The organism is Gymnodinialimonas sp. (genome assembly GCF_059726805.1).
On the sequence record NZ_AP041059.1, the window covers coordinates 2,182,270 to 2,239,404 of the forward strand.

Sequence of the window (57,135 nt, forward strand, 5' to 3'; positions counted from 1 at the left end):
CCTGCACGGTGCCTTCGACCTGAATATCGCCGGTTGTGCGCAGGTTGCCCACAATCGTCAGGTCCGTGGACAGCATCGAGGGCTGTGGCTTGGTCTTGCCGCCGGTGGCCGCAGAGGTATTTGGTTTATTCATGGTGTCTCCAGAAGGTGTGCCCGACGCAGTGGCCGAACCAACACTGGCGGATCCATCAGACGTACCGCCTGCTTTGGCTCCGGGTTCATTGATCTTGGATTTAGAAAACATTGCGTCCTGCCCTTATGAACGTCATCGGATTGACGGGCGTCCCGTTGCGATGCACCTCGTAGTGCAAATGTGTGCCCGTACACCGACCCGTGCAGCCCATATCACCTAACAGGTCCCCGCGCGAGACCCTTTGCCCCTCATTCACACGAATGCGCGAAAGATGGGCGTAGCGTGTCATGAACCCATTGGCGTGTTCAATCTCGACTGTATTGCCATAACCGCTTTGGCGGCCAGTGAAACTCACGATACCGCTGCCACCGGCAACAATTTGCGTGCCGCGAGCGCCTGCGAAGTCGACGCCGTTGTGCATCCGGCGCGAGCCGTTGAAGGGATCGCCGCGGGGGCCGAAGCCCGAGGTGGTCCGGAACGAGCCGCGCACCGGCATGGCCAGGGGCATCCGCTCGGCGGCGATGCGGTACATGTTGATGCGATCGAGCGCCTCAAGCACCTCATTGGCGCGCATCGAGATTTCGTCGGCAGGCTCGCCCGAGGTCGACAGGATCGGCGTCAGCGGGCCACCCTGGCCGGAATAGCCCCGGCGCACGGCGTCAATCAGATCATCGGTGTTCATGCCTGCGGCGCGGAACATGTCGTCCAGCGGCTCCATCGAGATGGCGACGGCCTCTTCCAACTGGCGGAACACGCGGCTGGAGCGTTCGTCTGTCAGTGCGGCCTCAAAGTTCAGGCGGTTAATCTCTTCCTCGGCCTCGGCCACCATGGTGTAGCCGGTGTCACGTTCTTCTGCGGTCAGCTCCAGCGCCTGGTTGAGGAAGGCGAGGGTGGTCTCAAGCTCTTGCTCGCGCTCGGCGGCGGTCAGTTGCGTGCCGGTGTCGGCCTGAAGCTCGGATTGCAGGGTGGCCTGGGCCAGACGCGCTTCGTCGCGTTCGTCGATGGTGCGGCGCAGGGTGGATTGGATGACGTCGACGGCGATTTCCAACTCGCGCGAGCGCTCTTCACTGTCCAGAAGCTGGGTCTGCATCGCCGAGACCTGGTCCATCGCAAGCGCGAAGCGGTCCTGGGCGGCGCTGGCATTGGCGGCGTATGCATCCCGCTCGAGCGCCAGAAGGTTCAGGCGCTCCTGGTACATGGCCTGTTCGCGTTCCGCCAGATCGCGGGCGTTGCCTGCGGAAATAGAGTCAATCAGGAAGAAGGAGGTTACGATAACCGTCCAGCCCACCATAACGGCGGACCCCAAGATCATGCTGGCCTGCGTAATCGGGCGCAGGCGGATAAACCGCGTGCCTACTTCCGATTTTAGAAAGAGACGTTGCTCTGGCAAATGCCGTTCCAACGCCGCGTTCACGCGGCTAAAAAGCCGAGATGTCACTGTATTTGCGCCTCGCTTCCCCTTGTTTATTGCTGCGTCGCCAGCTTGTCCCAGGCGGCAGCCACAGCAGGCTTGGGGATAAGCCACACTGCGCATTGTGCCAACACCCTAATGGGTAACACGTTAAAAAGCACCGAAAAAACGCACAAAGACGGCGGAAATTCGCCGATTGTGGCGGTCGATCTTGTAACAGAAGCTGCGCTCAATCGGCCAGCGGCCAGTAGAAATCAGGCGGAATGCCTGCTTCTGCGCGTTTTTCTTCGTTGAAGGGCGGCTTGAGGGGGCCGTGGAAATAGCGTTGTACGAGGGTGTGGAACGCCTCCTTCGGGTCCAGATCATGGCGCCCGCATAGGAAGTGGAACCATTTGGAGCCGTAGGCGACATGGTGGACTTCCTCGGCGTAAATCACCTCCATCGCGGCGACGGCCTGTTTCGCCGCCGGATCGTCCTTGGCGTTCTGGAAAATGCGGATCATGCCGGGGGTGACGTCGAGGCCGCGCGCCTCCAGCACCATCGGCACGACGGCGAGGCGGCCCATCAGATCACCGGCGGTATCCTCGGCCGCGCGCCACATGCCCGCATGGGCGGGCAAGGCGCCGTAGTGGGAGCCCATGGCTTCCAGGCAATCGGCGATCAGGTTGAAATGCTTGGATTCTTCGTCCGCTGCGCGCACCCAATCGTCGAAGAAGCCGAGGGGAAACGGCGTGGTGCTGAACCGCGCGATCAGGTCCCAATGGAGATCCACGGCGTTCAATTCGATGTGGGCCACCGCGTGCAGGATTGCGATGCGCCCCTGGGGCGAGCCGGGCTTGCGGCGCGGCACGTCACGGGGGTCGAGAAGCGCCGGCGCGTCGGGCCGCGCGGGCGCGTCGGGCGGGGAGGCGGTGCCGATTTCAGGCGTTTCGCCGGCGCTACGCGCGGCCTGCCACTGGGCGGCGAAGGTGCGCGACAGGGCGGTTTTTGCGCGGGCATCGGCGGTGCGCAGCACCTGGTCGGCCATATGAGCGAGGGGGATCATGGAGGGCGTTTGGCCTGCGCTGCGGGATTAGTCAAATGGAGCGGCTTGCGCCGCATTGTTTTTGTTTAATGGGAATTGGGGGCCAGCCCCCAATTCCTGCGCGGTCCAAGGGACCGCGCGCCCTCCGGGGGGAGTTTTTCTGGCAAGATGAAAGGGGAGCGCGCTAGAGGGCGCGTGCGGCTTCCAGCACCTCTTCCGCGTGGCCCGGCACTTTCACTTTGCGCCAGATCTGCGCGATCTTGCCCTCGCCGTCGATCAGGAACGTCGCACGTTCGATCCCCATGTATTTCTTGCCGTACATGTTTTTCTCCACCCAGGTGCCATATTGCTCGCAGATGTCACTTTCGGCGTCGGAGACCAGGGGGGTCGAGAGGTCGTGCTTGGTGATGAATTTGTCGTGCTTGGCGGCGGTGTCTTTGGAGATGCCGATGATGGCCGTGTTCGCCTCGGCGAAGGCGGCTTCCAGGCCGGTGAAGGCGATGGCCTCTTTGGTGCAGCCGGGCGTGTCATCTTTGGGGTAGAAAAACAGCACTGTGGCCTTGGGACGCTGCGCCGAGAGCGTCAGGGTGCCGCCGCCGTCACGCGGCAGGGTGAAGTCGGGGGCGGGGTGGCCGGTCTCGAGCATGGGAAATCCTTTCGGGCATCAATCGGTTTCGCGTTTGCAAGCTAGGGGATTTGCGCGAAGAATAAAGAGTGAGGAACTAGTAAGGCGCGCATGGCGGAGGGTGAGGCACAGAACGGGCGCGGGCGCGGGCGCAGGCGCGGCGGGATCGCCGTGCTGGCGATTGTGGTCTTTGTGGTCGTCCTGCCCCTTGGGGCGTTGTGGGCGCGACTGTCTGTTGCCCCGATGAGCGTGCCGGATGCTCTGCAAAGCCGGATCGAGGCGCGGATCAACAGCGCGATGTCGGCGGGCGATGTGGCGGTGGGGGACATGGTGCTGGCCCTGCCCCAGGGCGGACGGGCCCCGGCGCTTGAGTTTCGCGATGTGGTGATGACCACGCCCCAGGGCGATGTGCGCGCGGCCTTCCCGGTGCTGCGATTGCGCATGGCGCCGGGCCCGCTGCTGCGCGGTCAGATGCGGGTCAAGCGGATCATCGTGGCGGGCGCGGGCGTGAACATGACGCGCGGTGCCGATGGGCGGGTGGACCTCGATTTCGCCGGGGCGTCAGCCGGGGACGGGGCAGAGCGGACGGTGGTTGAAACCCTGGCGCTCTTGGACCGGATGTTCGCGCGCCCGGCGTTCTCGCATCTGGAGGAGGTTCTGGGCGTCGACATGCAGGTCACCCTGGCCGATGCCATGACCGACCGTGATATCCGCCTGCACAGCGCCGAGGTGCGGCTGGCGCGCGACGCCGGGCGGATCAATCTGGTGATTGGCGGGCAGCTCGAAGGCAGCCGTGATGCGCGCCTGAGCCTGTCGATGCGACGAGATGCGGTGCGGGGGGTGACGGATCTGAGCATGGTCTTCGACACGCTCGCCGCGCGCGATTTGGCGGCGGCCTCGCCCGCGTTGGCCTGGCTTGACCTGATGCGCGCGCCCATCGACGGGCAGTTGAGCGCTGCCATGGCCGACGATGGCAGCCTTGGTGCGCTGAGCGGAGCGTTGGAGATTGGCGCGGGCGAAATCTCACTGCCGGGCCAGGACGCTGCCTTGCCGTTTACCGCCATGGAGGCGCGGCTCATTTATGCGCCCGACACCCGTCGCGCCCGTTTTGAGACCCTGCGCATCGCGGCGGAGCAGTTGAGCTTCCAGGCCGAGGGGCATGCGGATATCAGCCCCGAGGGCACTGTTTTCACAGGGCAATTCGCCCTGCGCGATATCATCGCCCATCCGGATGGCATGTTCGCCGCGCCGCTGGAGGTGGACGGTGCCGCGCTGGATCTGCGGTTGAGCCTGGGCGATGCGGTTCTGATTGAGGTCGGCCAAGCCGCGATTTTTGACGATGATCTGCGGGCCAATGCTAGCGCGCGGATCCGCGCGGCGCCCGAGGGGCTGACGCTGGCGCTGGATGCGCATCTGGTGGAGGCGGATGTCGCCACGGTGCTGTCCTATTGGCCGCTGGACGGGCTGCCCAACACCCGCTGGTGGGTGGACGAGCGGTTGCCTGCGGCCACCGCCCATGGCGTCGATTTCGCCCTGCGCCACGCGCCCGGCGCGCCGCCGATGATGGACCTATCGTTCGATTTCACCGACGCCGACATCATCGCCCTGCCCGACGCACCGCCGATTCTAGGGGCGTCGGGGTTCCTCGCGCTTCAGAACGAACGCTTCTCGGTGGCACTCGATGGCGGCTCGATTGGCGTGCCGGGGCAGGGCGCGGTGTCGATGGCGGGCTCTTGGATGCGGATCGATGACATGATGGTGGCGGTGCCCGTGGCGCAGTTTGACCTCGACCTGGAAGGCGAGGTCAGCGATCTGATGCACGTGCTGGCCGGGCCGCCGTTTGCGGTTCTGGACGTCAGCGGCTACGCCCCGGAAGAAATCGGGCAGGGCCGGATCGTGGGCGAAGTGTCGATCACCACGCCCCTGATGGAGGGCGGTGATCAGCAGGGGTTGGAAGGCGTCGACATTACAGCGACGGGTGTGGCCACGGGGTTTCGCGCCGATGCGCTGGTCCCAGGCCGTGTGCTGACCTCGGACCGGATCACCGTGACGATGACGCCCGAGCAGCTGTCCGTCGGCGGGCCTGCCGCGCTGGACGGGGTGCCGATGACCGCGCAGTGGAGCGTTCTGCTGGACCCCGACGCGCCTGCGGGCAGCCTGGTGGAAGCGCGCGCAACCCTGGACCGGGCGGCGCTGAACACCTTTGGCGTGGCGCTGCCCGAATGGCTGATCTCGGGCCGGGGGGCGGCGGATCTGACCGTGTTCCTGCAAACCGACAGCCCGGCGCGGCTGCAGATCCGGTCTGACCTCGATGGTATCGCGCTGGCCATCCCGCCGCTCGCCTGGTCGATGCCCGCCGCGCGCACCGGCGATTTCGCCGCCGAGATTACGCTTGGCCCCCGTCCAGAGGTGCGCTCCTTGACGCTGGAAGGCGCGGGCCTGTCGCTGGACGGTGCCGTGACGTTCACCGCCAATGGTTTCCTCAACCGCTTCTCGGCGGGGCGGTTTCGGCTGGGGCAATGGCTGGATGTGCAGGGCGGGCTGGTGGGGCGGGGCACCGCCGCGCCGAGCATTGAAGTGACCGGCGGCGTGGTCGATTTCCGCACGATGCCGTCGCTGACCGGCACCGGGGGCCGTGGGTCAGGCGACATTGGCCCGCTCGATATCCGCTTGAATACAATGCAGATTACCGAAGGGATCTCGCTGACGGACCTGCGCGCAAACCTTGAGGGCGCCACCATGTCGGGGGAGTTTCGGGGGCTGGTGAACGGTGGCGCGCAGGTCAGCGGCCAGCTGGTTCCGAGCGCCAACGGGCCGTCGGTCCGCCTGCAATCGCGTGACGGCGGCGAGGTGCTGCGCGCGGCTGATATCTTTGAGAACCTGCACGGCGGCGCGTTCGATCTGATCCTTGCCGCGCGGCCCGAGGCCGGCCAATATGACGGGCGGCTGACCATCGACGGGCCGCGCCTGCGCGATGCCTCGGTCATGGCGGAATTGCTGAACCTGATGTCGGTCGTCGGTCTGCTGGAACAGCTCTCAGGTGATGGCATCAACCTTGGCGATGTGAACGCCGCCTTTCGGATCACGCCGCAACGGATCACCCTGCAAGAGGGCACCGCCGTTGGCCCCTCCATGGGGTTCTCGATGGACGGCGTCTATGATGTCGCGAGCCAACGCTATGAGATGCAGGGCGTCGTCTCTCCGTTCTACATCGTCAACGGGCTTTTCGGCGCGCTTTTCGCCCCCCGGCGCGAGGGGCTTTTCGGCTTCAACTACCGCCTCATTGGCGATAGCGAGGATACGCGAGTGTCGGTCAATCCCCTGTCGATTCTGACGCCCGGTATCTTCCGCGAGATCTTCCGCGCCCCGCCGCCGGATTTCAGCCAATAGGGCGTGCTGTGAAACTAAATGATTTCGACTTCGTCCTGCCCGAAGGCCTGATCGCGACCCGCCCCGCGCGGCCCCGGTCGTCGGCGCGCTTGCTGGTGGCAGAGGGGCCGCAGACCCGTGATCTGACGGTTGCGGACCTACCCTCGGTGCTGCGGCCTGGGGACCGTCTTGTGCTCAACGACACCCGCGTGATCCCGGCGCGCCTGACGGGCACGCGCACACGGATGAGCGCCCAGGGCGAGGTGACGGCGAAGATCGAAGTGACCCTGATGGAGCCGCAGGCCGATGGCACCTGGTCGGCCTTGGCCAAGCCGATGCGCAAGTTGAAGGTCGGAGAGAAAATCATTTTCTCCAATGTGTTGCAGGCTGATGTTAAAGTGATGGATGAAGGGCTGCGCCTGGCGTTCAACCTTAAAGGCGATGATTTCGACGCCGCGCTCAATGCCGCCGGGGCGATGCCACTGCCGCCCTATATTGCGGGCAAACGCGCGCCGGACGCGCGCGACCGTGATGATTACCAGACGATCTGGGCCAAGCGCGCGGGCGCCGTAGCCGCCCCTACCGCAAGCCTCCATTTTGACGAAGCTCTGATGGACGCGCTGACAAAACGCGGCGCCGACATCACCTTCGTTACGCTTCACGTCGGCGCGGGCACCTTCCTGCCTGTCACTGTCGAGGATGTGACCACCCACAAGATGCACGCTGAATGGGGCGAGGTTCGCGAAAAGGCCGCTGCCGAGATCAACGCCACCAAGGCCGCCGGTGGGCGCATCATCCCCGTTGGCACCACCGCCCTGCGACTGATCGAAAGCGCCTCAAAAGACGGACAGATCCATGCCTTCGAGGGCACGACCGAGATCTTCATTTACCCCGGCTACACGTGGCAGATCACCGACGCCCTGATGACCAACTTTCACCTGCCCAAGTCCACGCTTTTGATGCTGGTCTCTGCCCTCATGGGCAAGGAGCGGATGGATGCGGTATATGCCCATGCCATCGCGCATCAGTATCGCTTTTTCTCCTACGGCGACGCGTCTTTGCTAATTCCGTCGCAAACCTGACAGACCTCTCCCGTCGCCCCGCGCTAGCGCTGGGGCAGATCCCTGCCAGCATAAAGGCGCGCGTCATGATCATCGTTATCCGTAGCGCCTGGGCGCTTCTTCTGGGCATGTTCCTTCTGCAGATCGGCAACGGTCTGCAGGGCTCTCTCATGGGCGTTCGCGGCGCGATTGAGGGCTTTTCGACGGTCGAGCTGTCGCTGATCGGATCGGCCTATTTCATTGGCTTTTTGGGCGGGTCTTCCCTGGCGCCCAAGTTCATCGCCCGCGTGGGCCACGTCCGCGTCTTCGCGGCCTTGGGCTCGTTCATATCGGCGATCGTCATCTCGTACCCTATCGTCACCGACCCCTATGTCTGGATGCTGTTGCGGGTCGGGATCGGCTTTTCGCTGTCGGGCGTCTACGTCACCGCTGAGTCGTGGCTCAACAACTCCGCCACCAACGAGACGCGGGGCCAGTCGCTTTCGGCCTATATGCTGATGCAGATGTTCGGCCTTGTGGCGGCGCAGGGCATCCTGGCGGCGGGTGACCCCTCGGGCTGGATGCTGTTTGTCATCCCCTCGATCCTGGTCTCGCTGTCATTTGCGCCCATTCTGCTCTCGGCCACGCCGACCCCCGCGATTGAAGAGACGCGGTCGATGTCACTGAAGCAGCTCTATGTCACCTCGCCCTTTGCCTCGATCTCCATGCTGTTGATGGGCGGGGTCTTTGCGGGCCAGTTTGCGATGGCACCGGTCTATGCGACCGACGCGGGGCTGAACCTGCAACAACTCTCGGGGTTTGTGTCCGCCATCTTTGTGGGCGCGATCATCCTGCAATATCCCATCGGCTGGATGTCGGACCGCATGGACCGCCGGATCCTGATCATCGGCGCGGCCCTTCTGGGCGCGGTGACGGCCATCGCGGGCATGTTCCTGGGCGGCAATTACATAGCACTTCTGATCATCGCCATGTTGTCGGGCGGCCTGGCGCAGCCGCTTTACGCGCTGATTATCGCCTATATCAACGACTACCTGGAGCCCCAGGACATGGCCGCGGCCTCGGGGGGCATGATCTTTGTCAACGGCATCGGCGCAATCTCTGGCCCGCCTATCATGGGCCTGATGATGGCTTATGTCGGCCCCTCCGGCTTCTGGCTGTTCCTTGCGGGCGTGCTTGCCGTGATGGCCGTTTACGGCATCTACCGGATGACCCAGCGCCCCTCTGCCTATACCGAGGAAGACGATTACGACGCGGTGCCCTATGCCTCGATCATGCCGGGCACGGCATCGCCTGTGGCCGTCGAAGCCGCGCAGGAGTATTATGCCGAGGCCGCCGAAGAAATGGCGAGCGATACGGAAGAAGAGGCGCGCCCATGACCAACCCCGCTGATGTCGTCACGTTCTGGCTGACCGCCGGGCCCGAGAAGTGGTATGTTCAGGATGCGGCCTTCGACCAGGCGATCCGCGATCAGTTCGGCGAGGTCTGGCACGCCGCAGACAGCGGGCAGATGCCCGATTGGGCGCAGGACGCCTCCGGCGCTTTGGCCCTGGTGATCCTGCTCGATCAATTCCCGCGCAACATGTTCCGCGAAGATTCCCGGGCCTTCGCGACGGATGCGAAGGCGCTGGAGGTCACGGAAGACTGCCTGTCTAAGGGCTGGGACCTTGAGATTGCCGAACCCGAGCGGCAGTTCATCTACATGCCCTTCATGCATTCCGAGGACATGGCGCACCAGAACCGGGGCGTCGAGTTGATGGACACGCGCATGACGACGGGCAACAACGCGCTGCACGCGCGCGCCCATCGCGAGATCATCGCGCGTTTCGGCCGCTTCCCCTATCGCAACGCAGCCCTGGGCCGGGACATGACCCCAGAAGAGCAGGTGTTTATCGATGGGGGCGGCTACCGCGCGATCTTTCAGGCCCTGGAAGAGGCCAGCTGATCCTGGGCCAAATCCCTTGCAAGGGATTTGTGCAGAGCCTTGCAAGGCTCTGGTAAGGCTTTTGGAAAAGCCTTCCTGCGCCCGGTGGCGGGCGTCGCGCCATGCATTTCGTGCCTCAAGCTATGCGTCAAGCGCAACCCGGCCTGCGACCTAGCGTCAATTGTCCGGTTTGGAGAAATGGTTTAACGCTGAACAAACGCGAAATTCCTGACGTCCCAGACCCGGAGAAGACCCAAATGGCCGCACAAAACTTCGACCTCATCGTAATCGGAGCGGGGCCTGGCGGCTACGTTGCGGCCATCCGTGCCAGCCAGTTGGGCCTGAAAGTCGCCATTGTCGAGCGCGAGCATATGGGCGGCATCTGCCTGAACTGGGGCTGTATCCCGACCAAGGCGATGCTGCGCTCCTCCGAAGTCTTCCACCTGATGGAGCGGGCGAAGGAATTCGGGCTCAGTGCCGAGGGCATTGGGTATGACCTCGACAAGGTTGTCGACCGCTCCCGCAAGGTGGCCAAGCAGCTTTCGGGCGGCGTGGCGCATCTGATGAAGAAGAACAAGGTCACCACGATCATGGGCGAGGCCACGATCCCGGCCAAGGGCAAAGTCTCCGTCAAGACCGAGAAGGGCTCCGAAGAGCTGACCGCCAAGAACATCATTCTCGCCACCGGTGCGCGGGCGCGCGAATTGCCGGGCCTGGAGGCCGACGGCAAGCGCGTGTGGACCTACAAGGCGGCGCTGACGCCGCCGCATATGCCGAAGAAGCTGCTGGTGATCGGCTCTGGCGCCATCGGGATCGAGTTTGCCAGCTTCTACAACACGCTCGGCGCTGACACGACCGTGGTCGAGGTCATGGACCGGGTGCTGCCGGTGGAGGACGCGGAAATCTCGGCCTTTGCGAAGAAGAGCTTTGAGAAGCAGGGCATGAAGATCATGCAGAAGGCGATGGTCAAGCAACTCGACCGGGCCGCCGATAAGGTCACCGCCCATATCGAGGTGGACGGTAAGGTGGAGAAACATGAGTTCGACACCGTGATCTCTGCCGTGGGCATCGTCGGGAATACCGAGAACCTGGGGCTGGAGGCGCTTGGCGTGAAGATCGACCGCACCCATGTCGTGACCGACGAGTTCTGTCGGACCGGTGTGGACGGGCTCTATGCCATCGGCGATATCGCGGGCGCGCCCTGGCTGGCGCATAAGGCGTCGCACGAGGGGGTCATGGTCGCCGAACTGATCTCGGGCAAGAATAACGTCCACCCGATCAAGCCCGAGAGCATCGCGGGCTGCACCTATTGTCATCCTCAGGTCGCTTCCGTGGGGCTCACGGAAGCGAAGGCGAAGGAGCGGGGTTATAAGGTCAAGGTCGGGCGCTTCCCGTTCATCGGCAACGGCAAGGCGATTGCCCTGGGGGAGGCCGAGGGCATGATCAAGACCGTTTTCGATGAGAAAACCGGAGAGCTTCTGGGCGCCCATATGATCGGCGCGGAGGTGACGGAACTGATCCAGGGCTACGTGGTCGGCCAGAAATTGGAGACGACGGAGCAGGACCTGATGGAGACGGTTTTCCCGCATCCCACCTTGTCGGAAATGATGCATGAATCAGTGCTCGATGCCTACGACCGGGTCATCCATATCTGAGCGCTGAATGCCCCTGCTCAAGCTTGAGCACATGGGTTAAGCGCCTGATAACGCACGATCTTCGTGTTATTGTAGAAGAATAAAAACGGGGCGCCACTGTGATGTGACGCCCCGTTTTTTTGGTTCGATGGGCCAGGCGGAAAGCGGCGTCCGGGCCCTTCCTGTCAGCGCCCTATTGCACCGTGATCGGCAGCTCTGCGACGGCGCGGCGGTCCTGGTCCAGGAAATAGCGCAGCACGTAAGAGCCGGGCGTCTCGGGGACCTCGATGGTCAGCGGGCTGCCGTCGGAGGTGCGGGCGTAGACTTCCCACTGGCCGCCGCCGGTGGCGCCTGCGCGCCCCAAGCCGATGAAATCGCGGGGGTAGTTGGGGCCTGTCCACTGGATCTCTAACGAGCCGCCTGCCGCGACCGTTTGGGGGGCGGTCAGGGTGGCCGCGACATCGGTCAAGGCGATGGGCACCTCGGCAATGGCCACGCGGTCCTGACCGATGAAGTAGCGGATCACGTATTCACCGGGCTCGACCGGCATCAGCAATTGCAGGGGAGAGCCTTCATCGGCGCGGGTATAATTCTCCCACTGGCCGCCGCCGGGGGCACCGACACGGCCTATGCCGATGAAATCACGGGGATAATCCGGGCCGGTCCAGCCGAGCTCGACCATGGAGCCGACGGGTGCCGTGGCAGGCGCGGTGATCGTGGCTGCAGGCGCGGTCAACGTGATGTTGGCCTCGGCCTGCACGACGCGGTCCTGATCCACGAAATAGCGGATCACATATTCGCCCGCCGTGGGCGGCGTCAGCAGCATGAGGGGCGAGCCCTCATCGGTGCGGGTATAATTCTCCCACTGTTCGCCACCGGTGGCACCCACGCGCCCTATGGCAATGAAATCACGGGGGAAATCAGGCCCGGCCCAACCGACTTCGATGGTAGAGCCGGCCACGGCGGTGGCGGGCGCGGTGATGGAGGCGGCGGCGGCGGTGAGCGAGATCGGCAGCTCGGCGATCGCCACGCGGTCCTGATCGATGAAGTAACGGATCACGTATTCGCCGGCCTCTGGCGGTGTGACCAGTTGCAGGATCGGGCCTTCCTCGGTGCGGGTATAATTCTCCCACCGTTCGCCGCCTTCGGCGCCGACGCGGCCTATGCCGATGAAATCACGGGGATAATCCGGGCCGGTCCAGGCGACCTCGATGGTGGACCCGGCCACGGCGCTGGCGGGCGCGGTGAGGGTTGCAGCAACAGCGCCCACTTCGATGTTCACGGAGGCCAGCGCGGTGCGGTCCTGGCCCTCGATATATTCGATGACGTAAGCGCCGGGCTCTGCCGGCATTTGCAGCACTGCGGGGTTGCCCCGGTTGGTGCGCACCGTCTCGGCGAAGCGGTGGTAGCCTTCGCTGCCCGGCGTGCGGATGGCGATGAAATCGTTGGGGTAATCCGGCCCGGTCCAGCCGATTTCGAGCGTCGCCCCGGCCTGGGCCGTGGCGGGTGCGGTAAGCGTGGCGGCGACCTCGGTGACGGTGATCTGCGAAGCGGCCAGCGGCGTGCGATCCTGCGCCTCGATATATTCGATCAGGTAGGTGCCGGGCACGGTCGGCATCAGCAGCCGCGCCGGGTTGCCGCGATCCACCGCGATGGTGTTTTCGAAGCGGTGATAGCCTTCGCTGTCGGGCGCACGGACCGAGATGAAGTCGTTGTTGTACTCAGGCCCCGTAAATCCGACCTCAATCGTGGTGCCAGCGGGGGCGGAGGAAGGCGCGGTGATTGTGGCAGCCACGGCGGTGATCTCGATCTGTGAGACGGCGAGCGGCGTGCGGTCCTGGGCCTCGATATATTCGATCAGGTAGGTGCCGGGCTCCGTCGGCATGGCGAGGCGGGCGGGGTTGCCGCGATCTGCCGCGACCGTGTTGACGAAGCGGTGGTAGCCTTCGCTGTCCGGCGCGCGGACGGCGATGAAGTCGTTGCGGTATTCCGGCCCGGTGAAGCCGACCTCGATGGTTTCGCCCGCAGACGCCGTGGCGGGTGCGGTGATCGTGGCGGAGACATCCGTGACCTCGATGGTGGCGGAGGCCAAGGGGCGGCGGTCCTGGCTGATGATGTATTCGATCACATAGGTGCCGGGCTCGGACGGCATCGCGAGGCGGGCGGGATTGCCGCGATCCACGCCGACAGTGTTGACGAAGCGGTGGAAGCCTTCGCTGTCGGGCGCGCGCACGGCGATGAAGTCGTTGCGGTATTCGGGGCCGGTAAAGCCGACCTCGATGGTGTCACCGGCGGCAGCGGTGGCGGGCGCGGTGATTGTGGCGGTGACTTCCGTGATCTCGATCGTTTGCGAGGCGAGCGGCGCGCGGCCGTCGTTGCGGATATATTCGATCACATAGGTGCCGGGGTAGGTCGGCATCAGCAGGCGGACGGGGTTGCCGTCGTCAATGCCTGCGGTATTGGCGAAGCGGTGGAAGCCTTCGCTGTCGGGCGCGCGGATGGCGATGAAGTCATTGCGCTCTTCCGGGCCGGACCAGCCGACGTCGATGGTCGAGCCCGCGACGGCGGTTGCGGGCGCGGTGACGGTGGCCTGGGGGATGGGTTCGTCGAACACGACGATGATCTCGCGCGGTTGATCGACGATCACGAAGTCGACGGATTGCTCGATTTCCTGGGCGGTCCAATAGGCGGTGACGCGGTAGGCGCCCCGGGACATCTGGAAGGTGGCGGGGTTGGAGGTGACGGGGTTGGTGCTGAGCGGCTCGACATCCCAGATCACCGGATCGGTGATCGTCACGCCACCAACGTCGCCGATGCGAGCGACGAAATCGACGTCGACCAGAAGGGCGGGCAGGGGGACGATGACCTCTTGCGGGGTGTTGGGCTGGACCGTGAAGCTGGCCTCGTGGGTGGTGCCGGTGTTGGCGCGCACGACCTCCAGGCGGTAGTCGCCGGGCAGAAGCGCGACGTTGCCACCCGGCGCCACGACGGGGCCGAGAAGCGTGGTGTTTGTGCTGCCAAAGAGCGTCCAGGACAGCTGCGAGGCGGGGACCGACATGTCGGGCTCTACCCGGGCGGTGAAGGTGACTGGGCTGGTTTCGACGATGGCGGGCATGCGCACGATGATGAGGTCCGAGCGGTCCTGTTCGACCACGACGTTGGTCTGGTAGGTGACCGCTCCCGAGGGTTCCATGCGGGTGGCCTGAATGGTGTAAAGGCCTGCGTCGAAAGCGAAATCGAGGCTGGCGCCGGGCAGGCCGTCGGCGATGATGGTGTTGGCCTCGCCGATGATGCGCCAGGTGATCGGGCGGGTGGCGAGCGCGCCGTTGGGCTCCACCTGCGCCTCCAAGCGCATCAGGGTGGGGGTGGCCGCGACGACCTGTTCCAGCGCCTGGCTCAGCTCGGCGGCGTTGTCGGCGGTCAGGAACTGGCCGCCGGTGTTGTCGGCGATGCACTGCATCTGGGCGCGGGCCTCGGGCTCGGCGGCGACGTCGAAGCCGATGACATGGGCGGTGAAATCGACGCCGGAGGCTTCGAGTTCCGCGGCGATGGCGCAGGGGTCTGGGTTACAGTTCTCGATCCCGTCGGAGACGAGGATGACGGTGGCGGCTTCCTCGGTGGAGCGCAGGGACTGCGCGGCGGCGATGACCGCGTCCGTCATTGGTGTACGCCCACGGGGGTTAATGGCGTTCACGGCTTCCAAAATGCGCGCCTGGGTGCCGGGGGCGGGGGCGACAATCGTCTCAATATCCGTGCAGCTGCCGCGCTGACGGTGGCCGTAAACCGTGAGGCCAAGCGACACGTCGTCGGCCATATCCGCCAGCATCTCGGCAATCACTTCGCGCGCGATGACGATCTTGTTCACCCCGTCGATCTGCCCCCACATCGAGCCCGATCCATCCAGCACCAGAATCGTGTTGGGCCGGTCCGCCGATTGGGCCAAAGCCGAAAGCGGTAACAAAATAAGGGTGATCAGGGCGAGGAGAAACGCGCGCATGGGGGCATCCGTTCTAGAAAATATGGCAGCGGGCCGGAAAATACCCGGCATCCGCAGACACGGTAGCGTGTTCCATCCGATCCGCAAAGGGTCGGATTTCCACCGTTTTCCCCTTTTGCGCCCCCCGCTTGACGGGGCCGGCGAAACAACGGAAGCAGACGGCATGCAGGACGCCCGCACCCCCTGGCCGCTGATCGCGGCCCTCTACCTGACCGGGTTGATCGCGGGCATGCAGTTCACCAAGATCTCGCTGACCCTGACCACCCTGGCCGAGGTCTATCCCGGTTGGCCCGTGGCCTTCGCCGTCTCGGGCGTTGCGGTGGTGGGGATCCTTTTTGGCGTCATGGCGGGCGGGATCACCGCCAGCTTCGGGCCGCGCCGGGCGATCCTTTGGGCGTTGGGGGCCTCGGCCACCGTCGGCGCGGTGGAGGCATTTCTGCCGCCGTTTCAAGTGTTTATGGCACTTCGTGTCGTCGAGGGGGCGGGCCATCTGGTTTTGGTGGTGGCCGTGCCGACGCTGATGGCGCGGCTGGCGGCACCCCGGCACCGGGCCATGGTGATGGGTCTGTGGTCCACCTTCTTCGGCGTCGGTTTCGCCTTCGCCGCGCTTGTCATGGGCGAGAACCTGCACGCGGCCTACGGCGGCCACGCGGCGTTTGCGGCGGTGATGCTGGCGGTACTTTGGATGATGTTGCCGAGTGGCGTTGTCGTCGCGCGTCGCCCGTTGCCGCGCCTGTCGGATCACCTGATGATCTATTCCACGCCGCGCCTTTTTGCGCCGGGTCTGGGCCACGGCATCTACGCGATGCTGTTCCTGGCCCTCGTCACCTTCCTGCCCACCGCCCTCGGCGCGCTGTGGCTGGCGCCGATCCTGCCGCTGGCGAGCATTGCCGGGTCGTTCCTTGCGGGCGTGCTGGCGCGGTGGATCGCACCCGGGACGCTCGTTTGGATGACCTTCGCCTCGATGGCGGCGCTGTTTGCCGTCACCATGGTGGCGGGGGCGGCCGCCCCTTACGTCTTGATCTTCGCGATGGGCCTCAGCGGCATCGTTGCGGGCGCAGGTTTCGCCGCGGTGCCCTGGCTGAACGAGGCCGACGACGACCGCGCGCTGTCCAATGGCGCGTTGGCGCAGTTGGGTAACATCGGCACGTTTACGGGCACGCCTGTGCTGGCCGCCTTGGGCGCGGGCGCCTACCTGCCGACGGCGATTATCGTCTGTATCTTGGCAGCAGCCGTCACTGGACTGGCCTACCGCGCTGCGTGTTCTTGAATTGTTCCTCTTTTTCAGTTGGAGACTCAGACGCTACCGCCTATGTATTGCGCAAGTGTTAACCGGGGGCGGGCATGGCCGAGCTGAAGAACATCGAGGTGCGCGGCGCGCGCGAGCATAACCTCAAGGATATCGACGTCGACATTCCCCGCGATCAGCTGGTGGTGATTACCGGGCTGTCGGGCTCGGGCAAGTCGTCTTTGGCGTTTGATACGATCTATGCGGAGGGGCAGCGGCGCTATGTTGAGTCGCTATCGGCTTACGCACGCCAATTCCTTGATATGATGGAGAAACCTGACGTCGATCACATCAGCGGCCTGTCGCCCGCGATCTCGATTGAGCAGAAGACGACGTCGAAAAACCCGCGCTCTACCGTCGGCACGGTGACGGAAATTTACGACTACCTCCGCCTGCTGTTTGCGCGCGCGGGCACGCCCTATTCACCCACCACCGGGCAGCCGATTGAGGCGCAACAGGTCCAGGATATGGTCGACCGTGTGATGGCGATGGAGGAGGGGACGCGTGCCTACCTGCTGGCCCCGATCATCCGCGACCGGAAGGGCGAGTACCGCAAGGAATTCCTGGAGCTGCGCAAGCAGGGTTTTCAGCGCGTGAAGGTGGACGGGAAGTTCTATGAACTGGATGAGCCGCCGACGCTCGACAAGAAATTCCGCCATGACATCGACGTGGTTGTCGACCGCATCGTTGTGCGCGAAGGGGCCGAGACGCGTCTGGCCGACAGCTTCCGCACGGCTTTGGATTTGGCCGATGGGATTGCGATCTTAGAGACGGCGGTGAAGGACGAGGAAGAGCCGGAGCGCTTCACCTTCTCCGAGAAATTTGCCTGTCCTGTCAGTGGCTTCACCATCCCCGAGATTGAGCCGCGCTTGTTCTCGTTCAACGCGCCGTTCGGGGCCTGCCCGTCGTGTGACGGCCTTGGGATGGAGCTGTTTTTCGACGAAGGGCTGATGGTTCCCGACAAGGCGCTGTCCCTGGAAGACGGCGCGATTGCGCCGTGGCGGAAAGGGAAAAGCCCGTATTTCGTGCAAACGATTGAGGCGATTGCCAAGCATTACGGGTTCAACGCGAAGACCAAGTGGAAGGACCTGTCCGAGGACATCCAGCAGGTGTTCCTGCGCGGCTCAGGCGAGGAAGAGATCAAGTTTCGCTATGATGAGGGCGGGCGCGTTTACCAGGTTGAACGGACGTTCGAGGGCGTGATCCCCAACATGGAACGCCGCTATCGCGAGACGGATTCTGCGTGGATTCGCGAGGAATTCGAGCGATTCCAGAACAACCGCCCCTGCGGCGATTGCGGCGGCTATCGCCTGCGCGAAGAGGCGCTGGCGGTGAAGATCGGGGCGCGCGATGCGTTGTTGCATGTGGGCCAGGTGGTGCAGATGTCGATTGCAGAGGCCTTGGCCTGGGTGGAGACGGTGCCAGATGCCCTGAGCAACCAGAAGAATGAAGTCGCGCGCGCGATCCTGAAGGAGATCCGCGAGCGGCTGGGGTTCTTGAATAACGTGGGACTTCAGTATCTTACCCTGTCCCGGAACGCGGGCACGCTTTCGGGTGGGGAGGCGCAGCGGATCAGGCTCGCGTCACAGATCGGCAGCGGTCTGACGGGGGTGCTTTATGTGCTGGACGAGCCCTCGATTGGCCTGCATCAGCGTGACAATGACCGGCTGCTGACGACGCTGAAGAACCTGCGCGACCAGGGCAATACGGTGATCGTCGTGGAACACGATGAGGAGGCGATCCGCGAGGCGGATTATGTGTTCGACATCGGCCCCGGCGCGGGGGTGCATGGCGGGCAGATCGTCGGGCAGGGCACGCCCGCGGATCTGATCGCCAACCCGGCCTCGATCACCGGAGATTATCTGGCCGGGCGGCGCGAGATCGCCATCCCCGGCAAGCGGCGCAAGGGCAACAAGAAGAAGCTGACGGTGGTGAAGGCCACGGGTAACAACCTGCAAAACGTTACGGCGGAGTATCCGTTGGGGCAGTTTGTCTGCGTCACCGGCGTGTCGGGGGGCGGTAAGTCGACGCTGACGATTGAGACGCTGTTCAAGACGGCCTCGATGAAGCTGAACGGCGCGCGGCAGACGCCGGCGCCCTGCGAGACGATCAAAGGGCTGGAGCATCTGGACAAGGTGATCGACATCGACCAGCGCGCGATTGGGCGCACGCCGCGGTCGAACCCCGCGACATATACTGGTGCGTTTACCCCGATCCGCGATTGGTTCGCGGGACTTCCTGAAGCGAAAGCAAGGGGTTACAAGCCGGGGCGGTTCAGCTTCAACGTCAAGGGCGGGCGCTGTGAGGCGTGTCAGGGCGACGGGCTGATCAAGATCGAGATGCACTTTTTGCCGGACGTTTATGTCCAATGCGAGACCTGCAAGGGCCAGCGGTATAACCGCGAAACGCTGGAGATCCGGTTCAAGGGCAAGAGCATTGCGGATGTCCTGGACATGACCGTGGAAGACGCGCAGGAGTTCTTCAAGGCGGTGCCCTCGATCCGGTCGAAGATGGACGCGCTGATGCGGGTTGGCTTGGGTTATATCAAGGTCGGCCAGCAGGCGACGACGCTCTCAGGTGGCGAGGCGCAGCGGGTGAAGCTGTCGAAGGAGCTGGCGAAGCAATCGACGGGGCGGACGCTCTATATCCTGGATGAACCGACGACGGGTCTGCATTTTGAGGACGTTCGTAAGTTGTTGGAAGTGCTGCATGAATTGGTGGATCAGGGGAACTCTGTCGTGGTGATTGAGCACAACCTGGATGTCATCAAGACCGCCGATCATATCATCGATATCGGCCCCGAAGGCGGTGACGGCGGCGGGCAAATCGTGGCCACGGGCACGCCGGAGCAGGTGGCGACCATCGCCGAAAGCCATACCGGGCGCTACCTCGGCCCGATGCTGGACGCGCGCAAGCACGCCGCTGAATAGGTGGTGTTGCAGGTCATTGGGGCTGCGCTGGGGGCCGTCGCGACGCGGTGGCGCGCATCCCTGGTGGTGCTGATGCTGATCTTTGTGCCGATGGCGCTTCCCTTCGTGCTGTTCGAACTGGTTAATGGGCTCGTGATGCGTGGGGATGCGGGGGCCGACATCATTCTACGCTACATCACGGGGCCGGTCAGTAGCCCCAGCACAATCACGTTGATCCTTGGGATGTGGCTTTTGCTGTTGGGCCCCTGGGCGATGGGTATTTGGGGCGCGACGGGGACGGGCGCTGTGCGGTTCCGGATCGGTTGGGAGCCCTATGTGCGCTATCTGGTCATCGTGCTTGGGGCCGCGGTGGTCATGGTAGTGGACGACATCGCAATCCTGCTGTTTGGCCTTACCGGTTGGGGCCCCGTGTTTCCCGCGCTCGCCTTTGATTTTGCAGCCCTTTACGTCGTTTTCCGCGCCGCCCCGGCCGCGCCCGCTGTTCAGAGCGGCGGTCTGCTGGACCTGCGCGGCACCTGGCGAGGCTCCCGCCCTGATCGATGGCGGATCCTGGGCCTCGCGGCCCTTTGGACGGGGTTGGGCGTGGTGTTCATGGCAGCCGCTCAGATCGCAGCCTTTGGCGTGACGCTAGCCTTGGAAAGCGTCGATGTGGGGACGTCGCTCTGGCCATTGCTTCTGGTGTCAGGGGCACCTGGGTTGATCACCGGCACGGCGGCAGCGCTGGTCACGCTCGTGTCGCTGGCGATCTTCTGGACCTTGGCCGAGCGCTATGGCGATCAGCCCTGACCGCTGCGCATCATGCGCCAGTGCAGCGCGATGTTGGGGAAGAACAGCAGCACGAAGCCGAAGGTGAAAAACGCCGCGAACAGGAGCGGGATCCACAGCACGCTGAGGATCACGCCTACACCCCCGGTGATCTTGTTGGCCCTGCGTCCGGGCACGAAGCGGTGCAGCCAGGAGTGAAGCAGGCGACCTCCGTCGAGGGGCAGAACCGGGATCAGGTTGAAGAGCGCCAGGAAAAGGTTGAGCTGCGCGAACAGGGCGAGCGTGCGGTAGACCTCTGATTGCGCCCGGGGCGGTCCGGTGATCCAGGTGCCATTGATGTTCATCGGTTCGGGCGGCGGGGCGGCGAGCATCGGCAGGATCAGCGTGGCCAGCGCCCAGAGGGCGAGGTTCACCAGGGGCCCCGCGATGGCGATGAACTCGGCCTGGCGCGGGGTGACGCGGGCGTCGTGTTCGCAAAAGCCGCCGCCGCCAAACAGCACCACGCGGGTGACGGGCACGCCTTGGACGACGCAGGCGGCGGCGTGGCCAAGCTCGTGCAGCAGGATCGCGAGCAGGATCAGGGCGAAAAACAGGGCGGCTGCGAGGAGGCCGCTCTCTAAAAAGAGCGCGCCGAGGAGGGCCGCGAGGAACAGAAGGCTAATGTCGAATTGGATCGGGATGCGCCAGGGGCCGGGGAGGGTCAGGAAGATGGAATTGCCCATCAGGTGGCCACGGGCAGGGCGTCGAGCCCGTGGAAATGGTAGATGTCGGCGTAGCGGGGCGGGGTGGTCAGGCGGAGTTGCGGGCAGCGTTGGAACAGGATCGGCAAGGCGATTTGCAGCTCCAACCGCGCCAGCGGCGCGCCGACGCAGAAGTGCAAACCCGCGCCGAAGGCCAGTTGTGCGGGGGTTTTGGTGCCTGGTGCGTAGCGGGTGGGGTCGAAGGTGTCGGGGTTGAGGTAGGCGGCGGGATCGCGGTTGGCGGCGCCCAGAAGCAGGGCGACTTGGTCGCCGCGCTGGAAGGTGTGGCCTGCGACGGTAACGGCCTCATAGGCCGTGCGGGTGAACATATGCAGCGGCGGGTCGATGCGCAGAAGTTCCTCCAAGAAGGGCGCGTCCGTGGGGGTGAGCCCCTGTTCGAGGCACAGTTTCACGCCGTTGCCGATGGAATGGACCGTCGCCTCATGGCCCGCGTTCAAAAGCAGGATGCAGGTGGTGATCAGCTCATCGGTCGATAGCTTCTCGCCGTCTTCTTCCGCCGCGATCAGGGCGGTGATCAGGTCATCCTCGGGGTGGTTGCGCTTGCGCTTCACGTAGTCTCGCATGAAGGCCACGAACTCCTCTGTCGCTTTGACGGCGGTGTCCTCATCGGCCCGGGTGCGGCCCGCCTGATACATCATCACCATGGCGTTGGACCAGCGCAGCAGGCTTGGGGCCATGTCCTCGGGCACGCCCAGAAGGCGGGCGATGATGGTGACGGGGAGGGGGCGGGCGAAGGTGTCGAGCAGGTCGTGGCGGCCCGGGCCGGGGGGGAACTTGTCGATCAGGTCATGGGTCAGCTGGGTGATCTCGGGCGCCAGTTCCTTGATCCGCCGGTTGGTGAAGGCGCGCAGCACGAGGCCGCGCAGGCGGGTGTGGCGGGGCGGCTCCAGCTCCAGCATGGAGTGGGCTTCGACATCGTAGAAGGGTTTGAGGTGGTCGGGGACGGGGAGGGCGTCGATGGGTTCGCGCCCGAAGCGGCGGTCGCGCAGGATGGCATTAGTGGTGGCGTGATCCGTGGTGCAGGGCATCGCGTAGTCGTGCCAGTACACCAGCGGGCCCTGGGCGCGGGCCTGGGCGTAGAACGGGTAGGGGTTCTGGACGAAGGTGGGATCAAGAGGGGGCTGGTGGACGGTGGGTAGGGCCAAGGTCGGGAGCCTCCGGCGGGGATATTTGAAGAACGGGGAAGGGGCGGTTCCGCAAGAGGGGAACCGCCCGCCTGGGGTAGAGGGTCGTGCAGCGGGCGCGGTGTCAATCGGCGCCGCGCACCGGGATCGTGGTCATCGGGTCGGGTTTCACGACCCGTTGGATGAAGAAGATCACGGCGGCCAGGCCGATGCCCGCGAGGTCCGTGGTGATGCCGCCTGCGATCAGCAGGAGGGCGGCGAGGATCAGGCCCACGCGCAGGAACCACACGGCGCGCCCGCCCAGGAACCAGCCCTGGATGCCCGAGGTCAGCAGGAAGATGCCGACGATCGCGGTGATGCCGGCGCGCGCAATGTTGTACCAGGCCGGGGCCTCATGGACCATTTCGCCCGCCACCTCGACGATGGGGCCCTGCATCAGCAGGTTGCCGTTGTAGAAGAACATGAACGGCACGATGAAGGCGGCGATGCCGATCTTGAAGGACGCGACAGAGGTCTCCATCGGGTTGGAGCCCGAGATACCCGCCGCCGCATAGGAGGCCAGCGCCACGGGGGGCGTGATGGCGGAGACGACGGCGAAGTAGAAGACGAAGAAGTGCGCGGTCAGTTGCGGGATGCCGAGGGACACGAGGCCCGGCGCCACGACGGAGGCCGCGACGGCGTAGGCGGCGGTGGTGGGCATACCCATCCCCAGAAGGATCGCGATGCACATGGCGAAGAAGAGCGCCAGGAGTTGGGAGACGCCCGCGAGGTCCAGAAGCACCGCCGAGAAGCGGGCGCCGACACCGGTGAGGCTGATCACGCCGACGATGATACCGGCGCAGGCGCAGACCGCGATGATCTGGATCGACATGACGCCCGCAATCTCCAGGCCCCGCAGCAGGCCCTTGAGGCCCAGGCCGATGGTGCTGTCGGGCTTCATCATCTCGGAGACCGAGATGAAGACAAAGGCGGCCACGACGATCAGGCCGGTGATTGTGCCAAGCGAGGTGATCAGGGCGCTGGGGTCCGCGCCGGGTGCTGGGGCGGGGGTTATGATCCAGACTGCCGTCAGGATCAGGGTCATCACGGTGATGGCGAGGACGAAGAGCCGCTGGATCGACCATCCGCCGCGCGGGATGAAGTGCTCGGGCGCGGCCCAGGACACGACGACGGCGGCGATGGTGGCCAAGGTTCCGGCTCGGATCACCGAATAGCCCATGAAGAGCGCGAAGATCAGGATGATGATCGGCAGGAACAGGAAGACCTTCTTGGCCATTTCCTTGAACTTCGGCAGCTCATCCTCGCGCATGCCGCGCATGCCCAGTTTCGCGGCCTCGAAATCCACCATGAAGTAGATAGAGGCGAAGTAGAGCACCGCCGGGATCAGCGCGGCGATGGCGATGTCCTGGTAGGGAATGCCAGTGATCTCGGCCATGATGAAGGCGCCTGCGCCCATGATGGGTGGCATGATTTGGCCACCTGTCGAAGCCGCAGCTTCCACGGCGCCAGCGGTTTTCTTGTGGTAGCCGACTTTCTTCATCAGCGGGATGGTGAGCGAGCCTGTGGCCACAACGTTTCCTGCAGAGGTGCCGTTGATCATGCCCATCAGGCCGGAGGCGAAAATCGCCACTTTCGCGGGGCCGCCGCGCGCGCGGCCTGCGGCGGCGAAGGCGAAGTTGACGAAGTAGTCGCCGACTTTGGAGGCCTGCAGGAACGCGGCAAAGATGATGAAGAGGATGATGTAGGTCGAGGAGACCGCCGTGGTTGGCCCGAGGATGCCTGCGTCGGTGTAGACAAAGCCGAAGAAGCGTTGCCAGTCATAGGGGTTTTGCACCGCCAAGAGGCCCGGCAGGAGGTGCGCCGTGAAGGTGTAGGCGAGGAAGACGCCGGTGATAATCACCAGGGCCAGGCCCGCAACGCGGCGGGTGAGTTCCAGGATCATGGCCGCGCCCGCGGTGGCGGCGAAGGCCACGCCGATGGGAACGAAGGAGGTGCCCACGGAATTGCGCGCGGCGGTGGAATAGATCGGGATCAGGTAGAGGGCCACGACCAGCGCGCAGATGGCCAGGACGATGTCGGAAGCGGCGAAGGAGCCTCGGCCCTGACGCTCAAACCAGCTGAGCACGATGGCGCCGCCGGTGGCGGTCAGCAGGGGGATGCCGAAGTGCCAGACCTCGGCGTTGTAGATTTCCGTGCCGGGGAAGGCGGCCCAGGTGGTGAGACCGCCCATCTGCGGCAGCTCTCCCCCGTTTATCTGGCCGATGAAGCCCAGGACCGTGAAGCCCGCATAAAGCGCAGGTAGGGCGAAGACCGCCGCCACCAGCGAAATCACCTTGGTCGAGCGGTCCGTGCTGGTGTCCGTTCCGAAGGTATGGGCCGAGAACAACATGAACCCCAGGGCCAAAGCGCCCGCGATGTGGACGATGCGGAAGTTCCACGTCTCCATCGGGAATTGCGGCAGGAAGGGCAGGTCGATGCCCGTCATCGACGACAGCGACAGACCGTTGAGGGCGGCCATGTGGAAGCCCGCATAGAGGACCGACATGACCCCGATGATGATCAGAGAGACATCCTTGAACTCGCGCTGGTTGCTGGCCGCGGGTTCGTCATCCACGCCTTCCGCAATGACGGGGCCTTCAACTTGGTCTTGTGCGGCTGTCTGGTCGGTCATGGTGTGTCCCTTGGGCTCTGGTGGGCTGGGATGAGGCGGGCGGGGGAGCGTTCAGTCCCGCACGCTCAGGATCTCATCCAGCGGCTTTTTCAACTTGGCAACGGCAGGCACCTTGGCGTCAAGCGCGGGGTGGCCTACGGCGAGGATCATGGTGGCCTTCTCGGAGGCGGGGCGGTCCAGCGCTGCGTTCAGGAATTTCATCGGGTTGGGCGTGTGGGTGAGCATGCTGAGGCCCGCGCGGTGCAGCGACCAGATCAGGAAACCCGTGGCGATGCCGACGCTTTCGGGCACGTAGTAGTTCTTGAACCGCGTCCCGTCGTCAAACTGGCCCCAGCGCTGCGCGAAGACGACGATCAGCCAGGGTGCGGTCGTCAGATGCGGCTTGTGGGCGTCGGTGCCGATGGGCTCCAACGCCTTGATCCATTCATCGCCCGCGCCGCCTGCGTAGAAGGCGCGTTCCTCTGCCTCGGCCTCGGCGCGGATGCGTTTCTTGAGGGCGGGATCGGCGATGGCCACGAAGTGCCAGGGTTGGTGATTGGCGCCCGAGGGCGCGGTTCCGGCGGCTTTCACACAGGTCTCGATCACCGCGCGGGGCACGGGACGATCAGAGAAGTCGCGGATCGAATGGCGGGTCCGGATCTGATTATAGGCCGTTTGCGCGGCCTCCAGGGCTTGCGCATCGGACAGGTCGGCACGGTCTGGCAGGGCCAGCGCCTCGTATGACATATGCGAGCGGCTAAACATCAGGGTCTGTCCGGGGGGAAAGGGGGGGGAAGGGCGGGCCCTGTGTGCAGGCCCGCCCCGGGATCAACGGCTTAGCCGCCGTGGATCATGTCGTCAGGGATCGTGGCGCCTGCGTTCTCGATGAACCACTGGGCCGCACCGGGGTGCCACATCAGGACTTCGTTCTTGTCCCAGTTCTCGGGCAGCGTGGAGCGGGCCGCGCCGTGGATCGCCATCATGCGCTCGTTGTCGGACATGATGATGTCGACGACGGCATAAACGAAGCTGGCGGGCAGTTCGCAGTTGGCGATGGCGAAGTTCCACATGGAGACCGAGTCCGCGTCTTCGGTCAGCGTCTCGTAGGTGCCCGCCGGAATGACGAAGGGCGAGACCGGGAATTCGGCCATGATTGTCGCCTGCTCTTCTTCGGTGAAGGCGATGAAGTTGATGTCGGTCTGCACTTCCAGCTGGCTCACGGCGGGCGTGGGCACGCCAGCGGCAAAAGCGATGACGTCCAGCAGGCCGTCCTGCACCTGACCGCCGAGGTCGGTCCAGTTGCCGTTGCGACGGTCAAACTCGATGCCGAGGGTTTCCATCATCCGCGGGAAGTAGGTGTCCGAGGTGGAGCCTGCTGGGCCGAAGCCGATGCGCGCGCCGTCGGGGATATCAGAAATGGCCTCGATGCCCGAGGAGGCCAGCACGGTGATCGCGAAGGGCGTCTGGTACATCGGGAACATCGCGCAGGCGCCGGTCATCTGCAGGCCGGGGGCGATGGGGTTGGTGCCTTGGAGGCTTTCCGCCGCCGGGCCCATGGTGGTCATGCCGAACTGCGCCTCGCCAGTGTGGACCAGCGCCATGTTCTGCATCGGTCCACCGGTGATTTCGCCCGCACCCGAAATGCCAAGCTCGTCCGCCACCAGGTTGGCCCAACCGGAGCCATAGGCGAAGTAGGTGCCGCCCTGGCCTGCGGTGCCGAGCGTGAAGTTCTCGGGCCAGCCGGTGCGGTCAACGTGACCGTCTGCAAAGGCAGAGGTCGCAACAATAGCCGTGGACAGCGTCAATGCGCCCAGTTTCGTGAAGGTCATGGTAGTCTCCCTTAGTTGGTTGCGACCAGGTTCCCGGATAGCGGGCTCCCATCCCGATCGCTTGGCTGTTTGGTGAGAGCATTCCCGATGCGCGTCCAGCGGGCATTTCCCATGTTTGCGCTAACGGGTGGTAAGATCTGCGTGAGATGTGTCGATTTCCACCCATTGCACGGTTTTTTGTGGGTGCAATCCGACACATTGGCGCGACCAAATGTCTTGCAAGACATTTGCCAGAGCCTTGCAAGGCTCTGGTTGCGCCCCGTTCACGGGGTTTGCGCACCCGGGGGCGGGCGGAAATCTGCCCGGTCCAGCCCGTGTTTCTGCATCTTCTCGTAAAGCGCTTTTCGGCTGATCCCGAGCGCCTCATAGGTCGCCTTGATCGACCCGCCCTGGGCGCTGAGGGTGGCGGCGATCAGGCTACGCTCGTGGGCGGCCATTTGATCTGCCAGGCGGCCTGTGCCCGGCGGCACGCCGCCTGCACCCAGGCCCAGAATGGCGCGCTCGGCCTCATTGCGCAACTCGCGGATGTTGCCGGGCCAGTCGCGCGTGGCCAGTTCGGCCAGCGCGTCGGGGGGCATGGCGGGGACGGGGCGGTTGTGACGGGTGGAGGCGCCGGCCAGCAGGATCTGGAACAGGCCGGGAATATCCTCGCGTCGCTCGGCCAGGGGCGGCATGCGCAGGGTCACGACGTTCAGGCGGTAGAGCAAGTCATCGCGGAAGGCGCCTTCGGCGGCGGCCTGCGCCAGGTCGCGCCGGGAAGCGGCGATGACGCGCAGATCCAGGGGCACGGGTTCATTGGAGCCCAGGGGCGTAATCGCCCGGTCGTGCAGGGCGGTCAGCAGTTTGCCCTGCAGCGCAAGGGGGATGCTGTCGATCTGGTCCAGAAATAGCGTTCCACCCTGGGCGTGGCGGAATTTGCCATAGCGCTCGCGGGCCGCGCCCTCAAACGCGCCGGGCGCGTGGCCGAACAGCTCGCTTTCGATCAACGTGTCGGGCAGGGCGGCGCAATTGACCGCAACAAAAGGCTTGGCCGCGCGGTCAGAGGCGCCGTGGAGCGCGCGCGCGGCCACTTCCTTTCCGGTCCCGGTGGCGCCTTCGATCAACACATCCGTCTCGGTCTCGGCCACGGCCTTCAGTTGCGCGCGCAGCTGCGCCATGACTTGCGAGCGTCCGATCAATTGCGCGGCAATCGGGTCTGCCCGATTGGCCGAGGCCTGGGCCTTCAGCGCGCGCACTTCCATGGTCAGGCGGCGCTTGTCGAGCGCGCGGCGGATGACCGCGACCAGCCGCGCAGGCGCGTAGGGCTTTTCGATGAAATCATAGGCGCCGTTGCGGATGCTTTCGACCGCCAGTTCCACGTCGCCGTGGCCGGTGACCAGGATCACCGGCAGATCCGGGTCGCGCCTCAGGGCCTCGGCCATCAGGGCGGTGCCATCCATACCGGGCATACGGATGTCCGTCACCAGGATGCCGGGAAAATCGGGCGAGATGTGGTCGAGCGCGGCGGCGGCGGTCTCACAGGCGATTACCGGAAGATCTGCGAGCGACAGGGTCTGCTCGCCCGCAATGCGCAAATCAGCCTCATCATCGACAAACAGGACCGCCGCACCGCTCATTCTGCGGCCAGCTCCGGGACTTCGGGCGTGGCGGGCTCCAGCGTGACCCGGAAGAGCGCGCCGCCACCGGGGTGGTTCTCGGCCATCATGCGCCCGCCGAAATCACCGATGATATTGTAGGAGATCGATAGGCCAAGCCCCAGCCCGTGTCCGGGTGCTTTGGTGGTAAAGAACGGGTCGAAGGCCTGGGACAGCGCGTCCTCGGACAGGCCGGGGCCGATGTCACACACCGCAATTTCGGGCGCCTCACCGCCCGACAGCGTGATCTCGATCCGGGGGCGCGCCACGCCTTCCATGGCGTCCAGCGCGTTGCCCAGAAGGTTGACGATGACCTGTTGCAGGCGCACGCGCCCGCCGCGCGCCCAGACCTCGGCCTCGGGCGGCGAATAGATGACCTCTGTCCCGCGCAGGCGCGCGTCCATCAGTTCCAGCGCATCGGCGATGATGGGCTTTAGCGGCACGGGGCCGGTCTTGTCGCCGGGACGCCGGGCGAAATTGCGCAGGTGTTTCGAGATCGAGGCCATGCGGTCCGCCAGGCCGCTGATCCGTTCGATATTGCCGCGCGCCTCATCCGTGCGGTCACGCTCCAGGAAGGTGCGGGCGTTCTCGGCGTAGGATTTCACGGCGGCGAGCGGCTGGTTGAACTCATGGCTCAACGCCGCCGACATCTGCCCCAGGGCGGCCAGTTTGCCCGCCTGCACCAGCTCTGCCTGGGTCGTGCGCAGGCGCGCCTCGGTCGCGCGACGTTCCTCGACTTCGGCCTTCAACTCGTGGGTGCGCTCGGTCACGCGGGCCTCCAGCAGGCTGGCCAGGGATTGTTCAGCCGCCAGGCGTTCAATGAGCCGCGCGCGGCGTCCCAGCATCGTGGCCGCCACCAGCCCGAGCATGACGACCACCAGCGCCAGCAAAAGCGCCGCCGTCCAGGCCCGTTGCAGGGCCGGTGCCGTGGGCGTCAGAATCGTGACGCGCCACCCTGGCGCGGCGATCAGCGTGGTCTGGCTGACGAAGCTTTCGTCGCCCACCTCTGCCAGTTCCAACCCGAAGCCCATCTCTGGATCGAGCGGCGCGACGTCCATGCCCAGGGGCGACAGGCGCGCGAGCGGGTATTGGCGGGTTGCCGCGATCTGCTCGCGCACCTGGGGGCTGAGCGGCACGGTGGTGCGGAAATGCCAATCCGCCCGGTCCGACAGGAAAATGACGTTGTTGATGTCCGTCACCATGATCGTGGCGTCCGAGGCGGCCCAGGCCTCTTCAAAGACATCCAAGCGCAGTTTCACCACGACGATGCCCACGATCCGCGTGTCATCGATCACCGGGGAGGCGAAGAAATAGCCGCGCTGGCCAGACGTCGTACCCAGGGCGTGGAACCGGCCCAAGCCCGCGCCCATGGCGTCGGTGAAATAGGGGCGGTAGGCAAAGCTTTGGCCGATGAACGAATGCTCCGTCCGGTAGTTGGACGAGGCGATGGTGCGCCCTTCGGTGTCGAGCACATAGATATCGGAGACATCCAGCGACAGGGCCGATTGGCGCAGCAATTCGTTGGTGAAGGGCACGATGCCGTCGTTCTCAGGCTCTGCCAGCAGGTCACGCAGGATCGCGCGGTCGGCGATCAGCGCGGGCAGGGCTTGGGTCCGTTCCAACGCGCCGCGCAGCACTTGCGTGGCGAGCCGCAGGGTGGCGGCGTCCTCCGCTCCGGCCTGGCGCAGGTAAAGCCGCTCGATCCGGGGCAGGGAGGCGAGGATGACCGCAAGTGCCAAAAGCGCCACGACAACGACAACCCCAATCGCCCGGCGCGGCGTTGTCGCGCGGGGACGCGAAAGGGGAAGGGTGGGGCGATCACTCATATCGCCAACTATGGCAGGCCTCTGACAAGCTGGCCAGAGGGGCGCCTTTCCGGCGGCGGCGTCTACGAATGCGAAATTTTCCCCGCGCGGATTTCCGCGTGCCGCATTGGAAAACCCGGGCAGCGCGTGCATATTCATCCCACGGAGCCGCTGCGTGACAGGACGCGGCGGCACGACTGGAGGATATCTTAATGAAATTTACGCTTTCTGCCTTTGCCACGACCGCGATCATCGCGCTGACGGCGGGTATGGGCCACGCCCAGGCCGTGGCCGATGATACCGGCCAGACCGGCATCTGCGCCGGCATCGCCACATCGGCTGACTGGATGGGCGGCACGCCGGAGGCCTCGGACATCGCCGCAGCCACGGGGCCACTGACGCTGAGCAGTGTGCCGATTGCCCTGGACGGCCATGTCGTCGGCGTCTTCAGCCTGTCTGCGGCCACGGATGTGCGCCTTGAAGCGCAGCCCGTGGGCAACGGCGACAGCGTCCTTGATCTGTACGACGAAACCGGCGCGCTTGTGGTGACCGATGATGATAGCGGCGGCGGATGGGCGTCGCGGGCCGAGACGCTGCTGCAGCCCGGCACCTATTGCCTTTTGACGCGCGGTTTTGCAGGCGGCGATCTGACCGCCGACATTCGCGTGGGCCGGTTGGAGCATGAGACGATCACCGCAGGCCTTGCGGGCGGCTTCTTTGGCGGCGGCAACGGCTTCTTCGTGGGCGTCGATCCCTGCACGCCCGAGACGGTGGCCACGCCGCTTGGCAACGGTCCGCTGGACGCGCAACTGGTCAACGGCGGCGGCGTGAGTGCGGCCAACACGATCAACGGCGTGCCCTATTACCGCTTCACGCTTTCCGGGGCGCAGGCGGTGTCGATCACGGCCGAGAACCCCCAGGCCGATCCCTATATCTACATTTTCGACGGCAACGGCGATCTTCTGGCTGAGAATGACGATTACCAATCGCTCAACAGCCGGGTGGATTTCACCGCGCCGCTGCCGCCGGGTGATTACTGCATCGGCATGCGGGCGCTGGGGGATCCGAACGTACCGGTGACGGTCTCGGTCTCGGGCTATGACGCCGCCGCTGCCCTGGCCGAGCTTTATGACCGGGGCGATGCGGCCCCGCCAATGGATGGGTCCTACCCGATCACCGATCTGGGCGTGCTGCCGGGCCGCTCGGTCCGCGATGTGCAGATCTCGGGCACGACGGCGACGTGGTATGCGTTTGAGGTCGACCAACAGGGCGCCATCGTCATCGACGCGGTCGAGGTCACCGACAGCGACCCGATGATCATCCTGTTCAACGATCTGGGCCAGGAGCTGGCCTTCAACGACGACCATGGCGGCACGCTCAACAGCCAGATCACCGCGCGTGTGCAGGCGGGCCGGTATCTGCTGGCCGTCCGCCAGTATTCGGACAACTACCAGGGCATCATCCGCGTCGCGACCGAGCGCTATATCCCGGCGCCCTAAGCCGGCGCGTTACGAAAAGGCCGCCCTTCCTCGGGTGGGGCGGCCTTGTTTAGGGGGCTACGCGGCGGACAGCGCCGCAATGATGGCGCCGAAATCCGTGGCCTTCAGGGACGCCCCGCCCACTAGGGCGCCATCGACGTTGGACACCGCAAAGATCTCGGCGGCATTGCCCGGCTTGACCGAGCCGCCATAGAGCAGCGGGATGTCACCCGCCGCGCCGCCGCGCCGCGCGGCCAGTTCAGACCGGATATGATCATGAACCTCTGCAATCTGCTCCAGCGTCGGCGTGCGGCCCGTGCCGATGGCCCAGACGGGCTCGTAGGCGATGACGATCTGGTCCGGCAAGGCACCGGTGGGGATGGAGCCCGCAAGCTGGCCGGAGACGACGTTCAGCGTCACCTCCGCATCCCGCTCGGCCTCGGTCTCGCCAACGCAAATGATCGCGATCAGGCCCGCGTCGATCGCGGCGCTGACTTGGGCCGCGACATCTTCGCTGGTCTCGCCGTGGTCCGCGCGCCGCTCGGAATGGCCGACGATCACATGGGTCGCGCCCGCGTCCGCGAGCATCGAAGCCGAGATGTCGCCGGTATGCGCACCCGATGCTGCCGCGTGGCAGGTTTGGCCGCCGACGTAGAGGTCCATCAGCCCCGCGCGGGCCGCCATCGGCGCAATCAATGTGGCGGGCGGGCACAGCAGCACATCGCAGCTGGCCGCCGAAACGGCGTCCGCCAAGGCGTCCACCTCGGCCAGATTGGCCTCCACCCCGTTCATCTTCCAATTGCCTGCCGCCATTTTCCGTGCCATCGCCGCCTCCAAGTTTGCTTTGGACACGTCGTTGCACTCGACACGACAGCGGTCAACCCGACAGGAGGTCATCGATGATCCCACATATCGACGCAAAAGCCCTCGCGGCCCGTGAACCTGAGGCGCTCGCCGCCACCAGGATCGGCGCGGAGGAGGTGGGGTTTCTGACCCTGCACAACACCGCGCTTAGCGCGCGCGACGTTGAGGCCGCCATCGCCGCCTACCGCGCCTTCTTCAAGGGCGATGCGGCCAACAAGCAGGCCGTGAACATGAATGTCACAGGCTCGAACCGGGGTTGGGGCGGGCAGGGGTCCGAGCAGGTCGATCCCGAGGCCAACCCCGACTACAAAGAGGTCTTCGATTGCGGCGTTGAACTGCCCAAGGACGACCCCTTCGCGCGCCTGCCGGTCTATGCGCCCAATCAATGGCCCGCGCAGCCCGCGGACTTCCAACACACCATCGAGGGCTATTTCACCAAAGCGCGCGCCGTTTCGCTTGACCTGCTGCAAGGCATCTCAGCCGCCATCGGCGCCGATCCCACGTTCTTTGCCGACAAATTCGCCAAGCCAATGGCGCTTCTGCGCGGCAACTTCTACCCCGAGCGCCCCGCCTGGGCGGGCGAGCGCGACTTCGGCATTGCCGCGCATACGGACTACGGCTGCCTGACCCTCCTGGCGACCGACGGCCAACCGGGACTGGAGGTGCAGATGCGCGACGGCGCCTGGGTGCCGGTGCAAGCGGACCCCGGCACCTTCATCATCAACTTCGGTGAGATGCTGGAGATGTGGACGGCTGAGCTTCCAAACGGCGGCCAGATCCGCGCCACGCCGCACCGGGTGATCGGCGGCGCCCATGAGCGGATCTCGATCCCGCTCTTTTTCAACCCGGTCTATGACACGAACGTCACGCCCGACGGCGCCCCCAAACTCAGCGCTGGCGAACACCTTTCAAAGCGCTACCAGGAAACCTACACCCACCTGCAAGATGCCAGTTGACCGCCCAGTCCTCTGCCCGCGCCCCCCATTCCCCGTTCTCTAAATATCCCGGGGGTGTGGGGGCTGGCCCCCACTGATAGGTGTGTGTGGGGGCTGGCCCCCACTGAACCGGTTTCCTTAGGCGCAACAGTCCAATCGCCGTTACAAATGCTCCAAGGCCCGCCGCGCCCAGGCGACGGCTTCATCCGGGTCATCCATCGCGGCCTCGGGCATTGTCCAGTAGGGCATCGCAGTGGGCTTGCGCTTGGCGCCTTCGCGCTCATAGGTCCAGCGCGTGCAGCCTTCGGCATCCAGCACATCGCAAAACGCGCCCCGGCCCTTCAGGAACAACTGCCCGTCGGACATCAGCAGCGCAAAGATCGTCCCGTCGTGGTAGATGCAGAGCCCGCCCATCATCTTGCGTGTGGTCAGGCCGCCGAGACCGTCAAAGAGCTCCAGCGCGTGGGCGATCTCTTCGTCCGAGACACTCACTTGTCGAGCGTCGCGGCGGCCAGTTCGTCCATGTCTTTGAACTTGATCGACTCGCCGCAGCCGCAGGCGTCCGTGACGTTGGGATTGCGGAACTGGAACGAGGATTCCAGCAGCGACACCTCATAGTCAATCTCGGTGCCAAAGAGGAACATCTGCGCCATTGGCGCGATCATCACGCGGGCGCCGTCCTGCTCCACCACTTCGTCATTGGGGTCGATCTCGGACACGTATTCCATGGTGTATTCCATGCCCGCGCAGCCGCCCTTCTTGATGCCGATGCGCAGCCCTTGCGTGCCGCCCTGGGCCATCAGCTTGGCGATCTGCTTGGTCGCTTTGTCCGTCATGGTGACGGCCTGTTTTCCGGGGATACCGAACATGGGTCTGGCTTTCATGTGACTGCTTAAGGTCAATGTAGGCCCCGGCGGCGTGTTTCTCAAGCCTGACGAGAACGCTCAATTATTCAGTGCATCATCGGCATGACCATGGCCAAAGGCACGGCCACGGCCAGCCCCCAGGCCAGGCTGATGCACGAGCCCAGAAGCAGGCGCGTGCGCCCGCCCGCGTCGCGCTGCGTGAAGCTGAGGCCCATGTAGATTCCCTTCACCGCGATCACGGCTGCCACGAAAACGGGCCAGCCGCCGATCAGCACCACGCAAAGGGCGGCACGTTCCATCCAGCCGATCACAACGCCCAAGCGCGGCCCGCGACCCCCCAGCCACATCGCCACCGCATATTGCCCACCGCGCGCGGCAAAGAGCACGCCGCCCGCGATCATGTAGTAAAGCGGTAGGTTTTCGACCTCGGCCAACGGGCTCGCGGGCCAGATCTGCGGCGCCAGAAGCGCGATTCCAGCGATGGAGGCCACGTGCAACAGCTGATCGGCCACATAGGCGCCCAGGCCTTCGGGCATCGCGTAGGTCTTGACTATGTCGATCCACAGATGCAGCGCGGCGAGTGCCAGGAACCAGGGGTTCAGGGTCAGCGTGGTGGCGCACATGGTGCCCAGGACCAGCGCGATATGGGCGGCCATGGCGATGGGGCGCTTCTTGTTCACGACCATCCAGGTGGTCTGCAACACGTAATCCGCGATCACATGGGCCAGAAACAAGGCTGCAAAAGTATAGGCTGCCATTGGCTATGTCGGTTCCTGCTTCCAATGGGGTTCACGCGCGGCGTGGCCCCGTTGACGGCGTGGATGTGCCGCCCTCTTCCAATATTCCCCTTGAAAAAACGATGGCAGGCGCAGGCCTCCGCGACAAGCACACGGGACGTCAAATCGGCGTAAGGATTGCCTGTCTTTACAGAATGCAGGATCGCGGCAAGCGGGACTTACATGAAGCCCAGTTCCAGCCGCGCCTCGTCAGACATCATGTCCATGCCCCAGGGCGGCTCCCACGTCAGTTCGACATCTACCTGCTTGACGCCGTCCAGCGGCTCGATCGCGTCGGCGACCCACCCGGGCATCTCTCCGGCCACGGGGCAGCCGGGGGCGGTCAGCGTCATGATGATCGAAACCTCGTTCTCGGCCCCGATATCGATCGTGTAGATCAGGCCAAGATCGTAGATGTTCACCGGGATTTCCGGATCGAAGACGGACCGGCACGCCTCAACGACGTTGTCATACAGCGGATGATCTGTGCTGGAGGGCGCGATCAGCGGTGCGCCTTCCATCTGAGGGGATTGCTCGGTCATGGTCTGCCCTGCGGTTTGTACCTGACCAAAGATATAGGGATTGGGGGGCGGGGCGTAAAGACGCCGTCGACCCGCAGATGTCGCGCCCTTGTGTTTCGGGGCCGCGGGCGTCAGTGTTCACGTCTTACACACGGGGAACACCATGAAAAACTGGGACGAATTGGCCGCCCCTTGGCTCAAGGCCGAGGCACGGATGGAGGCGGCGCATCGCCCGGTTCTGGATGCGATGTTGGAAAAGGCGGATCTGCAGACCGGCCACAGTGTCCTGGATATCGGGATTGGCAGCGGGCTGAGCACCGCTCTGGCGGCTGAGGCCGTGGGGCAGGGCGCTGGAGTGACGGGCGTCGATGTGGCGCCGCCATTCATCGCGCGCGCGGCCGAGCGGATGCCGGACGGCGTGACGCTCTTGGAGGCCGACGCCGAGACCCATGATTTTTCCGGCGCGGGATTTGAGCGGGCGATCTCGCTTTTCGGCACGATGTTCTTTGGCGACACGCAGGCCGCTTTCGCCAATCTGCGCCGCGCGATGGTGCCGGGCGGGCGCTTCACCTTCGCGGCCTGGGCACCGCCTGCAAGCAACCCCTGGCTGAGCATCGGCGGGCAGGCGGCGAATGCCGTCCTTGGCCCGCCGGCCGAGCGCCCGGACCCCAACGCGCCCGGACCCTTCCGCTTTGCGCTGCCCGACACGGCGCTCGATGCGCTGAGCTCCAGCGGCTGGCAGGCCGAGGTGGAAACCCTGGACCTGACCCTTCTGCCCACGGGCACGTTAGAAGAGATCACCGCGACCCAGATGGCCCTTGGTGTCGCGGCCTCGCGCATCGCCCAAGAGGAGGCGGATGCGGAAGAGGTCGAGGCGATTGAAGACGCCATCGCCTCGCGGTTTCGGCAGATGCAGAACAAGGCGGGTGCCGTGCTGGTGCCTGCGCGCATTCACTTCTTTACGGCAACCGCCTAGGACGCGCTTAGGAAATTCGCCAAAGCCTCCAACGCGTGACGCACGGGCGGGTCGTGTCGCCCCTCGTGGTGGCAGACGAGCCATTGTTCGTGGGTCAATTCCGGGATCGTGTCGCCGAGTTGCATCAGCGGGGCCACCATGTCGCTCATGAACGTCGGCAGCACGACGCGCCCGATCCCGGCCTTGGCCATGGCAACCGCGAGGACCGCGTCATTGGCGCGGGTGACGATTTCAGCTGCGTGATGGGCCTCCAGCCAGCGCGCCGTCGGCGTGGTGGCGCGGTCCCCGCCCGCGCCGATCCAGCCGGTGACACTGGCGTCCAGCGCGAAGACCGCGAAGTCCACCGTGCCGGTCTTTCGGCCCGCCAACCAGGGCTGATCCGGGCGGCGGTTGCGGATGCCGATGTCGATCTGGCGGCGGGCAATGTCTTGGAACAACTCTCCGGCCAAGAACTCGGGCACCCAGTCGAAGCCCGGTTGCCAGATGTCGGCAAAGCCGCGCGCGAGTAGTTTTGAGGTCCAGGTCCCGGCCGAGATCCGCACCGCGCGTTTGCCGGGCCGTTGGTCACGCCACACCTGGATGTCGGCGGCGGCGGCTTCCATCCGCTCGGTGCGCCGCAGCAGTTCTCGCCCCTCGGACGTGAGCGCATAACCCTCGCGCCCGTGCAGGAACAGCGCGCGGTCCATCTGCGCTTCCAGCGCTTTCATTCGGCGTGACAGGGTCGCGGCGCTGCTGCCGGCCTGGGCGGCGGCTGCTGTCAGGCTGCCGTGGCGTGCGACGGCAGAGAACAGGGCCAGATCATCCCACATATGCGCGCCCTCCTTTGCAAAAATGAAAACCCATTCGCGATCCTGTCTGTCGCGGAGAGACCTCGGGTCATGGCAATAACTCCCTATTAGCAGAAGGATGAAAGCCATGCATGAGATAATTCGCAAGATCGACATCCCGCAACCCCCGCGCACCGGCGTGATGAAAGAGCGGGAAGTGTTTGCAAAAATGGAAGCGGATCAGCGCGCGCAGCGACGGCGGCTGCGTCGGGACCGGTGGTTGACGGCGTTGCGGTTGAAACGTCGGGGCCGCCGCACCTGAGGCGCTTTGCAATTTGCGCGCTGCGGGGCTAAGCGGAGGGCATGTCCGATCGTTTTTCCTTCCGCCTCAACGCGACCTCGAGCAAAGCCCGCACGGGCGTCATCGCCACCCCGCGTGGCGAGATCCGCACCCCCGCCTTCATGCCCGTGGGCACGGCGGCGACGGTCAAGGCAATGATGCCCGAAAGCGTGGCCGCCACGGGCGCCGACATCCTTTTGGGCAACACCTACCACCTGATGCTGCGCCCCACGGCAGAGCGGATTGCCAACCTTGGTGGCCTGCACCGGTTCATGAATTGGGACAAGCCGATCCTCACAGATTCCGGTGGGTTTCAGGTGATGAGCCTCGCGGATCTGCGCAAATTGACCAAGGACGGCGTGACGTTTCGCAGCCACATCGACGGCTCCAAACATCTTCTCAGCCCCGAGCGGTCGATGGAAATCCAGAAGCTTCTGGGCTCGGACATTGTGATGTGCTTCGACGAATGCCCGGCGCTGCCTGCGGACCGCAAGGCGTTGGAAGAGTCCATGCGCCTGTCGATGCGGTGGGCCGCACGCTCGAAAGAGGCGTTCGGCGACCGCCCCGGCTACGCGCTTTTCGGGATCCAGCAGGGCGGGCTGGAGGAGGACCTTCGCGCGGAATCCGCCAAGGCGTTGCGAGAGATCGAGTTTGACGGCTACGCGGTCGGCGGCCTTGCCGTGGGCGAGGGGCAGGAGGCCATGTTTGGCTGCCTCGACTTCGCGCCGGATCAGCTGCCGGTGAACAAGCCGCGCTACCTGATGGGCGTGGGTAAGCCCGATGACATCGTGGGCGCCGTGAAGCGCGGGATCGACATGATGGATTGCGTGTTGCCGTCGCGTTCCGGCAGGACCGGGCAGGCCTGGACCCGGCGCGGACAGGTGAACATCAAGAACGCGCGCCACGCCGATGACCCGCGCCCGCTGGACGAAGACTGCACGTGCCCCGCCTGCCGCAACTATTCGCGCGCCTATCTGCACCACGTCTTCCGCAGCCACGAGATGATCTCGGGCATGCTGCTGACCTGGCACAACCTGCATTATTACCAAGAGTTGATGGCGGACATGCGCGCGGCCATCGCGGCAGATGATTTCGCGGGCTTTGAGGTGAGGTTCCACGCCACGCGCGCGGCAGGGGATATCGAGCCGCTGTAACTAGGCCTTAGGTCATCTGCTCCACGCCCCATGTCGGCTCGCTCCTTGCGCCCAATCGCCTCCAACCGGTCAAGCAATCGCCCCATTCCTGCGGAAAAGTGCCGTGGAATGGATGGAGCCGCCGATGTTCAAACGCCTCTACAGTCAACGCCGCAGGATCGCCGTTGTCATGCTTCTTTTGGGCCTTGCGGTGGCGCTGTCGCTGACCGACAACCCGGAGCTGCGCTACTACTTCAAGCACAGCATGGAAGGGCCGCTTTGGATCAACCAACTCTCCTACGGGCTTGCTGTTGCCATCGTGCCCCTTGGGGCCTGTGGCCTGGTGATCCTTCTGTTCCCCAGCCTGCGCGGCGCGTTGGAATTGGGGGCGCTGACCTTTGTGCTGGTGGAAACGGCGCGGTTCGCGGCGCCGATGATGCCCGCGTGGATGGCGCCGTGGATGGCGGATGGCTCCACGCAAATCTGGTGGTGGCCCGTGCTCTACTTCGGCCTTGCGCTGATGCGCGAATCCCCGCTTTTCGGCCGCTTGTCCCCAAAGCTGCCGCTGCGGTTTCGGGACCGTCGCAAGATCAACGCCACACCCGCCGCCATCTGGGCTGCTCTTGCGCCTGACGCTGATAACCTCGGCACCTATTGGAACAACGTGCTGACGCGGGTGGCCGATGTTCCTGGCGCAGGAGGCAATGTCGTGGAGGCGCGCTTCAAGATGGGCAAGTTTGGCGCGCTGATCCAACGCCATACGCGGCACATTTGGAACAAACCGCTGCATTTCCTCTACGATTTTGAGCCCGAGAGCGACGCCGGTGCCGGGTTCTCTGGCAGCTACGAGATGAAATGTGAGCCGCTGGACGACGGTCGGTGCTTGGTGACAAGCACCCAAAGCTACCCCGGCCTGGGTTTTGGCACATGGTCGTTCCTATGGCTCGACGACATCTTGAGCGATGAAATGAACGGGGTCGTGGCAAAGATGAACGGACGCCGGGACTGGTCCCTGGGCGGATGGGCGGCCCGCAAGTTGGCGCGCTCGGCCTGAGCGATTTGCGATTGCTTCGCGGGGGGCTGATCGCAGACCTCGTCATGATGAACCTGCGAGACACGCAGGGGTGTTGGTGACCCCCGCTGTCGCGGTAAGAAACGCCGAGTAGGCGTAAGGGAAACCAACTTGAACAGCCGTACGATCATCCGCGCGAACGGCTCCATCGCCGCCTCCGTGATCGTCACGATGGTCTTCGGGGGCTTGGCCGTCTTCGGCCTGCGCATCGTGTTCGTAGCACTGGGTCTGGGCGAGACAGGCCTATGGGTCTGGGCCTTGCTGGGGATCGCGCTGTTGCTCCTCTGGGCGGTCGTGCATGTGCTGTGGTCGGCGTTCGGTGTGGCGCTGATCATATCGCGCGGCGGTATTCGCAAGCCCGGCCCCTTTCGCGGCATCACGCTGCCCGCGCAGGGGCTGCGGTTGGGGCGCTATGACACCCTGCGCATGGGGGCCATCACCACATCGGGCGACAAACGGGCACGCAAGGTCAGCGAGCTCTGGGCGCTTTGCCCGCAACGCGGGGCGGTTTTGCTGATGGAAACCGCACGCGACGCGCCGGTTTTGGCGCGCGTGGCCCAAGGCGCGGGTCTGCATCTGGGGCTGGAGGTCGAGGAAATGAGCCGCCAGGGTGCCGCCGGGTTCGCGCCCCGGCAGCCCTAGGCATCCCTAGGCATCTGGGCCGCCGCCAAGCCGAGGCGCGTGTTTTCCACATCATTTTGCGTCCCAGGCGGGGAGGACCGCCAAATCTCGGTTGTGCGGCGGGGCGCGGGCGTGCACACTCCGGCAATTAATTCCGCGACGGGGCGGCTTGAAACAGCCCCGTCATCGCCCCACGTTAAGAAGTCCTGAAGATGGAGGGGGCTAGGTTGCCGCAAAGCGGGGCCAGACCCTCGGCCAAAGATAAAGGAAGACAGCATATGTCTGACCAAACAATCTATCCCGTCCTGCCGCTGCGCGACATCGTCGTTTTCCCGCATATGGTTGTGCCGCTCTTCGTGGGCCGCGAAAAATCCGTGCGGGCGCTGGAAGAAGTGATGCAGGACGACAAGCAGATCCTGCTGTCCTCGCAGCGCGACCCGGCCGAGGATGATCCCGGCCCCCACGGCATCTATGAAAACGGCGTGCTGGCCAATGTGCTGCAATTGCTGAAACTGCCCGACGGCACCGTGAAGGTGCTGGTCGAAGGCCGCCGCCGTGTGCGGATTGACGAATATACCTCGACTGACCCGTTCTTTGAGGCGATTGCCACGGAACTGGCCGAGACGACGGGCGATCTGGAAGCGATTGCCGCGCTGACGCGCTCGGTCGCCGAAGAGTTCGAGAAATACGCCAAGGTGAAGAAGAACGTGCCCGAAGAGGCGCTGACGTCTGTGTCCGAGGCCCATGATCCGGCCAAGCTCGCCGATTTGGTGTCTGGCCATCTGGGCATTGAGGTGGAGCAGAAGCAGGAGCTTCTGGAAACCCTCGAAGTCGCCGGGCGGCTGGAGAAGGTCTACGGCCTGATGCAGGGTGAGATGTCCGTGCTGCAGGTGGAGAAGAAGATCAAGACCCGCGTGAAGTCACAGATGGAGCGGACCCAGCGCGAGTACTATCTGAACGAGCAAATGAAGGCGATCCAGCGCGAATTGGGCGACGGCGAAGAGGGCGAAGGCGAAGTGGCCGAGTTGGCCGAACGCATCAACGCCACGAAGTTGAGCAAAGAGGCGCGCGAGAAAGCGGATGCCGAGCTGAAAAAGCTCAAGAACATGTCGCCGATGAGCGCCGAGGCCACGGTTGTGCGCAACTACCTCGACTGGATGTTGTCGATCCCGTGGGGCGTGAAGTCTCGCGTCAAGAAGGATCTGGGCAAGGCCGAAAAGATCCTCGACGACGATCATTACGGCTTGGAGAAGGTGAAGGAGCGGATCGTTGAATATCTGGCGGTCCAGCAGCGGTCCAAGAAGCTGAAGGGGCCGATCATGTGCCTCGTCGGCCCTCCGGGTGTGGGTAAGACCTCGCTCGGCAAGTCGGTGGCGAAGGCCACGGGGCGTGAGTTCATCCGGATTTCCCTGGGTGGTGTGCGCGACGAGTCCGAGATCCGCGGTCACCGTCGGACGTACATCGGCTCGATGCCCGGCAAGATCATCCAGGCGCTGAAGAAGGCGAAAACGACGAACCCGCTGATCTTGCTCGATGAAATCGACAAGATGGGGCAGGACTTCCGGGGCGACCCGGCATCCGCGATGCTGGAGGTGCTGGACCCGGAACAGAACTCCACCTTCGTGGATCACTATCTTGAGGTCGAATATGACCTCTCAAACGTGATGTTCCTGACCACCGCGAACTCCTACAACATGCCGGGCCCGCTTCTGGACCGGATGGAGATCATTCCGCTGGCCGGCTACACCGAGGATGAAAAGGCCGAGATTGCCAACCGTCACCTCATCGCCAAGCAGGTGAAAAACCACGGGTTGAAGGCCGACGAATTCCGGCTGGAGCCCGAGGCGCTGCAAGAGATGATCCGCGTCTACACTCGTGAGGCGGGCGTGCGGAACCTGGAGCGGGAGATTGGGAAATTGGCCCGGAAGGCCGTGACCAAGATCGTGCGCAAAGAGGTTGAAGAAGTCGTCGTAACCCCCGAAAATCTTGGGGATTTCTTGGGCGTGAAGAAATACCGCTATGGCCTGGCCGAGGACGCGGATCAGATCGGTGTCGTCACCGGGCTGGCCTATACATCGGTAGGTGGGGACCTTCTGCACATCGAGGCGCTGCAACTGCCCGGCAAGGGGCGGATGAAGACGACGGGTAAGCTCGGCGATGTGATGAAGGAAAGCATCGACGCGGCCTCCAGCTACGTGCGCTCCATCGCGCCAAGCATCGGGGTCAAACCGCCCAAGTTCGACCGCATGGACATCCACGTCCACGTGCCCGATGGCGCGACGCCCAAAGACGGGCCAAGCGCGGGTCTGGCGATGGTCACGTCCATCGTGTCGGTTCTTACCGGCATCCCGGTGAAACGCGACATCGCGATGACGGGCGAGGTTTCGCTGCGCGGCAACGCAATGCCGATCGGCGGCTTGAAGGAGAAGCTTCTGGCGGCCCTGCGGGGCGGCATCACGACGGTCCTGATCCCTCAGGAAAACGAGAAAGACCTCGTTGAGATCCCGGACAATGTGAAGGAGGGGCTGAACATCATCCCCGTCGCCCACGTGTCCGAGGTTCTGGCCCATGCCCTGACGTCGGTGCCCGAAGCGATTGAGTGGGACGAGGCGGCAGAAGAAGCCGCCGCCGCCGCCGCTGCCATCGCCCGGGGCGGCGAGGGGGCCACGGCCCATTGAAGTGATGTGTAAGCGTCATGCCGTAAGGCACTGAAAAAGAAAGACCCGCAGGCCGTGAAAGCCCGCGGGTCTTTTCGTGATAGACGGCGAGCGCACCAAGGCGCGTCGCCAAGTCGCTGCGCTTAGTGGTGCTGTGCGAGAAGCACGAACAGGACCGCGAAGATCGGCACGAAGATGCCCTGGCTGGACGAGGCGGTGTCTTCGATGATGACGGCCTGGGGCGTGTGCGTGACAATGCCACCGGCGTTTGCAGCGGACGACAGCATGGCAGCCGCAGCTGCTGCGATCAAAACTTTTCTCATGATTATTCCCCCAAGGAATAGATTTCAGACGTAGGGACGCGGCTTGCAGACCACGCTTGCCCTTATCTTTCCAAGAATCGACCCGCGCGATCAATGGCCTCTGCCCGCCAAGCGGGCATTCCTGGCCATGACATTGGGTTTCGTGGCCTCAATGCCACGTTTTGGTCGCAAAGCCTGTTGCAAAACCGTGGAAATGTGTCTTCCGCACAACGCCCTGGGTCGGACAGGCCGCACGGACAAGCTGATTCGTTGCCATGGCGGCTTGGCCCCGACCATGATGACGACGCCCCGTAAGCCCGCCCAAGGACCTTGTACGCGTATGTTTGATTTTCACCGCAGAAAAGTGCTGCTTGGGGCAGCGGCTGGTTTGGCCACGCCCTTCCTGGCGGCGCCAGCTTGGGCCCAGGGCTTACCGCAAAGCTTCGCCGGGCGCGGGCCGATCACGCGCGGTGAGGCGGCCACGGTCACGCGTATTCCCACCGCGCAGCCCCTGGTCGCGATGACCTTCGATGACGGCCCGCACCCAAGCCTGACGCCGCAACTTCTGGACATGCTGCGCGCGCGCGGGATCCGGGCGACGTTCTACGTCATCGGGCGCAACGCCGCGCGCCACCCGCAAATCCTGCAGCGCATGGTCGCGGAGGGCCATGAGATTGGCAACCACACCTGGTCACACCCCAGTTTGCACGGCCATTCCGATGCCTCGGTGCTCAGCCAGATCGACCGCACCAATCGCGCCGTCTATGACGCCGTCGGTCGCCCGCCAGTGACCCTGCGGCCGCCGTACGGAAATCTCTATGATCGCCAACGTCTTATGATGTTCGAGGCGCGCGGGATGCCCACAGTCCTGTGGTCCGTTGATCCGCTGGACTGGCAACGCCCGGGATCAGCGGTCGTGTCGCAACGGATCGTCGGCAACAGCCATTCCGGCGCTGTGATCCTGGCGCACGACATCCACCGCGCGACGGTGCGGGCCATGCCCTCGGCGCTCGACGGGGTGACGGGGCGGGGCTTCCGCTTTGTCACGATGTCCGAGTTGATTGGCTGGCCGCGCTGGGATCGGCGTCGTCTGCGCCTGGTCCAAGCCACAGCTTAACCCTGTTTTCCCGGGCAGGGTGGCCCAATCGCTTGTTTTCCGCTAAGCTGTTTCCAGAATAGAAACAATTCGCGCCGCATCCTTCCGGGAGGCGAGCGGGAAGATCAGAGCAAGAGGCACCTTCCATGGCGACATCGACCAAACCGCGCAAACGTAAATCCACCTCCGCCGGGCCGCGCCGCAGCGCCACATCCGTGAAAGCGGTGGCGAAAGCCGACGCCGCCCCTGAAACCGAGGCGCCTGAAAGCCCTGCTGTTGACGTGGCTCCCGTGGCTGAGGCACCCACGGCTGAGGCGTCGGCCCCCAAGCCCGCCGATGATGACCGGCTCAAGCGCCCGGATCTGATCGAGGCGATCGCCAAGCGCGTGTCACTGAAGCGGTCTGAGGCCAAGATGGTCTTCGATGTCGTGCTCGATGAGATCGGCAAAGCGCTGGACGCCTCTGACGAGGTCGTGGTGCCGCCCCTTGGCAAACTGATGGTCAAAAAGCGCCTCGACAAGCCCGGTGGCGACATGCTGACCCTGAAGTTGAAACGCGCGGAAGCTGACCCCGCCGCCGGTGATGTGGCCCCCCTTGCAGACCCGCAAGAGGACAGCTAAAAGCGCCTCAGGTCGGGTGATTAGCTCAGTGGTAGAGCGCTTCGTTCACATCGAAGATGTCAGGAGTTCAAATCTCTTATCACCCACCATTCCCCTCTTTTGATTGACGAACGGGCGATTTGGTGACGGTCGGGTACCCTCCGATTTACGTCCTCCGCCATGGAGAGACGACCTGGAACAGAGAGGGGCGCTGTCAGGGCCATTTGGATGCTCCGCTGACCCCTGAGGGGGAAGCGCAGGCGTTGAGGCAGGGGCAAATCCTGCGCGCCAAGGTCTTCTCGCAGCATCCGGAGTGCGCCGTGCGCGTCAGCCCCCTGGGCCGGGCCCGGGCAACCTGGGATCTGGTGGCGCAAGGGGCAGGGCGGGTCGACCACCCTGCACAGATCGAACCCAGGTTGGCCGAGGTTCATATGGGCGCCTGGCAGGGGCGGTTGCGGGAGGATTTCCTGGCCGAAGATGCCGCCGCCCGCGCCCATCCCAACCTGTTCGAATTGTCCCTGAATACGCCCGGCGGCGAAAGCTATGAGGCGTTGAAGGCGCGGCTGGAGGACTGCCTGGCCACGATCACGGGGCCTACGATCTGCGTGACCCACGGGATCACCTCGCAGGTCCTGCGCGGGGTGCTCTGTGGCCTGTCGCGCGAAGACATGGCCGGGCTTGGCCACGATCAGGGCATCGTCTATTGCCTGGAAAATGGGCGGGAAACCCGCCTGGACGACCTTGATCCCTGATCACGCTGGCACAACACGGCATGTGATCGAGATTGCCCCTTGCCCGCGCCCATATCCTCGCGCTATCAGGCGTCCGGCGGGTCGTTAGCTCAGTTGGTAGAGCGCTTCGTTTACACCGAAGATGTCGGGAGTTCGAGCCTCTCACGACCCACCAGTTCCCGACGTTCCAAGTGTGATACCGTTTCGAGTTATGACGGGGCCCGACCTACGCGGCCCGCTTCGCGGCGCTCTGGGTCGGGAATTCGAGCCTCTCACGACCCACCAAACTTACCGCACAATTACAGCGCCACCACCTACTCGGCGCAATCGCCGCCGCCGCCCCCCTTCTTTCCCCGGTTGACCCGCCCCCGGCTTCGCCAGCAAACTGCGCCCATCCCAGCCGTTCGGAGCCCGCCATGTCAGATCAGCCCCCGCCGCCCCCGCCGATCAATGCGCCCGGTCATGGGCAGCCGTTGCAACCGGCGATCATCGTCTATGCGCTTTACGGGGCGGGTGTTTTCATTCCCTTCGCCGCCCTTGCCGGGCTGATCTACGCCTATGTGGAGCGCGGCAAAGATCCTGTGCTCGACAGCCATCTGAACTTCCAGATCGCAACCTTCTGGTGGGGTCTTTTGATGATCATCGTCGGCTTCGTGCTGGCGTTCATTCTTGTGGGCTTTTTGCTGTGGATGTTCTGGATTGTCTGGCTGGTGGTGCGTCTGGTGACCGGGTTCCAACTGGCCCAGGCCAATCGGCCGATCTCGGGGGTGGAGGCTTTTGGACTTAAGGCCATTTAGGTGCGCAAAAGCACAGAGAGCGCGCAACCACATGGAATAGGCGCGCAGGCGCGCAGTGTGTAGCTAGGGCTGAGAGATAACAGGAGCCTTTGAGATGAGCTGGAACCCGATCCTCGACACCTATTACCCCATCGGCAACGACGTCGATGCCATCAAGACCCTTATCGTGCCGCGCGCCCGCGACCTGGGCGATTTCGAGGTGCGCCGCGCCTTGCCCGCGCCCAAGAGGCAGATGGTCGGGCCGTTCATCTTCTTTGATCAGATGGGTCCGGCAGAGTTCCTGACGGGGCAGGGGATCGACATCCGCCCGCATCCCCACATCGGCCTGTCGACCGTCACCTATCTGTTCGAGGGGAAATTCCATCACCGCGACAGCCTGGGCACCGATCAATGGATCGAGCCGGGGGCGGTTAACCTGATGACGGCGGGCCACGGGATTACCCATTCGGAACGGGTCGACGGTGACATGTTGAACGCGCCCTACACGCTGTCGGGGATCCAGACCTGGATCGCCTTGCCAGAGCACGCCGAGGAGGGCGCACCTGCTTTTGTCCATGCGCCCAAGGCCGATCTGCCGCGGCTGGAGGGCGAAGGGAAGCAGCTCCGCCTGATCCTCGGCAATGCCTACGGCGAGACATCGCCCGTCGCGACACCGACCAACATGTTCTACGCCGATGCCTTGCTGGAAGCAGGCGCGCAGCTGCCCATGCCCGAGGACCATGAGGATCGCGGGGCTTACGTGATGGATGGGGCGGTGAGCGTCGCGGGCCAGACGTTCGAGAAGGGCCAGATGATGGTCTTCCGCCCGGGCGACAAGATCGCCATGACGGCCGGAGATCAGGGTGCGCGGGTGATGATCCTGGGCGGCGATACGATGGACGGCCCCCGCCACATCTGGTGGAACTTCGTGGCCTCATCGAAGGACAAGATCGAAGCCGCGAAAGAGGCGTGGCGAGAGGGCGATTGGATGCACGGGCGCTTCCAACTGCCGCCGACCGACAATGACGAGCATATTCCGCTACCCCTCTGAGCTAGCGGAAATCCAGCGGTGACAGGGGCCCGGGCTGCGTGCCAGCTTGGGCCCATGACATGTCCCCACACACTCCGCCTCACCGCGATTGCGCTCTGCCTTTTGCCCCTCGTCCCTGTGCCCGCCACGGCGACGACCCTGGACCAATGCAACGCGGCCTTGGACGAGGTGCAACAGGCCGAAAGCGGCAAGGCGCCTGACTATTTCGTCGTGCCCGGGGCCTTTGGCGGCGCGCTATCCTGCGCCACTGTCACCCCACCGGGCGAGACCCCGGTCTACCTTTTGACCGAAATGCAACAGGCAGAGGAGGCGTCCCAACCGGGCAGCCCGGACCAAGACAGGCTGCAAAGCCGGGTCGTCGTGATCTACACGCCCGACACGATCAGCATTGAAGCCTGGCGCTTCGACGGCCTGATCCGCACCACGGCCACCTGCAGCCGCGACCTGTCAGACGCATGGACGCGCACGACATCCGGCGGCTACCACTGCGGCATGCAGCTTTTTGCCCAGGATGCGGTGATCGTGCATTCCACGTTCGCGGCGGACGGCACGTTTTTGGACTACGCCCTGACTGCGGACATGACCCAGCCGTCTTTGCACGCGTATGGCTCGCCCTATGCCGAAGTGATGCCGTCCCTGCTGGATGAAATTCTGCAAGTTGCGATCAATGTGCCCGATTTGGACGCAGAACTCGTGCTTCAACCCATGACCCCAGGGCGGTTCTATACGCTGACCGACGATGGCGGCATTCACCAACTTCTCACTGTGATTGACGAGCGTGACCGATATCTTCGGTTGGTTATGGATGTGGCGGGGGATTTCGATCACTGGGAAGATGACACCGGCACACCAAGGGTGACCCATGTCCCGGATCCGGGCTACTACTATGAGGTTTTTGTCGAAACAGGGCTCGGAACGCCAAGGGCGGCCTTCCAAGACCTGCTCAGGCTTATCGCCGCTGTTGAGCAAGAGCGGGGTCTCGCCCCAGAGTAGCGCGCGCGGCACTCTGATTTCGGGCTTGCCGCCACCGCGCCGCAGATGCACCGTCCGCCCCATGGACCTGCGCCCTGCCAACTTGGATGACTTGCCCGACATCGCCCGCCTACACGAGGCGAATTGGCGTCGGGATTACGTGGGCATCCTGCCCGACGTGGCCCTTGGCACGCAGTTGACGGCCTATATGGCAACGCCCTGGGCGCCCTCGGCGCTGGCGTCTCAGCGGGTCTTCGTGGCGCGTGACGACGCGCTCCTCGGCTTCGCCGCCCTGCAAGAGGACGGCCCCCACGGCGGACCTTTTCTGGACAACCTGCATGTGGCGCCTCCGGCCCGGGCCCAAGGCATCGGGCGCGCTTTGATGTCGGCCTGCGCGGTCCTCGCCATCCCCCGCCCCCTGACCCTGGAGGTGCTGAGCGCCAACACCGACGCGCGCAAGATCTATCGCGCCTGGGGCGGGCAGGAATCCGCGGAATTCGACGATAACATTCTGGGCTACACCGTGCCCGCCGTCACCATCGGCTGGCGCGATACTGGCCAGCTGGTCGACCGCCTCAGCGGGCACACATCATGAGCGCGCCAGAGGCCACGCCGATCCGCGCCATCGCGCTGATCCTTCTGGGCATGGCCTGCATCTCGATCAACGACATGCTGATCAAGCTGCTTTCGGGCAGCTATCCGTTGCATCAGATGGTGTTCATCCGCTCGGCCATCGCGATCCTGGGCACCTGCGTCTTTGTCTGGTTGGAGGGCGGCTGGCGCATCCTCAAAACCGACCGACCCGGCCTGCATCTGATCCGCGCCGCGCTGATCGTGGCGGCCAACATGGTCTATTTCGCGGGCCTCTCTGTCCTACCCCTGGGGCTCGCAACAGCGCTGTTTTTCGTGGCGCCGCTCTTCATCACGCTTCTGGCCATTCCGGTCCTGGGCGAACCCGTGGGCCGCCACCGGATCACCGCGCTTCTGATCGGTTTCACCGGCGTCGCCGTCATGATGCTGCCCGCCACCGATTGGAATGACATCCCCCGCGCCGCAATGTTGCTGCCGATCCTGTCGGCCGCCTGCTACGCGGGCATGCAGGTGATGACCCGCAAACTGGGCGCGAAATCCGCGGCCTCGGCCATGGCGATCTACATCCAACTGGCCTTCATCGTGGTCTCCGCCGTGTCGTTCTTCGCCGTGGGCCACGGGCGCTTCGCGGAAGGGTTGGAGAGCGAAAGCCTGGTTTTCCTGCTGCGCGCCTGGGTCTGGCCCGCGCCCGAGGACATCTGGAAATTCGCCGTTCTGGGCGCCATGGCCGCGATCATCGGCTACTGCCTGTCAGCCGCCTACCGCCTTGGAAATGCGGCGACGGTCGCCTCCTATGAATACGCCGCCTTGCCGATGGCCATCGTTCTGGGCTGGATTGTCTTCGCCGAGCGTCCGGGCTGGATCATGCTGCTGGGAACCGCCCTGATCGCAGGCGCAGGCCTCTACGTCTTCGCCCGCGAGCGCCGCCGCGCCGCCCCCGGAGAGCCCCCAGGCCCCGCCGCCGAACGCCCCCTCCGCCGCGGCTGACCGCCCCTTTTGCCGGGACCAGAACGACAGCCCCAAAGAAACCCCAAAAACACCCCCACGCCCCGCTTGACCGCACCGCCCCCCGCCGCTATCCCGCACCCCACGCGCGGTTGTAGCTCAGTTGGTTAGAGTACCGGCCTGTCACGCCGGGGGTCGCGGGTTCGAGTCCCGTCAACCGCGCCATTTGCACCCTTTTTTGCGCTACTTGAGCGTGGTAGGATGCGTACTGCCCTGCAGTCCGTGCGTCGTTTGAAGGCGGGGGAACCCTACCTGTGCTGGTTCTTCTTCGCGTCCTCGATGGCGGCGTTAAGGACTGACCGTTCGTCGGGAGTTAGCGATGCAATGAAGGCTGAAATGTCGCCGCTGGCTTCGGTCAGAAAATCAATCGCGTGTTTGACGAGGTCCGTCGAATGCTCTCCAATCCTGAAACTGTTACTGATATCGGTTCCAACATCCGCCAACGCACCTTGCGCCACGACCCCCGCAGGGGCCGCCATCAACAGGGCCGCCGCCGTAATAAGGTTCTTGCCACCCGCACGGTTCACCGACGACGCCTTTTCGGCCTGGGTCCCATGATGGGTTGCGATCTGCCCCACATGTTGAACTAACGCGGCACTCTTTTCGTCGACGAAATTTGCTCGCAACGCGGCAGCGATTAACTCGGCAACCATTTCGACCGTCACGGCACGCCTCTCGAACGATCCATGATCATCATCGAGCGCTCGCGCTTCGGGGAAGGAGCGCACGAGGCTGGCAGCGATACCAATGAGTGTCGAAAGGGCAGCGCGGCCTTCTTGGTTCAGAAGGTCCAATGGATCCCGCCCGGCAAGCGCCCCCTTGTCGTTTGCGTCCAGATGATCTCCTAATGCGATCAAGCTGGCCCACATTTCCAAGGACCGCAGCGACAGGGAGCGGCTATCGTCATTCAAGATTTCGCCAAGCCGGGAGGCCTCTTCAAACACGTCTTGGCGAAGGCCGCCGCTGTTTGAGCGCCCCTCAAGCTTATTCTTTAGAAAATCAATGCGTTGCGCGACCAAGATGGCCAACGTCTTTTGCCGTTCTTCCAAGGCAACATCGCGGACGAATAGTTCCATCGCGCCGTGAACGGGGGAAAAGCGCCAACCAGATAGGTCTTGGGACTCGATCAAGATTTCAGCGGTCAGGGGAGGTTTCTTCGGCTCGCCTTCGGGCGCACTATCCACATCGCTCGAAGGCAACGGCGCAGGCCACTCCGGCAACGTCCGCAAATAGGCGAGCGTCTTATCCACTCGCTCTTGATCGCCCTCAATCTCCGCCAACCGCGCCAGCTCTGGGTCTTGCCGAGTGGCCTCGGTATCCTCAAAACGCATGTCGCGGCGCTCATGGGTGGCAAGTGCCGGACAGGACAGAAGTGGGCGCAGGTCCCTTACGGCTGTGTCACGGATCTGTATGTCATAAAAATCCGATAGTTCTGCAAAGTAATTTAGATTGGAAATCTTAGTTCCGTTGAAGTAGGCGCGGGTCAGAATTTTGAGGCTTGCGATGAAGGTAAGGTCCTCAACTTGAGTGCGGGAAAGATACAAATACTCCAAGCGCGTTAGTTTCGAGATCTCACTAAATTCAATGACCTCGGTATCATCGAGAGATAAGAAACTCAGCTTCTCAAATTCTACTACATTGGACAGATCGCGAACTCTAGTGTGGTCCAGGTGAAGCATGAACAGTTCTCTGAGCGCAGATATGTGCGCTAGGTCCCTAATCTGAGTATAGTTGAGCTTAAGGTGGCGCAGGTCTTTCAGCTCGGTGATGCCCTCGGGCACCTCCTCCAGCGCGCGATACGCCTCTCCCGACAAATCGAGCATCGTCGCTCCCGCTTCTGCCACCCGAGCGATCTCCGCTTCTGCCGCCGCGAAGGCCTGTTCCGCCTCTGTCATGCCTGCTCCTTCGCCCATGCTCGCATCCTCCCCCATCTGCGTCGCCACTCCAAGAGGAGAGTTCCCAAACAAACCGCAAGTTTCCCGCTTGACCGCGCCGCACCCCGTCGTTATCTCGCTCCTCACGCGCGGTTGTAGCTCAGTTGGTTAGAGTACCGGCCTGTCACGCCGGGGGTCGCGGGTTCGAGTCCCGTCAACCGCGCCACTCCTTTTACTGTCCTACCGCCCTTTGGGCTACTTGAGGACGTTCGTCTCTCATCCTCCGCTTCCGCCATCGACGCTCATTGAGAACGCGTGTCTTGCTTCCGGCACCTCCGCCCTTTCAGCCCACGGAAGCCCGTTTTCCAGCCGCTTCGCGCGCATGTTTTCCACGATTGCGCCGCGCCCGCCGCGCGCTAGGCTCTCCCGCAATGATCCGAGCACTTCTTTCCCTCGCTCTCACCTCCACGCCTGCATGCGCGCAGGACGCACCGTTGCGGTTTCCGCTGGCTGACATTCTGGGGATCGCCGCCCATGCGCATCTGGACCGCACCGGGGTTCTGCGCGAGTTGGGCGCGGTCGTCCCCCTGTCCGTCGCGGCGGAGACGCCCCTCAGCCGCGCGCCGAATGATCCTTTTCTCTGGAGCCTCACCGGCTCTTTCGGCGGCACCGGCGCGCATCCGCGGCCCGGCGCGATCTTCGCCTGCGCGCGGTACGGCCTTGAAACCCGCGACGTGATCGCCGCGAACGGCCTCGCGTCGCGGCAGACCTTTGCGCTGATGCGCTTTGCGCAGCCCCAGTTTGACGACACCGCCGTCTGGCCCGAGGGCGCCGTCGCGCGGCTTTATTGCAGTTTCGTATGGGATGACGCGCGGGTGGTGGAGATCATGGCGGAGGCGGCCACCCGTGAAGGCCTGGGCGCCCTGTTCCAGACCCTCACGGATCGCCCCGCGCCGCCACAGATTTATGGCGAGGAGGGCTACCGGATTGATGCCACGGGCGGTCGGGACGACAGCGTTGTGCAGGTCGAGAGTGCGCGGATGACGCTGACACTTGGCCACCAGTCCCTGACATTTCGCAGCTTCCTGATGGGGGGCGGCGTGTAGCCGCCGCTATTGCCCCCATTGAGCAACCAGCTCAACCCCGGTGGATCCAGCCCCCGCCGAAGATCCGCCCACCCTCTGGCGCGTAGAACACGCAGGCCTGGCCTGGGCTGACGCCTTCTTCCGCCACGATCAGCTCCACCTCCGCTTCCGTCGCCGAGATGGGCCGGATCGTCGCCGCCCTCTGCGGACGGGTGGAGCGGATTTTGACGTCCAATTCCCACGCGTCCTGGCTGTCGAAGGGCGCATCGCCAAGCCAGTTGATCTCGCGCACCGGCACCGCGCGGGTCGACAGCATCGCTTTCGGGCCAACGATCACTTGCCGCGTGTCGGGGTCCAGCTTCACCACATACAACGGATCGGCGAGCCCGCCGATGCCAAGCCCGCGCCGCTGGCCGATGGTGTAATGGATCACGCCGCGATGCTCGGCCAGGACATTGCCGTCGATGTCCACGATCTCTCCGGGATCGGCCGCGCCGGGGCGAAGTTTCTCGATCACGGCCGCATAGTTGCCGTTGGGGACAAAACAGATGTCCTGGCTGTCGTGCTTGTCAGCAACACTTAATCCGTATTTCGCCGCCAAGGCCCGCGTTTCGGTTTTGCTCTGCAAGTGACCTAGGGGAAAGCGCAGGAAATCGAGCTGCTCCTGCTTGGTTGAAAACAGGAAATAGGACTGGTCGCGCGCGGCATCGGCTGCGGAATGCAGTTCTGCCTTATGCAGGCCCATTTTGCGTTGAATATAGTGGCCCGTCGCCATGCAATCGGCGTCGAGGTCTTTTGCCGTCTCCAGCAGGTCCTTGAATTTCACCCGCTCGTTGCAGCGGATGCAGGGCACGGGCGTGGCGCCGGCCAGATAGCTGTCGGCAAACTCGTCGATGACGGCGTCTTTGAAGACGTTCTCGTAATCCAGGACGTAGTGGGGAAAGCCCATCGTCTCGGCGACGCGGGCCGCGTCCTGAATGTCCCGCCCGGCGCAGCACGCGCCTTTTTTGGCCAGCGCCGCCCCGTGGTCGTAAAGCTGCAGGGTCACGCCCACGACATCATAGCCCTCGTCCGCCAGTTGCGCGGCCACGGCGGACGAATCCACGCCGCCCGACATGGCGACAACTACCCGCGTGTCGGCGGGAGCTTTCGGAAAGCCTAACGAATTGAGGCCATTTGGCCGGTCGAGCGCCATTGGGTGCGTCCTGAACTAGGGGGTTGGTCCTGAAATAGGGGGTCTAGGGCGAAATATAGGAAAAAGGCATCCTATCGCAAGGGACGCTTACCCGATCTTAAACCTCATGGCCCATCAATCTGGGGACTGAAGGAGAAACGAGGCCGAGATGTATATCAGGAAAATTCAGGGGCCGCACACCGTGTCACTGCCCGACGGCAGTAAGATGACACGATCTGACCTGCCCCCACCGACGACGACACGCTGGGTTGCCAGCCGAAAAGCCGCCGTGGTCAGGGCCGTTTCGCACGGGTTAATGACCGAGGAAGATGCGATTCGCACCTATTCGCTGTCGGAGGAAGAGTTGGACGCCTGGCGGACTGCGGTGGAACGCCACGGGGAAAAAGCCCTGAAAACAACGGCAATTCAGCAATTCCGCGAATAAGAATAAAAAAGAAATTGAGGTTTTTGCGAAATCTAGGGGTGCGGGTAACTTGGTGTTAACCATTTGGGCCAAAACTGGACATACCGAATGAGAGCCACCTGGAGTTGAAGCGTATGCGCGTTCTGTTAGTCGAAGACGATCCCACCACGTCGCGAAGCATTGAAATGATGCTCAAGCACGCGAACCTCAACGTCTACTCAACCGATCTGGGGGAGGAGGGGATGGATCTCGCGAAGCTCTACGACTACGACATCATCCTGTTGGACCTCAATCTTCCCGATGTCTCCGGTCACGAAGTGCTGCGGCATCTGCGCACTGCCCGGGTCGAGACGCCGATCCTGATCCTCTCGGGCCTCGACGATCCGGAAAACAAGCTCAAGGGCTTTGGCTTTGGCGCCGACGATTACCTCACCAAGCCGTTCCACCGGGAAGAACTCGTGGCCCGGATCCACGCCATCATCCGCCGCTCCAAAGGCCACGCCCAATCGGTCATCAATACCGGGCGCATCTCGGTCAACTTGGATGCCAAGACCGTGGATGTGGCGGGCGTGCCCGTGCATCTGACCGGCAAGGAATACCAGATGCTGGAGTTGCTGTCGCTGCGCAAGGGCACGACGCTGACGAAGGAGATGTTCCTGAACCATCTTTACGGCGGCATGGATGAGCCGGAACTGAAGATCATCGACGTGTTCATCTGCAAGCTGCGCAAGAAACTGTCGGAGGCCACCGGCGGCGACACTTATATCGAGACGGTCTGGGGCCGCGGCTACGTCCTGCGCGATCCGGTCTCGGCGGTCGACGACATGGACCTTGGCATGGTCGCAACCGGCTAGCCGGGCAAGTTTCAGCGTCCCGACGCTCCTTTGAAGCGGGGGCTTTCAATTGGACATGTTTGGGACGACGCTGGAAGCGGCGCGGAGAGATCCGGGCCGCTTTTCGCATGTTACGGCCCAAGGGCAAGGCGCACCTATGAGCGGCTCGATCGTCTGGAAACATGGAGCAGATCGGAACGCATTGCCGCTCCTCTCTGGACCAATCGGTCGCTGGCTCCTATCACCAATCAAAAGATCTGCAGCTTCGGGGGGCGCATGTCACATCCAGATCAAGAGGCCGCCGCGCTGGCGGCTGAATTGACCGAGCCCCAGGCCGCCGCACGCCTGGAAGAACTCGCTGACATCCTCGCCCAGGCCAACACCGCCTACCACGGCGCCGATGCGCCGGAGTTGAGCGACGCAGCCTACGACGCGCTCAAGCGCGAAAACGCAGCGATTGAGGCGGCGTTCCCGGCCCTCAAACGCGCCGATAGCCCCTCCGACCAGGTCGGCGCCGCCCCGTCCGAGGGCTTTGCGAAACTGACCCACAGCCAGCGCATGCTGTCGCTTGCGAACGCATTCGACGCCGCCGATGTGACCGATTTCGTCGCGGGCATCGCGCGTTATCTGAACCTCGCGCCAGATGCGCCGTTGCCATTCACCGCCGAGCCCAAGATCGACGGCCTATCCCTGTCGCTGCGCTATGAAGACGGCCAGCTCGTCTCCGCCGCCACGCGGGGCGACGGCGCGGTCGGTGAAAACGTCACCGCCAATGCGCGCACCATCGCCGACATCCCGCAGGTGCTGGAAAACGCCCCAGCCGTTCTGGAAGTCCGAGGCGAGGTCTATATGAGCCACGCCGATTTCGCCGCCCTCAACGCCCGCCAGGAAGAAGCCGGGGCCAAGACCTTCGCCAATCCCCGAAACGCCGCCGCAGGCTCACTCCGCCAACTCGACCCCGGCATCACCAAATCGCGACCGCTCAAGTTCTTCGCCTATGCCTGGGGCGAGGTGAGCGCACCCCTCGCCGAAACCCAAACGGACGCCCTCAACCGATTGAAAAGCCTCGGATTTCAGATCAACGACCGCACCAAAACCTGTGCCAGCTGCGAGGAGATGCTGGCGCATTACGCCAGTATCGAGGAGGGGCGGGCCGAGCTCGGCTATGATATCGACGGCGTCGTCTACAAGGTCGACGATCTGGATTATCAGCGCCGGCTTGGCATGCGCTCCACCACGCCTCGGTGGGCGATTGCCCACAAATTCCCGGCAGAGCTGGCCTGGACCACTCTGGAGGCCATCGACATTCAAGTCGGCCGCACCGGCGCGCTCAGCCCCGTGGCGCGGCTCACGCCCGTGACCGTTGGCGGTGTCGTTGTCTCCAACGCGACTTTGCACAATGAGGACTACATTGCCGGGCGCGATGCCAATGGGGGACCGATCCGTGACGGAAAGGACATCCGTGTCGGCGACCGCGTGCAGGTGTACCGGGCGGGCGACGTGATCCCCAAGGTCGCCGATGTCGACCTCTCCAAACGTCCCGCCGCCGCGCAGCTCTATGTCTTCCCGACCCACTGTCCCCAGTGCCAATCCGACGCGATCCGCGAGGAAGGCGACGCCGTCCGTCGCTGCACCGGTGGCCTGATCTGCCCGGC

General features: G+C 64.2%; 49 protein-coding genes and 4 tRNA genes (2 of these 53 cut by a window edge). 32 read left to right on the forward strand and 21 right to left on the reverse strand.

Annotated elements, in window-relative coordinates; translation table 11 throughout:
- The 4 genes from AC6I9R_RS10725 to AC6I9R_RS10740 form a co-directional block, all read right to left on the reverse strand.
- Positions 1 to 244: the 5' end (the start) of a bactofilin family protein gene (locus tag AC6I9R_RS10725; protein ID WP_461425566.1), read on the reverse strand. Its footprint begins 362 nt before the window's first position; the window shows 244 of its 606 coding nt (coding positions 1-244); it begins with the start codon at positions 242 to 244; the stop codon falls past the left edge of the window.
- Positions 234 to 1,571, reverse strand: a complete 1,338-nt coding sequence (locus tag AC6I9R_RS10730; RefSeq protein WP_461425567.1) for a DUF5930 domain-containing protein — start codon at positions 1,569 to 1,571, stop codon at positions 234 to 236. The genes AC6I9R_RS10725 and AC6I9R_RS10730 overlap by 11 nt, the downstream gene beginning before the upstream one ends.
- A 202-nt stretch (positions 1,572 to 1,773) precedes the next feature.
- Positions 1,774 to 2,589, reverse strand: coding sequence for a ferritin-like domain-containing protein (locus AC6I9R_RS10735; RefSeq protein ID WP_461425568.1), 816 nt, complete (start codon positions 2,587 to 2,589; stop codon positions 1,774 to 1,776).
- 163 nt (positions 2,590 to 2,752) lie between these two features.
- Positions 2,753 to 3,214 carry a peroxiredoxin gene (locus tag AC6I9R_RS10740; RefSeq protein WP_461425569.1) on the reverse strand — a complete coding sequence of 154 codons (462 nt, stop codon included), beginning with the start codon at positions 3,212 to 3,214 and terminating at the stop codon, positions 2,753 to 2,755.
- A gap of 90 nt (positions 3,215 to 3,304) precedes the next feature.
- Here AC6I9R_RS10740 and AC6I9R_RS10745 point away from each other — a divergent pair, with 90 nt between their 5' ends.
- The 5 genes from AC6I9R_RS10745 to lpdA all read left to right on the forward strand — a co-directional run bounded on the left by AC6I9R_RS10745 (position 3,305) and on the right by lpdA (position 11,199).
- Positions 3,305 to 6,583 (forward strand): YhdP family protein, encoded by a 3,279-nt coding sequence (locus AC6I9R_RS10745; protein WP_461425570.1) that lies wholly within the window; start codon positions 3,305 to 3,307, stop codon positions 6,581 to 6,583.
- An 8-nt stretch (positions 6,584 to 6,591) separates the two neighbouring features.
- Positions 6,592 to 7,644, forward strand: coding sequence for a tRNA preQ1(34) S-adenosylmethionine ribosyltransferase-isomerase QueA (queA, locus tag AC6I9R_RS10750; protein ID WP_461425571.1), 1,053 nt, complete (start codon positions 6,592 to 6,594; stop codon positions 7,642 to 7,644).
- A gap of 65 nt (positions 7,645 to 7,709) precedes the next feature.
- Positions 7,710 to 8,999 (forward strand): MFS transporter, encoded by a 1,290-nt coding sequence (locus AC6I9R_RS10755; protein ID WP_461425572.1) that lies wholly within the window; start codon positions 7,710 to 7,712, stop codon positions 8,997 to 8,999.
- Positions 8,996 to 9,565 carry a DUF924 family protein gene (locus tag AC6I9R_RS10760; protein ID WP_461425573.1) on the forward strand — a complete coding sequence of 190 codons (570 nt, stop codon included), beginning with the start codon at positions 8,996 to 8,998 and terminating at the stop codon, positions 9,563 to 9,565. Before AC6I9R_RS10755 ends, AC6I9R_RS10760 begins: the two co-directional genes overlap by 4 nt.
- Before the next feature lie 236 nt (positions 9,566 to 9,801).
- The gene (lpdA, locus tag AC6I9R_RS10765) at positions 9,802 to 11,199 is read left to right on the forward strand and encodes a dihydrolipoyl dehydrogenase (protein WP_461425574.1); all 1,398 of its coding nucleotides are present in this window, start codon (positions 9,802 to 9,804) and stop codon (positions 11,197 to 11,199) included.
- Between the two features lie 172 nt (positions 11,200 to 11,371).
- On the opposite strand, the gene AC6I9R_RS10770 is transcribed toward lpdA, so the two are convergent.
- Positions 11,372 to 15,175, reverse strand: a complete 3,804-nt coding sequence (locus AC6I9R_RS10770) for a vWA domain-containing protein (RefSeq protein WP_461425575.1) — start codon at positions 15,173 to 15,175, stop codon at positions 11,372 to 11,374.
- Positions 15,176 to 15,338: 163 nt separating this feature from the next.
- Here AC6I9R_RS10770 and AC6I9R_RS10775 point away from each other — a divergent pair, with 163 nt between their 5' ends.
- The 3 genes from AC6I9R_RS10775 (at position 15,339) to AC6I9R_RS10785 (ending at position 20,179) form a co-directional block, all read left to right on the forward strand.
- The gene (locus AC6I9R_RS10775; RefSeq protein ID WP_461425576.1) at positions 15,339 to 16,445 is read left to right on the forward strand and encodes an MFS transporter; all 1,107 of its coding nucleotides are present in this window, start codon (positions 15,339 to 15,341) and stop codon (positions 16,443 to 16,445) included.
- A gap of 74 nt (positions 16,446 to 16,519) precedes the next feature.
- Positions 16,520 to 19,393 (forward strand): excinuclease ABC subunit UvrA, encoded by a 2,874-nt coding sequence (uvrA, locus tag AC6I9R_RS10780; protein WP_461425577.1) that lies wholly within the window; start codon positions 16,520 to 16,522, stop codon positions 19,391 to 19,393.
- Between the two features lie 6 nt (positions 19,394 to 19,399).
- Positions 19,400 to 20,179, forward strand: coding sequence for a hypothetical protein (locus AC6I9R_RS10785; RefSeq protein ID WP_497863106.1), 780 nt, complete (start codon positions 19,400 to 19,402; stop codon positions 20,177 to 20,179).
- Here AC6I9R_RS10785 and AC6I9R_RS10790 read toward each other — a convergent pair.
- From AC6I9R_RS10790 to AC6I9R_RS10820, 7 genes are all read right to left on the reverse strand, one after another.
- Positions 20,170 to 20,880: a site-2 protease family protein gene (locus AC6I9R_RS10790; RefSeq protein WP_461425579.1), complete on the reverse strand. Its 711-nt coding sequence runs from the start codon at positions 20,878 to 20,880 to the stop codon at positions 20,170 to 20,172. The two genes, AC6I9R_RS10785 and AC6I9R_RS10790, sit on opposite strands and share 10 nt — an antisense overlap.
- The gene (locus AC6I9R_RS10795) at positions 20,880 to 22,064 is read right to left on the reverse strand and encodes a cytochrome P450 (protein ID WP_461425580.1); all 1,185 of its coding nucleotides are present in this window, start codon (positions 22,062 to 22,064) and stop codon (positions 20,880 to 20,882) included. Before AC6I9R_RS10795 ends, AC6I9R_RS10790 begins: the two co-directional genes overlap by 1 nt.
- Positions 22,065 to 22,167: 103 nt before the next feature.
- Positions 22,168 to 24,714, reverse strand: a complete 2,547-nt coding sequence (locus AC6I9R_RS10800) for a TRAP transporter permease (RefSeq protein WP_461425581.1) — start codon at positions 24,712 to 24,714, stop codon at positions 22,168 to 22,170.
- Between the two features lie 51 nt (positions 24,715 to 24,765).
- On the reverse strand, positions 24,766 to 25,458 hold the full coding sequence (locus tag AC6I9R_RS10805; protein ID WP_461425582.1) for a nitroreductase family protein: 693 nt from the start codon (positions 25,456 to 25,458) through the stop codon (positions 24,766 to 24,768).
- Between the two features lie 71 nt (positions 25,459 to 25,529).
- Positions 25,530 to 26,522 (reverse strand): TAXI family TRAP transporter solute-binding subunit, encoded by a 993-nt coding sequence (locus AC6I9R_RS10810; protein WP_461425583.1) that lies wholly within the window; start codon positions 26,520 to 26,522, stop codon positions 25,530 to 25,532.
- 263 nt (positions 26,523 to 26,785) lie between these two features.
- On the reverse strand, positions 26,786 to 28,138 hold the full coding sequence (locus AC6I9R_RS10815; protein WP_461425584.1) for a sigma-54-dependent transcriptional regulator: 1,353 nt from the start codon (positions 28,136 to 28,138) through the stop codon (positions 26,786 to 26,788).
- Positions 28,135 to 29,982 carry a sensor histidine kinase gene (locus tag AC6I9R_RS10820; protein ID WP_461425585.1) on the reverse strand — a complete coding sequence of 616 codons (1,848 nt, stop codon included), beginning with the start codon at positions 29,980 to 29,982 and terminating at the stop codon, positions 28,135 to 28,137. The genes AC6I9R_RS10815 and AC6I9R_RS10820 overlap by 4 nt, the downstream gene beginning before the upstream one ends.
- 191 nt (positions 29,983 to 30,173) lie before the next feature.
- Here AC6I9R_RS10820 and AC6I9R_RS10825 point away from each other — a divergent pair, with 191 nt between their 5' ends.
- On the forward strand, positions 30,174 to 31,460 hold the full coding sequence (locus AC6I9R_RS10825) for a PPC domain-containing protein (RefSeq protein ID WP_461425586.1): 1,287 nt from the start codon (positions 30,174 to 30,176) through the stop codon (positions 31,458 to 31,460).
- Between the two features lie 57 nt (positions 31,461 to 31,517).
- Here the strand turns inward: AC6I9R_RS10825 and tpiA are convergent, their stop codons facing one another.
- On the reverse strand, positions 31,518 to 32,264 hold the full coding sequence (tpiA, locus tag AC6I9R_RS10830; RefSeq protein ID WP_461425587.1) for a triose-phosphate isomerase: 747 nt from the start codon (positions 32,262 to 32,264) through the stop codon (positions 31,518 to 31,520).
- Between the two features lie 74 nt (positions 32,265 to 32,338).
- Here tpiA and AC6I9R_RS10835 point away from each other — a divergent pair, with 74 nt between their 5' ends.
- The gene (locus AC6I9R_RS10835; protein WP_461425588.1) at positions 32,339 to 33,259 is read left to right on the forward strand and encodes an isopenicillin N synthase family dioxygenase; all 921 of its coding nucleotides are present in this window, start codon (positions 32,339 to 32,341) and stop codon (positions 33,257 to 33,259) included.
- Between the two features lie 141 nt (positions 33,260 to 33,400).
- Here AC6I9R_RS10835 and AC6I9R_RS10840 read toward each other — a convergent pair whose 3' ends face one another.
- From AC6I9R_RS10840 to AC6I9R_RS10855, 4 genes are all read right to left on the reverse strand, one after another.
- On the reverse strand, positions 33,401 to 33,730 hold the full coding sequence (locus AC6I9R_RS10840; RefSeq protein WP_257892171.1) for a TfoX/Sxy family protein: 330 nt from the start codon (positions 33,728 to 33,730) through the stop codon (positions 33,401 to 33,403).
- Positions 33,727 to 34,107 carry a HesB/IscA family protein gene (locus tag AC6I9R_RS10845; protein ID WP_461426603.1) on the reverse strand — a complete coding sequence of 127 codons (381 nt, stop codon included), beginning with the start codon at positions 34,105 to 34,107 and terminating at the stop codon, positions 33,727 to 33,729. Before AC6I9R_RS10845 ends, AC6I9R_RS10840 begins: the two co-directional genes overlap by 4 nt.
- An 83-nt stretch (positions 34,108 to 34,190) precedes the next feature.
- Positions 34,191 to 34,862, reverse strand: coding sequence for a DUF3307 domain-containing protein (locus AC6I9R_RS10850; protein ID WP_461425589.1), 672 nt, complete (start codon positions 34,860 to 34,862; stop codon positions 34,191 to 34,193).
- A 197-nt stretch (positions 34,863 to 35,059) separates the two neighbouring features.
- Entirely contained in the window at positions 35,060 to 35,422 is a 363-nt protein-coding gene (locus AC6I9R_RS10855; RefSeq protein WP_461425590.1) for an SUF system Fe-S cluster assembly protein, read from the reverse strand.
- Positions 35,423 to 35,564: 142 nt separating this feature from the next.
- On the opposite strand from AC6I9R_RS10855, the gene AC6I9R_RS10860 reads away from it, so the two are divergent.
- The gene (locus tag AC6I9R_RS10860; protein ID WP_461425591.1) at positions 35,565 to 36,377 is read left to right on the forward strand and encodes a class I SAM-dependent methyltransferase; all 813 of its coding nucleotides are present in this window, start codon (positions 35,565 to 35,567) and stop codon (positions 36,375 to 36,377) included.
- Here AC6I9R_RS10860 and AC6I9R_RS10865 read toward each other — a convergent pair.
- A complete protein-coding gene (locus AC6I9R_RS10865; RefSeq protein ID WP_461425592.1) occupies positions 36,374 to 37,186 on the reverse strand; it encodes a LysR family transcriptional regulator in 813 nt (270 codons plus the stop codon). The genes AC6I9R_RS10860 and AC6I9R_RS10865 overlap by 4 nt on opposite strands.
- A 106-nt stretch (positions 37,187 to 37,292) precedes the next feature.
- Here AC6I9R_RS10865 and AC6I9R_RS10870 point away from each other — a divergent pair, with 106 nt between their 5' ends.
- From AC6I9R_RS10870 to lon, 5 genes are all read left to right on the forward strand, one after another.
- Complete coding sequence (locus AC6I9R_RS10870; protein ID WP_461425593.1) at positions 37,293 to 37,466, forward strand: hypothetical protein; 174 nt, start codon at positions 37,293 to 37,295, stop codon at positions 37,464 to 37,466.
- Between the two features lie 41 nt (positions 37,467 to 37,507).
- A complete protein-coding gene (gene tgt, locus AC6I9R_RS10875) occupies positions 37,508 to 38,638 on the forward strand; it encodes a tRNA guanosine(34) transglycosylase Tgt (protein WP_461425594.1) in 1,131 nt (376 codons plus the stop codon).
- Between the two features lie 112 nt (positions 38,639 to 38,750).
- On the forward strand, positions 38,751 to 39,671 hold the full coding sequence (locus AC6I9R_RS10880) for an SRPBCC family protein (RefSeq protein ID WP_497863113.1): 921 nt from the start codon (positions 38,751 to 38,753) through the stop codon (positions 39,669 to 39,671).
- Positions 39,672 to 39,800: 129 nt separating this feature from the next.
- Positions 39,801 to 40,331: a hypothetical protein gene (locus AC6I9R_RS10885; RefSeq protein WP_461425596.1), complete on the forward strand. Its 531-nt coding sequence runs from the start codon at positions 39,801 to 39,803 to the stop codon at positions 40,329 to 40,331.
- Between the two features lie 257 nt (positions 40,332 to 40,588).
- Positions 40,589 to 42,988: an endopeptidase La gene (gene lon, locus AC6I9R_RS10890; protein WP_461425597.1), complete on the forward strand. Its 2,400-nt coding sequence runs from the start codon at positions 40,589 to 40,591 to the stop codon at positions 42,986 to 42,988.
- 122 nt (positions 42,989 to 43,110) lie between these two features.
- Here lon and AC6I9R_RS10895 read toward each other — a convergent pair whose 3' ends face one another.
- Complete coding sequence (locus tag AC6I9R_RS10895; RefSeq protein WP_461425598.1) at positions 43,111 to 43,290, reverse strand: hypothetical protein; 180 nt, start codon at positions 43,288 to 43,290, stop codon at positions 43,111 to 43,113.
- A 319-nt stretch (positions 43,291 to 43,609) separates the two neighbouring features.
- On the opposite strand from AC6I9R_RS10895, the gene AC6I9R_RS10900 reads away from it, so the two are divergent.
- The 11 genes from AC6I9R_RS10900 (at position 43,610) to AC6I9R_RS10950 (ending at position 50,255) form a co-directional block, all read left to right on the forward strand.
- Positions 43,610 to 44,386: a polysaccharide deacetylase family protein gene (locus AC6I9R_RS10900; RefSeq protein WP_461425599.1), complete on the forward strand. Its 777-nt coding sequence runs from the start codon at positions 43,610 to 43,612 to the stop codon at positions 44,384 to 44,386.
- A gap of 125 nt (positions 44,387 to 44,511) precedes the next feature.
- Positions 44,512 to 44,985: an HU family DNA-binding protein gene (locus AC6I9R_RS10905; RefSeq protein ID WP_461425600.1), complete on the forward strand. Its 474-nt coding sequence runs from the start codon at positions 44,512 to 44,514 to the stop codon at positions 44,983 to 44,985.
- A gap of 14 nt (positions 44,986 to 44,999) precedes the next feature.
- Positions 45,000 to 45,074, forward strand: a tRNA-Val gene (locus AC6I9R_RS10910).
- 33 nt (positions 45,075 to 45,107) lie between these two features.
- On the forward strand, positions 45,108 to 45,716 hold the full coding sequence (locus tag AC6I9R_RS10915; RefSeq protein WP_461425601.1) for a histidine phosphatase family protein: 609 nt from the start codon (positions 45,108 to 45,110) through the stop codon (positions 45,714 to 45,716).
- A gap of 78 nt (positions 45,717 to 45,794) precedes the next feature.
- Positions 45,795 to 45,870: transfer RNA gene (locus tag AC6I9R_RS10920), tRNA-Val, on the forward strand.
- 241 nt (positions 45,871 to 46,111) lie between these two features.
- Positions 46,112 to 46,492 carry a DUF4870 family protein gene (locus AC6I9R_RS10925; protein ID WP_461425602.1) on the forward strand — a complete coding sequence of 127 codons (381 nt, stop codon included), beginning with the start codon at positions 46,112 to 46,114 and terminating at the stop codon, positions 46,490 to 46,492.
- Between the two features lie 94 nt (positions 46,493 to 46,586).
- A complete protein-coding gene (locus tag AC6I9R_RS10930) occupies positions 46,587 to 47,522 on the forward strand; it encodes a pirin family protein (protein WP_461425603.1) in 936 nt (311 codons plus the stop codon).
- Positions 47,523 to 47,576: 54 nt separating this feature from the next.
- Complete coding sequence (locus AC6I9R_RS10935; RefSeq protein ID WP_461425604.1) at positions 47,577 to 48,515, forward strand: hypothetical protein; 939 nt, start codon at positions 47,577 to 47,579, stop codon at positions 48,513 to 48,515.
- A gap of 61 nt (positions 48,516 to 48,576) precedes the next feature.
- Entirely contained in the window at positions 48,577 to 49,089 is a 513-nt protein-coding gene (locus tag AC6I9R_RS10940; RefSeq protein ID WP_461425605.1) for a GNAT family N-acetyltransferase, read from the forward strand.
- A complete protein-coding gene (locus tag AC6I9R_RS10945; protein WP_461425606.1) occupies positions 49,086 to 50,072 on the forward strand; it encodes a DMT family transporter in 987 nt (328 codons plus the stop codon). The genes AC6I9R_RS10940 and AC6I9R_RS10945 overlap by 4 nt, the downstream gene beginning before the upstream one ends.
- Before the next feature lie 106 nt (positions 50,073 to 50,178).
- Positions 50,179 to 50,255, forward strand: a tRNA-Asp gene (locus AC6I9R_RS10950).
- An 83-nt stretch (positions 50,256 to 50,338) separates the two neighbouring features.
- Here AC6I9R_RS10950 and AC6I9R_RS10955 read toward each other — a convergent pair.
- Positions 50,339 to 52,003 carry a leucine-rich repeat domain-containing protein gene (locus AC6I9R_RS10955; RefSeq protein ID WP_497863107.1) on the reverse strand — a complete coding sequence of 555 codons (1,665 nt, stop codon included), beginning with the start codon at positions 52,001 to 52,003 and terminating at the stop codon, positions 50,339 to 50,341.
- A gap of 110 nt (positions 52,004 to 52,113) precedes the next feature.
- Between AC6I9R_RS10955 and AC6I9R_RS10960 the strand changes: the two genes are divergently transcribed.
- Positions 52,114 to 52,190, forward strand: a tRNA-Asp gene (locus AC6I9R_RS10960).
- Between the two features lie 205 nt (positions 52,191 to 52,395).
- Entirely contained in the window at positions 52,396 to 53,070 is a 675-nt protein-coding gene (locus AC6I9R_RS10965) for a hypothetical protein (RefSeq protein WP_461425608.1), read from the forward strand.
- Positions 53,071 to 53,101: 31 nt separating this feature from the next.
- Here the strand turns inward: AC6I9R_RS10965 and mnmA are convergent, their stop codons facing one another.
- The gene (gene mnmA / locus AC6I9R_RS10970; RefSeq protein ID WP_461425609.1) at positions 53,102 to 54,244 is read right to left on the reverse strand and encodes a tRNA 2-thiouridine(34) synthase MnmA; all 1,143 of its coding nucleotides are present in this window, start codon (positions 54,242 to 54,244) and stop codon (positions 53,102 to 53,104) included.
- Between the two features lie 148 nt (positions 54,245 to 54,392).
- Between mnmA and sciP the strand changes: the two genes are divergently transcribed.
- The 3 genes from sciP to ligA form a co-directional block, all read left to right on the forward strand.
- Entirely contained in the window at positions 54,393 to 54,668 is a 276-nt protein-coding gene (gene sciP, locus AC6I9R_RS10975; RefSeq protein ID WP_461425610.1) for a CtrA inhibitor SciP, read from the forward strand.
- Positions 54,669 to 54,781: 113 nt separating this feature from the next.
- The gene (ctrA, locus tag AC6I9R_RS10980; protein WP_461425611.1) at positions 54,782 to 55,501 is read left to right on the forward strand and encodes a response regulator transcription factor CtrA; all 720 of its coding nucleotides are present in this window, start codon (positions 54,782 to 54,784) and stop codon (positions 55,499 to 55,501) included.
- A 255-nt stretch (positions 55,502 to 55,756) separates the two neighbouring features.
- Positions 55,757 to 57,135 carry the 5' portion of an NAD-dependent DNA ligase LigA gene (gene ligA, locus AC6I9R_RS10985; RefSeq protein WP_461425612.1) on the forward strand. The gene runs 880 nt beyond the window's last position, so the window shows 1,379 of its 2,259 coding nt (coding positions 1-1,379); the start codon lies at positions 55,757 to 55,759; its stop codon lies off the right edge, out of view.

Coding starts and splice junctions, on each gene's coding strand:
- AC6I9R_RS10800 (WP_461425581.1), bottom strand. CDS start 24,714: ATGACCGACCAGACAGCCGCACAAGACCAAGTTGAAGGCCCCGTCATT.
- AC6I9R_RS10865 (WP_461425592.1), bottom strand. CDS start 37,186: ATGTGGGATGATCTGGCCCTGTTCTCTGCCGTCGCACGCCACGGCAGC.
- AC6I9R_RS10810 (WP_461425583.1), bottom strand. CDS start 26,522: ATGACCTTCACGAAACTGGGCGCATTGACGCTGTCCACGGCTATTGTT.
- AC6I9R_RS10835 (WP_461425588.1), top strand. CDS start 32,339: ATGATCCCACATATCGACGCAAAAGCCCTCGCGGCCCGTGAACCTGAG.
- AC6I9R_RS10965 (WP_461425608.1), top strand. CDS start 52,396: ATGATCCGAGCACTTCTTTCCCTCGCTCTCACCTCCACGCCTGCATGC.
- AC6I9R_RS10880 (WP_497863113.1), top strand. CDS start 38,751: ATGGAGCCGCCGATGTTCAAACGCCTCTACAGTCAACGCCGCAGGATC.
- AC6I9R_RS10820 (WP_461425585.1), bottom strand. CDS start 29,982: ATGAGTGATCGCCCCACCCTTCCCCTTTCGCGTCCCCGCGCGACAACG.
- AC6I9R_RS10740 (WP_461425569.1), bottom strand. CDS start 3,214: ATGCTCGAGACCGGCCACCCCGCCCCCGACTTCACCCTGCCGCGTGAC.
- AC6I9R_RS10955 (WP_497863107.1), bottom strand. CDS start 52,003: ATGGGCGAAGGAGCAGGCATGACAGAGGCGGAACAGGCCTTCGCGGCG.
- AC6I9R_RS10775 (WP_461425576.1), top strand. CDS start 15,339: ATGCAGGACGCCCGCACCCCCTGGCCGCTGATCGCGGCCCTCTACCTG.
- AC6I9R_RS10770 (WP_461425575.1), bottom strand. CDS start 15,175: ATGCGCGCGTTTCTCCTCGCCCTGATCACCCTTATTTTGTTACCGCTT.
- AC6I9R_RS10870 (WP_461425593.1), top strand. CDS start 37,293: ATGCATGAGATAATTCGCAAGATCGACATCCCGCAACCCCCGCGCACC.
- AC6I9R_RS10900 (WP_461425599.1), top strand. CDS start 43,610: ATGTTTGATTTTCACCGCAGAAAAGTGCTGCTTGGGGCAGCGGCTGGT.
- AC6I9R_RS10925 (WP_461425602.1), top strand. CDS start 46,112: ATGTCAGATCAGCCCCCGCCGCCCCCGCCGATCAATGCGCCCGGTCAT.
- tgt (WP_461425594.1), top strand. CDS start 37,508: ATGTCCGATCGTTTTTCCTTCCGCCTCAACGCGACCTCGAGCAAAGCC.
- AC6I9R_RS10845 (WP_461426603.1), bottom strand. CDS start 34,107: ATGTTCGGTATCCCCGGAAAACAGGCCGTCACCATGACGGACAAAGCG.
- AC6I9R_RS10935 (WP_461425604.1), top strand. CDS start 47,577: ATGACATGTCCCCACACACTCCGCCTCACCGCGATTGCGCTCTGCCTT.
- AC6I9R_RS10790 (WP_461425579.1), bottom strand. CDS start 20,880: ATGGGCAATTCCATCTTCCTGACCCTCCCCGGCCCCTGGCGCATCCCG.
- mnmA (WP_461425609.1), bottom strand. CDS start 54,244: ATGGCGCTCGACCGGCCAAATGGCCTCAATTCGTTAGGCTTTCCGAAA.
- AC6I9R_RS10850 (WP_461425589.1), bottom strand. CDS start 34,862: ATGGCAGCCTATACTTTTGCAGCCTTGTTTCTGGCCCATGTGATCGCG.
- AC6I9R_RS10745 (WP_461425570.1), top strand. CDS start 3,305: ATGGCGGAGGGTGAGGCACAGAACGGGCGCGGGCGCGGGCGCAGGCGC.
- AC6I9R_RS10855 (WP_461425590.1), bottom strand. CDS start 35,422: ATGACCGAGCAATCCCCTCAGATGGAAGGCGCACCGCTGATCGCGCCC.
- uvrA (WP_461425577.1), top strand. CDS start 16,520: ATGGCCGAGCTGAAGAACATCGAGGTGCGCGGCGCGCGCGAGCATAAC.
- lon (WP_461425597.1), top strand. CDS start 40,589: ATGTCTGACCAAACAATCTATCCCGTCCTGCCGCTGCGCGACATCGTC.
- tpiA (WP_461425587.1), bottom strand. CDS start 32,264: ATGGCACGGAAAATGGCGGCAGGCAATTGGAAGATGAACGGGGTGGAG.
- AC6I9R_RS10815 (WP_461425584.1), bottom strand. CDS start 28,138: ATGAGCGGTGCGGCGGTCCTGTTTGTCGATGATGAGGCTGATTTGCGC.
- AC6I9R_RS10805 (WP_461425582.1), bottom strand. CDS start 25,458: ATGTTTAGCCGCTCGCATATGTCATACGAGGCGCTGGCCCTGCCAGAC.
- AC6I9R_RS10735 (WP_461425568.1), bottom strand. CDS start 2,589: ATGATCCCCCTCGCTCATATGGCCGACCAGGTGCTGCGCACCGCCGAT.
- AC6I9R_RS10760 (WP_461425573.1), top strand. CDS start 8,996: ATGACCAACCCCGCTGATGTCGTCACGTTCTGGCTGACCGCCGGGCCC.
- AC6I9R_RS10905 (WP_461425600.1), top strand. CDS start 44,512: ATGGCGACATCGACCAAACCGCGCAAACGTAAATCCACCTCCGCCGGG.
- AC6I9R_RS10945 (WP_461425606.1), top strand. CDS start 49,086: ATGAGCGCGCCAGAGGCCACGCCGATCCGCGCCATCGCGCTGATCCTT.
- AC6I9R_RS10930 (WP_461425603.1), top strand. CDS start 46,587: ATGAGCTGGAACCCGATCCTCGACACCTATTACCCCATCGGCAACGAC.
- AC6I9R_RS10825 (WP_461425586.1), top strand. CDS start 30,174: ATGAAATTTACGCTTTCTGCCTTTGCCACGACCGCGATCATCGCGCTG.
- AC6I9R_RS10895 (WP_461425598.1), bottom strand. CDS start 43,290: ATGAGAAAAGTTTTGATCGCAGCAGCTGCGGCTGCCATGCTGTCGTCC.
- AC6I9R_RS10940 (WP_461425605.1), top strand. CDS start 48,577: ATGGACCTGCGCCCTGCCAACTTGGATGACTTGCCCGACATCGCCCGC.
- lpdA (WP_461425574.1), top strand. CDS start 9,802: ATGGCCGCACAAAACTTCGACCTCATCGTAATCGGAGCGGGGCCTGGC.
- AC6I9R_RS10860 (WP_461425591.1), top strand. CDS start 35,565: ATGAAAAACTGGGACGAATTGGCCGCCCCTTGGCTCAAGGCCGAGGCA.
- ctrA (WP_461425611.1), top strand. CDS start 54,782: ATGCGCGTTCTGTTAGTCGAAGACGATCCCACCACGTCGCGAAGCATT.
- sciP (WP_461425610.1), top strand. CDS start 54,393: ATGTATATCAGGAAAATTCAGGGGCCGCACACCGTGTCACTGCCCGAC.
- AC6I9R_RS10755 (WP_461425572.1), top strand. CDS start 7,710: ATGATCATCGTTATCCGTAGCGCCTGGGCGCTTCTTCTGGGCATGTTC.